The sequence below is a fragment of the Nostoc sp. FACHB-110 genome, assembly GCF_014697425.1.
GTDB lineage: Bacteria > Cyanobacteriota > Cyanobacteriia > Cyanobacteriales > Nostocaceae > Nostoc_B.
This window is the reverse complement of record NZ_JACJRU010000007.1, coordinates 173015-216633: the sequence shown is the minus strand read 5'-3', so window position 1 is coordinate 216633 and position 43619 is coordinate 173015. Positions and strand designations below refer to the sequence as shown.

Genomic DNA, 43619 nt, shown 5'->3' with positions numbered 1-43619 from the left:
ATTCTGGCATCTTCGATATTTTTAATGGTTCTGGTGGTGATGCCATCCGAAATTGTGCCGCCAGTGCTAGCACTGGTGTACAAGATGGTGACGTTGCTGGTGATGGAGGTGGTATCAATATCCAAAAAGTCAAATCCTGTACCACCGTCCACTTGATCTACGCTGTTAACAACATAGATACTGTCATCACCATCACCACCATTGATAGTGTCCACCCCTTGATCACCGTAGAGTCTATCATCCCCTGTGCCACCATTGAGGCTGTCATTACCTGCACCGCCAGAGAGATAGTCATTCCCTGCGCCACCGTTGATGGTATCGTTCCCGGCTTCACCATTGAGGTTGTCATCTCCTACACCTCCGGTAATTATGTCGTTACCAGCACCACTGTTAACTGAAGTGCCAGTAGTAAAAGCTGAGAGATTGATGGTGTCACTACCAATGCCTGTAGTAACAGAGATGTTTTCTATACCTCTAAATTGTGTTCCATTGGATACAGTGCCGGGATTAGCAGCGTTGGTGAACAAGATAGTTAAATTAGTTGTATATGCGGTGGTATTTAGATATAGAGTGTCCGAGCCTGCACCACCATCAATATCCTCTCTACCATTACCTGCATAGATAATGTCATTACCAGTACCGCCATTGATAGTATCATTACCAGGGTCATCATCACGAACTAGGAAAGAACCAAGGTAATCTTGACCATCAAAATTATAAACATAATATTCATAATGGCCGTTAATAATATCGTCTCCATCGCCACCATTAAGGGTATCATTGCCAAGACCACCCCAAAGGATATCATTACCAGCATCACCATTAACGCTATCATTACCTGTACCACCGGACAGGTAATCACTACCAATACCGCCCCGGATGATATCATTTCCGCCCCCATCATCACCAGGTAAGATAATGGGTATATCGTAGATTACACCATTGAGGACAAGCTGATCATAGCGGATAGTAACATTAACTAAATCGTCTCCAGCAAAGGTTTCAATAATGTCGTCTCCAGAAGTACCTTTGATGTTGTCATCTTGGTTGGAACCAGGAATATAAGCCATGAAATTTTGCTCCTGTGCAAAAAACAGTGTGTTTAGAGGTTTACCAGTAAGAAGCACATGGTTTTAAATAGTTTACAGTTACTACTTAAGTATTTTCAAATATTCAAATAAAAAGTCCGTAAAAAGATGTTTCATTTGTGAGCGATCGCATCTAATATAACTATTAAGTTGCTATTAACTATTTCTTTGTCAAAAGTTAATTTCTCGCTATTAAGGTATAGCAGGCAAAACCACATTCAACACTAAAACACAAACAATATTTGGTAACAAATAGCCGATTTCATCTGGCTATATTTTTAGAGCCTACTTATTAATACTGAAAGTTGAGTGTTCAATTTGTTGCCCTTTTAGTTTACTTTTTAGTGCAGGGTTAACGATGTCAAATAACTGGAATTTTGAGCAGTTGCTACAACACAGAATTAAGCGACGTAACGTCATTATAGGTGCTGGAGCCTTTACAGGGTTGGCGATGGCCAGTCAATTTCCCCACCAAAAAGCGATCGCCACTACTAGATTTAGTAGTCCATGTGGGTGATTACATCTACGAAGGAGGAATTAGTGCTACTGCTGTCAGACCACACAATAGTTCAGAGATTTTTACTTTAGACGATTATCGTAACCGCCATGCTCTCTACAAATTAGATGCAAATTTGCAAGAAGCTCATGCAAAGTTTCCTTGGATTTTAACTTGGGATGACCACGAAGTAGAAAACAACTACGCAAATGACATCTCCGAAATTGATACAGAACCAGACCAAGACCCAGTTATCTTTTTACAAAGACGCGCGATCGCTTATCAGGTATATGTTTAACGCACCCTGACATATAAGTAACTAGTTGAGAATAAACCTAACCCCTCTGTTCCTTTTTCCCCCAACCCATCAGCAAACAATTCTCGGTCTGAAAACTTTATTTTTGCCTCTTTTGCTACTGCCTGTATGAGTTTCGAGTTAATCGTTGTCTCTGTAAAAATTGTTGGTACACCCTGTTTCTGAATATCCTTGGATTATGTCTTTACGTAAGCGCGCTGTCTCACCTCCAGCATAGCAGCCTTTTCCCAGCTACAAATATTTACGCCGCGCTACTTAGATGCGAAATTTTGATTTTGTCCCCTGCGTTGGTTTTGAAATCCCTTACTATTGCCGTAATACACAGTTTTGAAGTCTACTTGATTGGTGCTAGGGTTGTAGAGAGTATAAGTTGCTTGTCCTGGTGTACGTCCCACATTACCCACTCCAATTACTTGACGCGGTGTAACAGTGACAGTTTGAACAGATGCTTGGTGAGAGAGGGTAGTTAATGCACTCGTGATGGAACCAGTTTGCAACTGATACTGAAAAGTTAAACCAGAACGACCGCAGAACAAGTTATTTGCTTGCATCCTTGAGAGTCTATCAAGCATTTGAATTGGTGAAGTTTCTGGAGTCAGTTCGTCGTCTACACCTACCGTTGAGCCGTGGATTAATAAACAATCCAATTCAAAAAAACCAAAATCGAGCGATCGCAACCATTGTACAGTCTTTCGAGAAACACTATCCCATAGTAGTTTTACTGTATCACCACCATATTTTGCCATGAGTTCAGGAGCATCCCCAGTCGGCCCCAGACCATGCAAAATCAAACACTGTTCTTCCCACCATCCTTTACAAATTAAAGGTTCTAATTCACCCCGATGTGGATTTAGCACCCGTTCTATTAACTTTTCGGTTTCTGGTCTTGGCCCTACCAAATCACCTAAAATATACAAAGCTTCTACGTTATTACCTTGACGTTTAATATCCGCCATGACAGCTTCATAAGCTGGTAGGTTACTTTCAATTCCACTTAAAATTGCCCATTTATTCATATTTTTTTAACGCAGAGAAACCCAAAAGAAAAATAAAATAGAGAAATTACCTAGTGCAAACATGAGTTGGATCATCTGCTCGTTCTGCATATTCCATCCCACGCGCTAAACGCCAAGCAAAAATAGCAGGTAAACCCTTATCGATAATTGCGGCACAGGTTTTTTGATAATCGTAGGGTACTTCGCGCAGTTTGATGTCTTGAGTATCTGTGTCGTAAATTACATAAGTAGCATTTGGTCGTCCATGTCGGGGTTCTCCCACTGAACCGACATTCACAATTCGTTTGAGAGGAGATATAAAGTTAATTTCCTCTACTTTTTCTCCCCTAACAACGTGAACTTGTAGCTGACTAGCATCAAGAGTCCGAGCATAAGGTACATGAGTATGACCACAAAAAAGCACATCCGCATCTGTGGAAAGTACGCGCTCTAGTGCGACAAAAGCATCTAGTTCAGGTAACAGATATTCATGGTTACTATGAGGACTACCGTGAACAAAAGCTAAATTTCCCTCTTTAAGACTGTAGGGTAATTGGGCTAGAAATTCCCGGTTTTCTGGGTATATTTCCTTATTAGTCCACTCGTGAGCCTGTAGTCCTCTTTTTTCTGCCAATAACGAGGGATAACTACAATCGCAGGCATTCAAACCTTCCACAACATCTTCATCCCAACAGCCGATGCAGGTGGGAATATCTAAAGAACGAATTTGGCTAATGACTGCATTGGGATGCGGCCCATATCCTACTAAATCGCCAACACAAAAGATTTTTTCGCATGATTGCTGGTCAATATCTAGCAATACAGTGTCTAAAGCTTCGTAATTACCATGAATACATGAAAGGACGGCTATTTTCACACTTTTTCCCCCTCTAATAAAATCTCTTTTACTTGTTGTTGGTATTGCAAAATCGCAGTATCAGATAAACAGCAATCTGATAATGTTTGCCTTAAAGCTGCTTCATCTAAGTTTTGTCCCACCACTTCTAGCCCACTGAAACGCTGAGGTCTACCTTCTAAATAGCGTGGTAAGTCTAATTCCAGAAAATCTGTTTGGGGAACACCAGCGACAAAATCACAGTAAAGTGACCTACCATCGTTCACATCAAAAATGCCTTTGGCGCGGGTGACAATACCGTAAGCACCGTGGGTGATTTCGTACCAAAATTCCTCTAAACTGTTTTCATCAATTACTTGACCGTTACTTGCCGCCCGCCATAAACTTTCAACAGTGCTGGTTTGGGTTGGTGCGCCGCGTACAATCTCGTTTGCCCAAGCGTAATATTCCGAGTCTTTGAGGTCGGATGGTATCACTGCTAAGGTACGGTAAGTCAGATTATCTAATAATTGTGCTACAGATCCCAACTCCAGATAAAATCCCCACTCAATGTAAACTGCATCTGCTTTAGGTATTTGGTTGAGAAATTCGACTTGTTGAATATCGCTAAAGACCTGTACATCAGGAAATTCAGAAGCTATGCGGGTTTGGTCAACGGGAACAGTCCCAGTACCAGGGCTGTAATAAATTATTTTGTCAACATTTGCAATATCTCGCATTTGTTGACAAACCCAGGTAGTTTTTCCAGCCCCAGACGAACCTGCAACGACAATAATGTTTGGTACAGACATAAATATAATGATAATCATTTTTATATAATTTGGAATATAGTAGCAGAAAAATTGCCGGAGCATCCACTTTTGGAAGATACAGCATTTTTCGGTTGAGGGCAGTAAAAGTCAATAGAGGCTAGATGAATTTCAGTAGATCATAAAGTTATCGGTTTAGGCAGGGTGTCGGGTGTGGGGTGTAGGGGAAGAACAGTTAATTAGCGTGGGTAAATTCAAGCTCTCATCATCAAAAAGTCATGATTGACCTAATTAGCCTCTAATCACACCACAACAGCGCGTATTTGTCACCTACACCCTACACCCTGTCTTCACGAAACAGTTTTCGTTCTACTGAATCTACCTCATTGGGATGAAAAACGCTGGATACAAATTTTAGAAGAAGAAAAACAAGTATGAATCAGGAAGCATCAACCAGGATACACAAGAACACCTGAAAGCTTGTTTACAAGAATTAGCAACACTTACTGTATGAAGAAGCAGACAAAAGTAAGCTGATAGACATTGAAGATATACGCAATAATCAAACTCTAAGATTCCAGCGCTTGACGTAGTTTTCTTTCGAGTTGTGCTATTAAGAATTTGTTGTCGATTCTTTCTAATTCGGCAATCGAAACATTATGATTTTCGCGGGCGGCTTGTAACCACTGTTCATATTTTTTATCATGTTCTTCCAATAGTTCTAATGCTTCAACAATTATTTCCTCAATAGTGTGATATCTGCCACTAGTGAGTTTTTCCTGAATAAAAGTTTCGTGTTTTCGGTTAAATTTCGTGTTCATTATTGATAGCTCAAATCTAATGATTGACCACTGAACAAAATAGGGTGTAGGGTGCAGGATGTGGGGTGTAGGGGGAAAGAGAAAGTTCTATTTTTGTACAAACTGCCCTCTTCAATACAAAAGCAATAAGGGTTCAATCCCTGACCAAATCTGTGATTTGGTGGTCTTAATCAGTGGGAGATTCTAGCCCTACTCCCAACCCCTACACCCGACTCCCTTCTTCGACTTACTAAACTTGCTGTAAATAATATTCAAATCGCTCTCGTAATTGTTCTACTGCCAAATTTTGAGTCCAATATTCTACAAGGGTGTGACCAAATGCCCAAGCATTGCGATCAGGTGTAGCAGAATTTTCTAACAATAATGGCCAAAGTGATATTAAATCAAAGTTAATTTTGTTAGAATCGTCTGTTTTTAATAATGAAAATAGCTCATAAGCGATTTGAAGCTTTCCAATGACAATTGGTAACTGTTCTACAGGAATTTGTTCTGCTAATAAATATGCCAAGGTGGGAGAACCTGTGGACATAGTAGAAATAAACTGAAGCACAGGACTTTTTAATAGTGAGGTTAGCCCTTGAGTTGTCGCCATCTGGAAGGTATAGCGGTCGATAATTTTGGCGGCGGCGACGGTGCGCGAGTCTAAGTCACGCAAAAACCGAGCTAGTCGCAGTTGCTTGGCTGGTGCGATCGCCTCAATCAATCCTAATGATAAGGTGTCTATATTCCAAGCGGTGCGATTTATTTTGCGATCGCTCATCACCACAGGTATAACTAAATTAGAAAATTCTCCTAACTTTTCGGCGCGGTACTGGGTAGCTTCGCGGATAGAAATTTCCTTGGGCTTATCCCCCCATTCCCAATTGTATGGCGGTTGCCATTCGCGGATTGGGCGTAATTTATCTACTTGGGTGACAACTGCGATCGCAGGTAAATCTGCAACTTCGGTTTTCATATCTGCTAAAAAGTCCACATCCATTTGCAAAGCTGGGTCAAGGGCGGGTGTTACCAGCAATAACAAATCTGCGTTAGTCGCATAATCTAGTACCAGTTGGCGGAGTTCCCCGCGCTTGACTTGTTCGTAACCCGGTGTATCCCAAAGGGTGAGGCTTTCGCCACTTTGAGTTTGCCAGTGGTAATTTTGAATTTCGTCAGTACTAGGTAACACATCTACTTCTGCTAGATCAGCTTGAAATAAAGTATTGATGAGACTGCTTTTGCCTGCGCCTGTTCGCCCTATGAGTAAAATATTGATTGGTTTTTGTTCAACTGCTTCGACTGGTTCAGCTTGGGCGAGGATATCTCGCAGCGTTTGGGTTTTCGTTTGCGGTATGCTTGGCTCAGAAATAACTGCTGTTGTATTTGATAGGGTGATACCTCCATAAAGTGCGATCGCTTGCTTACATAGGTTTCTCAAGGCAGCTTCGCGCAACAATTGACCTAAATTAACCAATAATTGCTGATTAGCCCGGTTACTATAACCCTTAGTTGCACGATTCGCCACCGCCGCCACAGGATTTAATAACCATTGCGCCCAACCCCATGCTCGCAAAAGTTTACGTGCCGATGGTTCTAGCTTGCGGTAGACTTCATAAGCTTGATAAGCTTGCCCGACTGTCGCTTGATTTAAAGCAGGTGATAATCTCTGCATCCACTGGTCTAAATCATCCACTGTTCCCCGAATCAGTCCGTAAGCTTGCGGGATATATATATTCAGGAGGGGATACTGCACTTGGGGATGGTAGATATTTGCCACAGCAACTACCAAATCTTGACAGCGTTGCCAAAAAGTTTGCCAATCTTCCCAAAATGGGCGATCGTTTATTGATGCTTCTAAGATTTTTTGGAGTGCGGCTTCTGCTTTTTGTGTCGCATCACTTCCCGCCGTTGAAGTAGTGATATCTACAACCGATTCGAGTTCTTCTTTAAATCCTGCTAATGCTGCTTCCACTTGGGCAATTTCTGGCTGTGTCCATTTCACCAGCAACCACCGCCAAATAACAAACACAACAGTAAACACCGCCCAAATCCAGTTAATTCCCCAGGCGTTGATTTGTAAGCCTGCGGCAACCAGTAAGAAAATTATAATAGCTGCGATCGGTGTTGCTAAGATAACCAACTGCCACGGTTTTAAGCGCACCATTTCCCCATACCTGCCTTGATTACAGTTCGTATAATGCTATTTTCGCTCTAACACTGTTTTTACAAGCTCTATATTATTGGGTATCTCAAAGTGTGAAATTCCACTAAGGATAATGCACTATGGTTACTGTTAACTATGAACAATTATCGCCGCAGTGGAGATTTATTCACCTTTAGGATAGGATTTACGTGAATAAGTCACAAAAAATTGCTTGAGACGCATTCAATTATGCTCGTAGACTTCACTGTTGAAAATTATCGTTCAATTAAAGAGCCTGTAACGCTAAGTGCAGTTGCTCAAAAACAAAGTACCCGTCAGAAAAGTCAAAACAGCAAACGCAAGCGAGTGAAGTTAGACCATGAAATCACACCTGGGTATCATATTGAAGGCTGGGATATTGATATATTACCTGTCTTAGCAATTTTTGGAGCCAACGCATCAGGCAAGAGCAATGTTATTCAAGCTCTGGATTATTTATTGCTCATGATGACAAGTGGTATACATGAAACAGCCATAATTCAAAAAAAATTTAAATACGCAAAATTAGACCCTTTTAAATTAGATAATGTTTCGGAAAATAACCCAACGAAATTTGAGCTAAGAACTGTATTTGATAATGCTATTTATACTTATTCTCTAGTACTTAACCAAAAACACGTAGTTATAGAAAAATTAGATTATTCTATATCAAAAACTAAGCGTACTCGTCGTTTGTTCTCTCGACAATGGGATGAAGTTAGTAAAAAATTTATCTGGAAAACTGGTGATGATTTTTCTGGTCCTCACAATCAACTTCAGAAGAGTATTCGAGAAAATGAGTTATTTATAAGTACATTAGTCAAATTAGAAGTAGATAAAATTGAAACTTTTCTACAATGGTTAAGAAGCCGTTGGCCTGGTATTCATTTAGGAAGCGAAAAGCTTGCTCTTGCTTTTATTGCGGCGAGCCAAGATACTGATGTTGAAACATCTAAAAAAATCTTCAAAAACACATTAGAAATTGTAAAAAACTTTGATACAGGATTGTCTGATATTAAATTTGAAAAGAAATCTGAGGAATATTTTGACTTTAACATATTTGCTATACATGAAAATTCTGATGGTAAAACAGTTAATTGGTCATTTGAGGAGGAATCTTTGGGAACCCAAAGATTACTTAGTTTAGCGTCTCGAATAGTAGTACATTTAGAATTAGGTGGATTAGTAATTGTAGACGAATTAGGTACTAATATTCATCCAAATATTATACAAAATATTATTAAAATATTCCAAAATCCAAAAACTAACCCTAAAAATGCACAACTGATTTTTACAAGCCATGATAATACTTTACAAAGAAATAATTTATTACGACGTGACCAAATTTGGTTTACACAAAAACGCCCAGATCACAGCACTGAATTATATCCTTTGACTGATTTTAATGTTAGAAATGATTTGGCAATTGATAAAGCTTATTTAGACGGGCGCTTTGGGGCAGTTCCCTTTCTGCCATCTAGTGAAGAAATGATTTTGCAGGGTGATGAGCAGTGCCAAGACAGTTAAATCGTCGTCCACCTACCAAAAAAGTTGCTCAGAAAATACTGATTGGTTGTGAAGGAAGTAAAACAGAACCAATATATTTCGAGAGCATTCGCAATGATTTAAAATTACCAACCTTAAAAATTATTGTATTGCATCATCAAAGCAAAACTGACCCACGTAGCATAATTGAAAGGCTGATTGAAGAACGTCGGCAGATGAAAGATAATCAAGAGTGGGCTAAAGATGATCATGCTTGGGCAGTTTTTGATGGCGATTAACATATTGAAAAAAGTCGAGATCAGTGGAATAGCGCAATTGCTAGAGCTAAAAGTCAAAAGATTAATTTAGCAATTACAAACCCCTGTTTTGAACTGTGGTATTTACTTCATTTTCAAGACAATTTAGCTCAAGTTACTCGTGATAAACTAATCAAGTTTCTCGGAAAGCACATAAAAAATTACGATAAATCAATGTGTCTTTATCCAGACCCCTTAAAACCGTTTACCGAAAAAGCAATTCAGCGTGCAAATAAAATTGCTAAACAGATAGAAGCGAATGAATTAGATGAACATTCAAATCCTTGCTGTAGCGGGTTGCCTAAACTAATTAGCAGTTTATTAAGTTTAGAGAATATTTAATAACCTTAAGCTTGGTATAAAAATTATCAATTTTAGTAAATCATAATTGCGACAGATAAATTGTGTAAAAGCTTCGTAATGCTGATTTATTAATGGGAATGTATCAATTTTTGCTGAATAGTATGAGCATTATTCTGGGAGTGTTTCTATCGCCGAGAAACTGATAAATATCAACAAACTATCATTTTTATCTGCGTTTTTCGGACTGTTTGGAACAAGGTAAATTTTTTCAAATACTTTCTAAGTCTTTTTTAGGGCTATTTCCGGCTAAAAATTATTAAATTATCTGGAATCTTTTTTTGTAAAAAAAGCAGCATTTTGCCCTTGAATTTCATAGTAATTATTAGCTAGGAGAGCAAATTTACTCTACAAAACCAGATAGCAAAGGTTTTGACAGTTAATGCTGCCAACAATAATGACTTATGAGTTGTATTGAGGAGAAATACTTATGCCCATTACTGATACTAGTAAACAGTTACTTTCTCATAACGGGCTAAATTATCAAACTATCTCCTCATCAGATATTTTTCAGACACAAAATGAATATGGCTTAAGCATTTCTTCAGTCAGCACTAAAAGCTATAGTTCAACGAATGGCTATGGTTTAGTTAATGCTGCGGCGGCTGTGGCTAAAGCAGCTGGTAAAAGTACCTTTGCTGATGTGGCGAATTTAGGCGGTAATAATTGGGGTGCTGATATGGTAAAAGCACCAGAAGCATGGTCTAAAGGATATACAGGTAAAGGTGTAGTTGTTGCTGTTGTTGATACTGGAGTTGATTACAACCACGAGGATCTCAAAAATAATATTTGGACTAATACTAAAGAAATTGCTGGTAATGGTATAGATGATGATGGTAATGGCTATATTGATGATGTCCAAGGTTGGAATTTTGCTAACAATAACAACAACACTCTAGATAAAAATGGGCATGGTACTCATGTTTCTGGAACCATTGCAGGACAAAACAATAACTATGGTGTAACTGGCATTGCTTACGATGCCAAAATTATGCCAGTGAAGGTTTTAAATGACTCTGGTTCTGGTTCTTACAGTGCTATAGCTAGTGGTATTTATTATGCTGTCAATAATGGAGCTAATATTATTAACCTAAGTCTGGGTGGTAGTTTTTCTAACAGCACTCTTCAAAATGCTATTGAATATGCCAACAGCAAAGGCGTAGTTGTGGTGATGGCTGCTGGTAATGATGGTGCTTCTCAACCAGACTACCCGGCTCGCTATGCTAAAAATACAGGAATTGCGGTTGGAGCAGTAGATAAAAACAAAAATTTAGCAGACTTCTCAAATCGTTCTGGCTCAAATCAACTGGCTTATGTGACGGCTCCAGGAGTTAGTGTTTACTCGACAGTGCCAAATAATCAATATGCTACTTATAGTGGTACATCGATGGCAACTCCTCATGTTGCTGGCGTAGTTGCTTTGATGTTAAGTGCTAACCGTAGTTTAACTCCTGCTCAAGTGCGTCAGATTATTACAGAAACGGCAGAAGGTGACACATCAACAGCCAAGACTAGCTCTGTTAATGTCACTTCATTTATACAGCAAGCGATGTCTGACACACCAATATTCTCTCTTAAAACATCACATACCACCCAAAGTAGCAATATTACATCTAGCGATACTCAAGTTAATACACCATCACAACTTCCTAGCCACAGCACTACTAAAAATACAGGAAGCTGGACACAATTGCGATATTACGATGACAGTCTAGGGGTTAGAAATTACAACACCACAAATGAAGAAAATCCACCGAATAATGGTAATAACGGTAATAATGGCAATAATAATAACGATTTTGGCAAATTTTTAGATCAATTACAAGGATTACAAAAGCAGCTAGAAGAATATCGCCGATTGTTGGGGTTGGGTAATGAGAAAAGTTAAGTACAATCAGAGTTAATAGCGATCGCACAATTTCAAATTACAGGTGCGATCGGCTATAGTTAAATTAATGATAGTGATAACTTGGCATTATTTAATTCTAAAATCCCAAGTATTTATAGCTAAATCAACATACCAGCCTAAATGATTGGGGGTTTGCTTCTCATATATTTTCCACCATTCATAAGTATCTTCATCAATAGGTGGCTTCATGCCTTTAAGTAAATACATGAACAAGTGAAATGTATTGATAGAACCTTGTGAGGCTTGACATAGATATAGATTAGCTTGAGTCCAGATTGACATACCATGTCGATTAAATGATAATCCGAATAATTATCCTCATGAAATATGGGCGCGATCGCTATTAATTTTACAGGTAAAGAGTAATCAATTTTATCCTTAAAAGGTTGCTCTATCAGAATAGCTTTTCGGTAACGAATTAATTGAGAAACTATACCTCTATCTTCTTCATTTTTTAACTCTATAATTACTGGTTGTTTAGAAATTTTATGACAACATAATAAATCGCATCGTTGCATTTTAATGCAAAATTGACGTTTAATTAAGTTTAGCTCAGGAAATATTTGCTCAAAGCTTTCTTCAATATAATCTTCTAAATCAAGCTCTGACTGAAAGCGTAATTTTTCGGCTGCATATATTAGCTTACGATTATTTTTATCAGATATTTCATTAAATGTGTTACTATTGTTTGTTAAATGTTTAGCTTTCAGGTATGGCATAGTAATTTGCTATTAATTTCAGCACTAAAAAAATTACTTATATATAAAACAACTATATCTAAAGAACCAGTTTAATCTACAATCTTCAAATATTTACTAGTACTATTACTTAATACTATATTCATGTCAATACGCTTGGGTTTCGTTTCTCAGTCCAACATCTGACCATACTTTGTTGGGTTACGCTATCGCTCCACCCAACCTACTTTTCTGCTTAACTATACAATATAAAAAATAAAATTAAAATTTTATGTTTTGAAAAACAGTGATCGCTTTCTCAAATTCCTCAAAATTTAGCTTACTTTCCTAAGAAAACTACATTTTCTGGCTGAGTAGTTAATTGAATCTTTTGACAATCAAGTTTCACAATAAAATCAAATCCAGTGACATGATCTGCTGGCAAAATAGCAGGTGACAGGTGCATCAATTTTGGATTTTAGATTGAAACCATACCTAAATGCAGTGGCTTCAATTAAATCAGTCTGCAGAAACAATAGCACCTGTCATCTGCTTTAGACAGCTACTTCTTTGATTGGTGAAGCATTTTGTTTGAGTAAGTCAGTAATTTTGGCTGCTGGCGCAGGAAACCCAAAATAATATCCTTGACCTTCTTGACAACCGCGCTTTTGTAGATACTCAAGCTGTTCTTGTGTTTCTACTCCTTCGGCGGTGATTTTTAACTGAAGGCTTTTAGCTAAAGCAATAATGGCATCAGTTACCGCCGCACTATCAGGATTAGAAGTGACATCTTGTACAAATGACCGATCAATTTTGAGCATATTTATAGGAAAACGCTTCAAGTAATTCAAAGAAGAGTAGCCAGTACCGAAGTCATCTAGTGCCAGGCATACACCTAATTCGCGTAACTCTTGTAGGGTGTGAATTGAGCGTTGAATATCACCCATCAAAAAGCTTTCCGTCACTTCTAATTCTAAATAAGAAACTGGCAATTCTGTTTCTTTGAGAGTCTGTCTGACCACATCTACTAAGTTTGCGGCTTCAAATTGTCGTGCTGAAAGGTTAACTGAGATGCGAATTGGTGGTAGTCCGGCAAGTTGCCAAGCACGATTTTGAGCGCAAGCAGTTCGTAGTACCCATTCTCCAATCGGTACAATTAAACCGTTGTCTTCTGCGATGGGAATAAATTTAGCGGGAGACACCAAACCGCGTGTAGGATGTTGCCAACGCACCAGTGCTTCCATTGCTGTAATTTGCCTGGTGTGTAAATCAATCAGTGGTTGGTAATATACAATCATCTCGCCGCGTTCAAGCACTCCACGAAGTTCGTTTTCTAGGGTTAATCGCTCTTGCAGTTGGGCGTTAATTTCTGGTGAATAAAACTGATATTGGCTACGTCCTTGCTGCTTGGCTTGATATAGTGCTATGTGAGCTTGTTGCAAGAGTTGGTCTACATTCTGACGATCGCTTAAATGATCAACAGTGATTCCAATACTGACAGTAATGTGAATCTGCTGACCATCTACAAAGTAAGGTTTAGATAAGTTACTAGATAATAACTGTGATAATTTAATGACGCTCTCAAATGAAAAGATATCAATATGAGCGATCGCAAATTCATTTTGGTTTAGACGTGCTAAAGTATCTGTTTGCGCTACACAGTTGGTTAAACGTTGAGCAACTGCCCTTAATAGTAAATTAGTTTTCTCATGTTCTAAACCATGACTTAGACCTGTAAAATCATCAATACCTAGTAAGAGTATGGCTACAAGTTGCTGTTGATTTTGAGATTGAGATACCATCTCATAAAGGCGATCGCAAAACAAATCTCGATTGGGTAATCCAGTCAAATTGTCATAGTTAGTAATTTGATGAATTAACTCATCTAATCTATACAGAGTTTGTGCAGTGTCAGCCATTAAAGTACCTGCTTCATCAGCAAATTCTGTAGGTAGTTGAGGTAATTGTTGTTTATATAAATAATCTTGCAATGCTGCCGATGTCAAAATTACCGGAGCTAGAAGATAACGCAGTGCATAAAGAGTTGCCGCCGTACCTGCTAGGGTAGCGAGTAAAGCAATGAGCAACACTCGCAACGCCATATCCCAAGAATAAGAGTTAGATGTCACGAAACAAAATAGCAATGTTAGCAACGGTACGTGAGTTCCTAAGAAAGCTACTGACATAATTTTTGCAGTATAACTTTTATTGAGAAGTTTAAATTTAGCAAGAGAAGAGTATAGATAAAGATTGTGATTTAGCTTCATAGATTTTGGGAGATTTGAGTACTTGGCTAATGAGTTACTAATTTGATATCAGTACGATTTGCTATGCAGATGCCAACCCCAATTATGATGGTTGTGTCCTACATATTTATGCTTCCCAAACTATCTATCGTCTTGATAATTCTTTATCTATAGATTCTATGAAGCTGAATTTAGCAAGTAGTTAATTATTTAAATTCTTTTAAAGAAAATTACTTAGTAAGATATAAAAATTAGATAAATTTATTTCTTATCCAGGATTTTATGCTTGAATTGAGATGAAATTACATCATTAAAAATATCAATATTACTGATAAGTAATGCCAACTTAACGGAGGCACGAGTTGAGAGGATGTTTTAAAAGTTTTGGGCGAATATAATTTGCTACTACACAAACAAAGTCCGCACTTCGACAAGCTCAGTGACCACCTGCACGGACTAATGAAAATCAATGGTTTTGAACCCACGCAGGTGGTGAGACCAGCGCTCTTGGTAGGGTTTCCCTCCGCAGGCGACTGGCGAACCCGTTAGCGTAGCTTTAGCGACGCAGGAGCGTCAGGGGTTTTGTCTGTGTAGCCAAGCCATTGCGTTGGGCGGGTTCCCCGACTCCCTCAATGGCGCGCGATTTCTAATCGCTAAGACAAGTAATAAATTAGACTTTTAAAACAACCTCTGAAAGGCAAAGATGCTGGAGTAGGCGCAGACCGCAGCAGGCATCGCTCAAATATCATTGCAAAATCTAGGTGTTATTTTGGCTTTTCTGTCAATTAGTCAGTCCGCGAAGCCATAAAAATTTTATAAAAAGTTAATATAAAGTTACTTCTTATTCAGTATTTTTACGGAATCATAAAGCAAATTGATCGCTTTAAAGTAATTAATTAAATTGATGTGACTGTTAATTAAGCAGATAAATAAGGCATCACTCAAAGGTCTAAAAAATCTAACTTTACTTGAGATAACAATCTCAATTTAGATGCTCTCAAATCTGCACTCTTAACTACAAATAAAATCAAAGCTGACTATGAAATCTTCTTCTTCTTTAAGTCTGTGGCAACCCCAAAAAATCAACCATGACTCGTTCAGCCGTGCCGCAGTTTTATCCAATTCGTTAACTTGGTATAAAACACTTCATACCGGGATTCTGTTTGGTTGTTTTGAGTCTGATCAGGATGTCCAAAGTCATCCAGTAACAATGCTGACAAAATTTGAGCCAGGTGGTTTTTTTGGTCTACATGGTCATCCTGGTGGAGAAGAAATTTTAGTACTTCAAGGTAATTTTCAAGACGAAACTGGTGTGCATCCGCCAGGAACTTATCTGCTCAACCCAGAGGGTTTTATTCACCGTCCCTATAGTGATGAAGGATGCCTCACTTTTGTTAAGTTACGCCAACATGGCGGAAAAACTCGTCGGCAAGTAAGAGTAAATATTTTTGAATTGCCTTGGCAAGCTGGAATTATCCCGGAGATTAAAGTCAAACTTCTCTATGAGCAAATGGATTATCCAGAAAAAGTTTGGATTGAACAGTGGCAGCCTGGTACTGCATTATCTAATGTGGTTGAGAATGAAGTCAAAGAAATCTTTGTAATTGAAGGGACGTGGAGTGATGAATTGGGGGATTACCCAGCTTATAGTTGGGTACGTTATTCACCTCATTGTCCTTACAGTCCTGCTTCCAAAAATGGTTGTCTGATTTATGTTAAAACTTATCCTAGTGATAATACTCAAAGATTTATTGTTGGGGAAGATTTTCAGTTTCCTGATGAACAAATTAGAGAAGATAAAATACTTTATCAGCTAAATAACTAGTACAACAAGACAAAAGTAAAAAGTGAGCCACTGCGTTGGGCGGGTTTCCCGACTCCCTCAGTGGCGAACTCGCAAGAGGCAAAAGTAAAAAGAAAAAATAGTCATACAACAAGCCTTTTAGCAAGTTCCGATGGTCTGTTTATTTACGCCAATCTATACAAGACAATCAGGGATTCAGTACTCAAAAGAAAAGCATTAAGGGAATTCCACAGTTATCAGAAACCCGACTTTGTGAAAAAGTCGGGTTTCTGGCGATTAGCCTAAATCAAACAGCAGAATTTCTGCACCAATTTCGGTGGTAATTTCTAGTTGTTCTTCGCCGCTGATTTCTACGCCATCGCCTGCTCTGAGTTCTTCTCCGTTCAAAGTTGCTATGCCTTGAGCTATTTGTAACCAAGCATAGCGATCGCGTTTAACGTGATAATTGACTACATCACCACTTTCTAAAACAGCAACGTATAAATCAACGTCTTGGTGAATTGTCACCGCACCATCACGTCCATCTTTAGCCGCTATTAAACGTAACTTACCTAGCTTGTCTTCTAGAGGAAACGCCTTTTGTTCATATCTGGGAGTCAAGCCTTGCTCATCAGGTAAAATCCAAATTTGCAGTAAGTGTAGTGGTTCAGTTGGCGAAGGATTAAACTCGCTGTGCATAATTCCTGTACCTGCACTCATAATTTGTGCATCGCCAGGACGAATCACTGAACCTGTACCCAAACTATCTTTATGCTCAACCGCACCAGATAACACATAGGTGAGAATTTCCATATCTCGATGTCCGTGGGTAGGAAAACCTGCACCAGGAGCGATGCGATCGTCATTAATTACCCTCAAAGAACGGAATCCCATCCGATTCGGATCGTAAAAGTGACCAAAGGAAAATGTGTGGTAGCTATCTAGCCAACCTGTTTGGCTACGACCTCTGTGATTTCTGTCGTGAACTAGATAGTTAATTGTATTTTGAGACATAAATTACCTCGCTAGATATAGATTGAGCAAATTCTCAAATTCATCTGTTTAGGGACAGCCATATGCTGACATTTAACCAGCAAATGAATTTAGATTCCTAATTCTCATCAATGAAAATCTCTGGAGTGAAGCTTAATTACTCCTACAAATCTGCTTACCTGTATAATCACTAAAGTTATACTCAACAAACACCTATCAAACTAGGTTTATTGCTTCATGTTGAAAAGATAATAAACTACAAATGACAAGAGATATTTTGATACTCTTCCCTTTATTTCTGCTTATTTAAATATTAGAATATTTACCTATAAAATGAAAAGTACGCACTAAAAAGTGGCGTACTTACCAAAAAGATACTATGAAGTTTTCAAGTATTTATTTCACAGTAGCAGGTGTTTTAGTTTGACTAGCTGCACTGCCATTTTCGGCTTTAATTTCATCTATTTGTAGATGAGCTTCTAAGAACCAGAGACGCTTGTCAATGGTGCGAGAAATTTCGGTATAAAGGTCAGCTGTATCTGCATCACCTAAGTCATCAGTTTTAGCGATCGCTTCTCTGATGTGTTTGGCGTAAGGTGCAAAGCGGTCTACCAATGCTCCGACATGGGCTTTACCATCTAAAATATCGAGAGGATATTCAGGTAGGATGGAATTACTTGCAGCAAGTCTGGCGGTTCCGAAAGCATAACCACCTAAAGCGGTGACACGTTCAGCAACCATATCTACATATTCTTCTAATTCGCCAGCAATCTCATCAAACAATTCATGCAATTGATAGAAGTCAGTCCCTTTAACGTTCCAGTGGGCCTGTTTGGTTTGGGTTTTGAGATCCAAAGTGGCTGCCAATGTTTGATTGAGAATAACAACGAGTTGAGAACGTGCTTCTGCGGGAATATCGATGCGAGTTGGATAGAGTCTAGATGTCTGCTTATTGTCGCTCATGATGTTTTCTCTTGTGATCGACACTATGAGTCTACAAAAAGTTGTTTAGGATGCGAAACTTCCTGAAGATAGATGGTTTTTAGATGTTAATGAATTAATATCTCAATCATTCGGCGATATTCTCCGTAATTCACAGATGATGATTGTCGATAGTGTTATATGTGCCACCAAATAAGCGATCGCGCACCACATCACCTTGTAAAAAGTCATGGGGAAAACCAAGTTCAATTTGGCTGACTTCATGCAGTTTTTGTAAATGTTCTGGTGACAAGGCGATATCTAAACAAGCTAAATTATCTTGAAATTGGCTGAGTTTGCGTGCGCCGACAATGGGAATAATTACACCGCTTTGGGCGCGTAACCAAGCTAATGCTACTTGCGAAGGAGAACGACCAATTTCAGCAGCGACTTGAATCACAACTTCTGCTATTGCTAAACTACGTTCTGAAACATTACCCGTTCCTGGTTTTGTCAATCTACCTTGTTCTTCTCCTGGTTGTAAAGGCTGGTTGTATTTACCCGTAAGTACGCCAGACGCTAACGGCGACCAGGGAGTGATGGCTAAGTCAAAAGCTTTTGCCATCGGAATTAAATCTCTTTCTGGTGTGCGTTGAATCAAGTTATATTCAATCTGTAAAGCTACAAACTGCGTCCAACCTTGATATTGGGCGATAGTATTAGCTTGAGAAACAATCCACGCAGCTGCATCAGAGATACCGATATATAAAACTTTACCTTGACGCACCACATCATCAAGCGATCGCATCACCTCCTCAATCGGAGTTGTGAAATCCCACGCGTGTAACCAAAATAAATCTACATAATCTGTATTTAGCCTTTTTAAGCTCCCTTCTAAAGACTGAATCAAATTTTTGCGATGGTTGCCACTAGCATTAGGATCGCCCTTTTTCTCTCCCATACGTAGGGGAAAAGAATATTTAGTGGCCACAACAAAGCGTTCCCTGTCTTTGGCGATGAAATCACCAACAATTTTTTCACTGCTACCATCGGTGTAACCATTGGCGGTGTCAATAAAATTTCCGCCTGCTTCTGCAAAAGTATCAAAAATTTTCCGGCTTTCATCCACAGAAGCACCCCAACCCCAGTCTTCACCAAAGGTCATAGTTCCCAAGCAGAGTTCCGAGACTCTTAACCCGCTTTTGCCCAAGAGTTTGTATCTCATAGATGACTTTTCCACTGGTTGACTTGAGTTTACCGAGAGCTGGCTATTTCTGTCTTTGCGATTTATTGCTGAATATATTTAAATCTTGCTATTCTCCTTTCCCCACTCCATCAGATTTTCACCTGTTCTCGATATAGCTTGGGTGTGATACCCATGAATTTGCGAAAGACATTGGTAAAATGACTTTGACTTTGAAAGCCAACTTGCTCAGATATTTGTTCAATAGTTTTTTCGCTGCCAATCAAGAGCTTTTTCGCCTTAGCAATACGGCAATTCATCACATATTGATGTGGTGCAAAACCAGTAGATTGTTTAAATAGGCGGGAGAAATGATACATACTCATACCTACGACGGTGGCAATCTCAGATAATGTCAAATCTTGTTCTAGATTGTCTTGGATATATGAAATTACTTGGCGCAACTTTCTGGGAGAAAGACCTTTTTGATTAGAGAATAGCAAAACTTTGTCGCTGGCTACCGAGTGATTTTTCAGTAGGTGAATACAGAGTGTAGTTTTTAACGACTCAATATACATTTGACTGCCTACACCATCAGATTCTAATTCAGATTTAAGTGCTAGAGCAATTTGCTGAATTAATGGTTCAGGTGAAGCAAAATGGGGTTTTAATTCCACACCTTGTAAATCAACAGATTCTAATATAATCCGATTTAAAAAAGCAGGTTCTAAAGTCAGAAGTAAAAATTGAGTTTCAGATGTCCAACGACAAATATGATGGCTATGAGCCGGAATAATTGCTACATCACCATTGACGATATCTTCTTTTTGAAAGTGACCGTCTAAAATTCGTTCTGCTCTGATCACATGATTATCTAAATTAACCGAGATGATGTGTTGTTGTGGTGAATGTTCGGGAGTTTCATGAGCAGGTTGTTGATGGATATCTAAACGAACGCTATCCCATTTAGCATGGTAACTAGATTTGATATGCGATCGCGGCAGAACTTCTGCACAAGCATCTTCTTGAGTAAAATCAAGATTTAAGATTTTCTCTTCCAGCATCATTCTCACCGCAGAGATAAATAATTGATGTGTAACGCTATACTTAAACCGTAATACAAAAAGAGGTGCTATTTCAATGAGTTACTATGTAATATACGACGGAAATTGTAATCTCTGCGTTACTTTAGTAAAATTTTTAGAAACATTAGACCAAGGTAGGATGTTTCTTTACGCTTCTATGCAAGATGAGCAGACACTAGCTCAGTGGAACATCACATCGCAAGATTGTCAACAAGGAATGATATTAATTGATGCGAATGCCCCTGAACGACGTTGGCAAGGGAGTGATGCAGCCGAAGAAATTGGCAAGTTATTACCACTGGGCAGTTTATTTGTGGATGCTTACCGCGCTATACCGGGGATGAAGTGGGCAGGCGATAGGTTTTACGAACAAATCCGCGACAATCGTTATACTCTGTTTGGCAAACGTGATACTACCTATCAATCAACATACTGCGTGGATGGTGGCTGCAAAGTTGGTCATGATTAGTATATACACAAGTTTTGACAGTCTACTTTAGGGGTTGGTATGACAATAAGTAAGCCAGATTTAGAAATCACATCCCAAACGACTGATATTGTAGATGATATTGCGGACTGGCAACCCCCCATGCCACCCACAGATTTAATATTTGATGATGGAGAACCTTTGGAGTCAAATCGTCACCGTATTGCCATGAATGTCTTAATTCGGTCATTACAGCAAGCTTGGGCTGACCGAAATGACTTTTACACAGGTGGCAATATGTTCATCTACTACAGCAGTACCCAAGCACGTAACAATGATTTTCGTGGCCCTGATTTTTTCGCTGTACTCAATGTTGATGGCACTATCCCCAGACAAGGTTGGGTCGTTTGGGAAGAAAACGGCCGTTACCCAGATGTCATTGTCGAATTAATGTCACCATCTACGGCGCGGGTTGATAAAGTGACCAAAAAAGAAATTTATCAACAAACCTTCCGCACCCCAGATTACTTTGTCTATGACCCCTTTGACCCAAATTCCTTACAAGGCTGGCATTTAGATGCCAATCAAAATTATCAGCCCCTAACAGCAAATGAACGCGGCTGGCTATGGTGTCAGCGTTTAGGCTTATGGCTGGGAACTTGGGAAGGCACAGTAGACAGAGAAACAGCCATTTGGCTGCGGTTTTATGATACTGATGGTAATCTTGTCCCTCTACCAGAAGAAGCCGCCCAAGCCCAGGCTGAGGCTGCACAGGCACAAGCTGAAACTGCACAGGCACAAGCTGAAGCTGCACAGGCACAAGCTGAAGCTGCACAGGCACAAGCTGAGGCTGCACAGGCACAAGCCCAAGCCGCCCAAGCACGCGCTGAACGGTTAGCCGCCCGCTTACGAGAATTAGGCGAAGATCCTGATGCTTAGTCATACAGCGTTTTTCATTTGTGTGTAGTACACCTTTTAAGGGAAGAGGCATTTAGGCTAGAAAAATGTACCTTATTTAGATGAAATATGCCATAAGTGCTGAAAGTTATGCGTCTGAAGGTTAAAGAATCAAATTTCACACTTCAATACTTCATACTTCACACTTCACACTTCACACTTCACACTTCATACTTCATACTTCTCATTAAACAGTTCATACTTCACACTTCACACTTCACACTTCACACTTCATACTTCTCATTAAACAGTTCTAAAATCTGCCGACAAAATTGTTTGAGTTGTTCGCCAATTTGTGCAGAGGGGAGAGACTCACCCACAAAATTCCAGTTTTCCACTGTCGAAAGTCGCCACGCCTCGCCGCGATGATCAAATCCCGCTACTTCTATACCAATTGCTCGACGTAAGTTTGTTATTGGATCTTGATGAAAGCGGATTTGAATCAAAACACTCCGACTCCGCCAGGATTTGCTGATTCCAGGAAAGTGAAAGCCAATGTCTATAGAATCTGGATCAACTAATTCTCTGGTTTCTGGGTCATTCTTCCAAGGTTTCAAATCCGATTTGGCATCGGGGAACTGGAGTTTGAATAAATTAACTACCGTAGCAATCTTGCTGGCGAGTTCAAGGTTAGTTGCCTGTTCAGCTGCGTTCACGAAAAAACACTCCTAAATAGTTGAGTCAGCTAAGGGGAATGCGACGACAGAAAACCGCCAGAAGGTTTATCTTGTTAGTGTTTCAGCTTATCAAGACGTTTTAAATTTCGCAACTATCAAATGACCTTTTCTTAACAATTGACTAAATGTGAAGTCTGAAGTGTGTAGACCTGAAGGGGCTTGCCGCAGGCTAGTATGAAGTATGAAACTTTAGATATTATGAGCAATTATACTTAAAAATTTAGGAAAGTGTTTGAGACTGTACCCTTGTTCAACAATGGTCTAGAAAAAATCTGAGAATTTTCCGCAAAATCATCTACTTGCGAGAACGAGAAATTACCTTGGCGATCTAAAATTACACTGTTAGCTGGCAAACGTTAAAAAAAGTTAAGTTCAGTTTATGGCGCGTCAACGCTCAATTTTCTCAATCATTCTGGTATTATTGGCTACATTTCTTATTAGTTGTGGTGGCCCTGGGGTCGCAGTTGCCCCTCCAACTTATACAACAGATCAAATTGCCCAAATTCAGGAATATCTGCCTGAAGTTCAGACTGTGCGCGCTCGCGCAGAAGAACTCCAAAACCTCATCGAAAAAAATGAGTGGATTAAGGTGGGTAACTTTATTCATGGCCCAATGGCAGAAGCTAGGCTGACCATGACTTACATCACTCCCCATCTTTTACCCAAAGACCAAACCGCAGCCCGTCAAATCACCAAAGATTTACTGAACCACTTGGTTAAAGTTGATCAAGCGGCTACTAATGGCAATAGTTTAGTTGCCTTAAGTAACTACAAAGCTGCCTTTACAGATGTTGACAAATTCCTCCAACTATTACCTGAAGGTAGCAAACAAGCAGACTCTTAGGGATTGCTGAATGATAAGTTATGAGTTAGAAGAAAAAGGCTGAAGTTTGAAGTCTGAAATTAAAAAACCTTTTGACTTTTGACTTCCGCTTGCGGTTCTAACTCATAACTCCTCAATATCCCAGCAATGAGTCATGTAATTATTATCGGTTGTGGTGTCATTGGAGCCGCGATCGCCTATGAACTGAGTCAAGTAACAGGGTTGCAAATTACCGTTATTGACCAAAACCAACCCGCACAAGCTTCTACAGGTGCAGCCCTTGGCGTTTTGATGGGTGCTATTAGTCAAAAAATCAAGGGTAAAGCTTGGCGGCTAAGACAAACCAGCATTGAACGCTACGAAACCTTAATCCCCGAACTAGAAGCATTAACCGGGCGGAAAATCCCCTTCAACCGTCAAGGTATTCTTCATTTGTCTTGGGAAGAGGAAAATTTTGAGAATTGGGAAAAACTAGTAGAAATTCGCGCCTCCCAAGGTTGGAATCTGGAAATTTGGGACAGGGCGAAACTCAAAAGTATGTGTCCCCAAGTCAATAATGAGAAAATTACTGGCGCAGTTTATTCACCTCAAGACCGTCAACTCGACCCCACAGCTTTAACCTTAGCCCTAGTAGCCGCCGCCCAAAAAAAAGGCGTAACTTGTCAATTTGGTGTGAATGTTGTCAATATCTCACCGACATCAGTTGAAACGACAGCAGGAAAAATCGATGCTGATTGGGTGATAGTGGCGGCTGGACTTGGTTCTACACTTCTAACCGACAAGTTAAACCAAAAAGTTGATATCCGCCCCGTTCTCGGACAAGCATTACAAGTACATTTAGCAAATCCCATTGGGAATCCTGAGTTTCAGCCGATGATTACCTGTAATGATGTGCATATCGTCCCTGTAGGTGGTGGCGATTATTGGATAGGCGCAACGGTGGAGTTTCCCAGTGATGGCGATGAAATCCCTCCTAATCATGAATTATTAGAGGATGTTCAACAACAAGCGATCGCCTTTTGTCCAGAACTCGCCGCAGCGACTATCACTCGCACTTGGTCAGGATTACGCCCCCGCCCGGAAGGTCGCCCCGCACCCATCATTGAAAAACTCCCAGGATTTAACAATATCCTCCTCGCCACCGGACATTATCGTAACGGTGTGTTACTAGCCCCTGCAACAGCTTATGCGATTCGTGAGATGATTACTTCTCAGGATTAGCAATAAAAATTTCCTTTGCGCCTTTGCGTCTTTGCGTGAGAAAATACAAAACCTGTAGGAAAGTAGCGTGGCTGTAACAGAAAATAAAGTAAAAATTGATTCTTTAGAGTGGTTTTATCGGGAAGCAGAACCGATTGGACAAAGTGATTTATTACCTGTAATCTTGCTGCATGGAATAGTCTCGCAAAGTTACAGTTGGCGTAATATTCTACCTGCTTTAGCTAGTCAAGGAACAAGAGCGATCGCACCAGATTGGATTGGCTATGGCTTTTCTTCTATGCCAGAAAAACGCGATTTTGCCTACACACCCGATGCATTTATTACAGCTTTAGAAAAATTTATTCAAACCATCAAACTCGAAAAATTTTCTTTAGTTGTCCAAGGATTTTTAGGTTCTGTTGGCTTACAATATGCCGTGCGTCATCCCGAACAAATTGCCAATATTGCTATTTTAAATGCACCGATTTCTACCGATGCTAAATTACCTTGGAAAATTCAACAAATGGGTTTACCATTAGCAGGCGAAATAATGACTCAAGACCCTTTATTAGTTGACCGTACCCTAGAAGGTGGTAGCCGTTATCGTATCGAAGATAAAGATTTAGATGTGTATCGCCGACCTTTTTTGAAAACATCTGCAGCTGGTAGAGGATTATTATCAACAATTCGCAATTTACAACTCCCTCAAGCAACGGCAGAAATTACATCTGGCTTTCAAAAATGGGAACAGCCAATTTTAATTCAATGGGGGATGATTGACCCTTGGTTATCTTTAGATATAGCACAAAAATTTAGTGATTCCGTACCCAATGCAGAATTAATAAAACTTAATAACGTTGGTCATTACGCCCAAGAACATTATCACCAGACAATTTTAGAAGATTTATTACCCTTCGTCAGACGTGTAAATCATTAGGCAGAAATAAATTTTGTCAAAATCGATATTATAAAAAGTGAAACCATAAATAAACACAGGTAAATTATCTGTGTTTAATAAATAGCTCATTAGATGATTCAGCACAGTTTCTAATGCTATCGTAAGCAAATGAAGAGATTTTTCTGATGACTTACGATCTCATTAAAGCCACCTTAATGGAGATGATAATTCATGGCTTATTCTTGGTTTAAAGCATTTCATATTATTGGCATTGTAGTTTGGTTTGCTGGCCTATTTTATCTGGTGCGTTTGTTTATTTACCATGTTGAAGCTGAACAAGAACCAGAACCAGCACGTACGATACTGAAAAAGCAGTATCAAATTATGGAACTACGTCTTTATCGTATCATCACTACTCCAGGAATGTTAGTCACAGTAGCGATGGCGATAGGTTTAGTGAGTACCGAACCAGAAGTTTTAAAACAGGGTTGGCTACACTTCAAACTACTATTTGTCGCAATTTTATTGGCTTATCATCATTACTGTGGTCGCTTGATGAAAAAGTTAGCTAATGATGAATGTCGTTGGACTGGTCAACAGTTACGTGCTTTAAACGAAGCACCTACAGTTATGTTGGTGGTGATTGTCTTATTAGCTATATTTAAAGACAATCTACCCACAGATATTACAGCTTGGGGAATTTTTGGTTTGATTATTTTTATGGCGGTGACTATTCAGCTATACGCCAAAAAACGCAAGCGTGACAAAGAAAAATTGATGGCACAAATTAGCCAAGTTCCTCAAGAACAAAGTTAATTGAAGAATTCAGGAGTCAGCATCAGTCAGGTGTTCACTTACGGCAACTAATTGAAGACCAACAAATCTACGATACACTTGGAAGTATTAAACCAAGTTATTCATCAGCCATTCGTACAAAATTCAGCATAAATTCTGACTGCTGACTCCTGAATTCTTTTCGATAAATGAGGTACATAATCGGAGAATTAAATATCGAAATCTTCTTTCTCCTGCCTCATAACCAATTAATTTGTACTTCAGACAAATCAAAACTGCTGTAATTCACGCTACTGTTAATATTGTAATTTTCATTAATTTTGATATACCTAACTCTACAATGCAAATTCAGCAATTATTTAGCCAACGAGTAGGTGTAATTGCGACAATGCACCAAAAAGAAAAGGTTATTGCGCCATTATTAGAACAAGAATTAGAAATTAAAACTATAGTACCGCCTGATTTTAACACTGATGTTTTTGGGACATTTACAAGAGAAATAAAACGTCCTGGAACACAAATTGCAGCAGCAAAGTTAAAAGCTGAAACCGCCTTAAAATTAACAGGAGAAACTTTAGCAATTGCCAGCGAAGGTAGTTTTGTACCACATCCACTTGTACCATATATTTACTCTAACCGAGAAATAGTAATTCTCGTAGATAAACAAAATGAAATAGAAATTATTGGTGAAGAATTTTCCCTGGAAACGAACTTTAATCATCAGATAGTTGATAATCTTCAAGAAGCCTATGATTTTGCTGCGAAAATTGGCTTTCCTGAACATGGTTTAGTAATTTATTGGGAAGATAAATCCACGCAAAACAGAAAAATAATTAAAGGGATTACGACAGAAGCAAAATTCCAAGCAACCATCAACATAGCCCTAAAAAATTCTGTCAATGGCAAAGTTAACCTAGAAACAGATATGCGAGCGCTTTATAATCCCACCCGGATGCAGAATATTGCCAAAGCCACTTTCAACTTATTAACTAAAATTAAAAGCCTCTGTCCAAATTGTTCTGCACCTGGTTTTGCTATCACGGAAAAAATTGCCGGACTACCATGTGGTATGTGTTCTATGCCCACTAGTTTAACACTTGCAGTAATTTATCAATGTCAAAAATGTGGTTTTAAGCAAGAAAAATTATTTACTGAGCATGGAGAATTTGCTGATCCTGCACAATGTAATTACTGTAACCCTTAATTATGAAAAAAGCCCCAGTGCATATAAAAGCAAAAGGGCTGAAAGTATGGTGTGAGGAGCAAACTACTTGTTTACTTCTAGATAAGCTAACAAGCTAATGTGACAGTAATATCACATTCCCATGAAAATTATGCGATCGCAAATAATTCTAGCTACGGCTAAAAAATATCGCCGCCAACACAATCAAGCCTAAAAGCACCACAGGAACCCAAAGATTAGGTACATCTGACAAACTCATCACACAATGTTTTTGACATTCCAATCAGGGATAATTCCATTTATACAGTAAGCAGGCTGCACGGAAAACCCACAATGACATTACAAGAAACAGTCATTTGGCTACAAGAGCGTACAACTTTAGGAATTCTCTCATCAGCGGCGTTGAATGCGATCGCTGAAGCTTTAGGAGAAAAAGTTGTTCCCCAAGGCAGTAATTTAGTGAGCGCGGGTACTTCCCCAGAGGCTCTTTATATCCTCAAAGATGGTCAAATAGAAAGCGGCACGAGCTATAAAAGTAAATTTACTCCCATTTTCGGCATTCTTCCAGGGGCAGTAATTAACCTTAAAGAACTGCTATTAGAGGAATTCACATTATCCACAATCTTCGCGCTGACCGAATGTCATGTCTGGGTGATTCCTGCTACTAAATTTCGCACCTTAGTTGGTCAATATCCAGAAATTACTCAGGTATTATCTCGTACCTTAGCCCAAGAATTAGCCCAAGTCACATCAGCTTTAACATACGAACAAGAACGCTCTGTCGCTTTACGTCCTTATTTAGTTACCAAAGCCCAACGGGGTATTGTCGGTACAAGTCGTTATGCAGTACGTTTACGCGAACAAATACGAGAAGCCGCAGCTGATAACAAATCAGTAGAGATATTTGGCGAACCGGGCTTAGAAAAAGATAATATTGCTGCTTTGATTCACTACAGTTCGCCTAAACGCCGGGAACCCATCATTAAAATTAATTGTGGTATCCTCCAAACTAGCGGCATAGACCTATTTGGTCGTGCTGGTGGTAAACCTGGTCTGTTGGAATGGCTGGGAGAAGGTACTTTAGTACTCAACAATATCCAAGAATTGCCACCAGAGTTACTACCAGCAATGGTACAGTTCATCAAAACCGGTAGCTATACCCCTGTAGCTCGTGCAGGAGAACCTACAGTTGAACCTCTCATTAGCCCAGCCCGAATTTTGCTGGTTTCGGAAAAAACTGAATCTAAAATTGAGCGTTGTGTGGGTCGTGTAATTAAAGTACCACCTTTGCGCGTGCGAAAAGCTGACATCAAAGTACAGGTAGAATATTACATCAGTCTTTACGTGCGATCGCGCGGTATCTCCAAACCCTATGTCACCCCAGAAGCTTTACGTCGCTTGCAGTCTTATGATTTCCCTGGCAACCTTAAAGAATTGAAAAATTTAGTTGAACGGGCAATTGTGCAAGCCGGAGAAAGACAAGAATTAACAGAAGAAATCTTTTGGTCAGCCCAAACCAAGAAAAAAGAATTTCGGCTTAATTTGCTCAATGCTTATCCTAAACTACGCAAGTTTTTACGCAGTGACTGGTGGCCAGACCGAATTAACTATGGTTTTACGGTAGTAGCTTTTGCCTTGATTGTGGGTGTGTTATTTATAGGGCCGCAAACCCGCGATCGCAATTTTGCTTTAAATTTATTTTGGGCTTGGTGGTGGCCTTTCTTTTTATTCATCTTTCCCTTTTTAGGTCGCGTATGGTGTGCCGTTTGTCCTTTCATGATTTACGGCGAAATTACCCAAAAATTATCTCTGTGGTTATTTCCTCGCCAACTCAAACGCTGGCCACGAGAAAAAGCTGAAAAATGGGGTGGATGGTTTGTATTTGGCTTATTTACTTTAATTTTCTTGTGGGAAGAACTCTGGCACTTAGAAAACACAGCTTACTTGTCAGCTTGTTTGCTGTTGTTAATTACCGCCGGGGCAATGATTTTTTCAGCTATATTTGAACGGCGGTTTTGGTGTCGCTATCTCTGTCCTATTGGTGGGATGAATGGTTTATTCGCTAAACTGTCGATGACCGAACTCCGTGCGCAGCAAGGCATTTGTTCTGCTACCTGTACTACTTATCAGTGTTACAAAGGTGGGCCGCAAAAAGGCGAAGGTCTGGAAACTAATGGCTGTCCTTTATATTCTCATCCTGCCCAGCTAGAAGACAATCGAGATTGTGTCTTGTGTATGACCTGTTTAAAAGCCTGTCCCCACCGTTCTGTTGAGTTTAACTTGCGTCCGCCAGGTGTGGAATTATGGACAACCCATGTGCCGCGCCAGTATGAAGTGGCATTATTATTTTTACTCTGGGGTGGTGTATATCTGCATCGTTTACCAGAACTACAAACATTGTTAGGTTTAAATCTGGATTTAACTCAATTTGGTCAGCATTTAGGATTATCATTGCTAGTTTTGCTGTTTCCCATTGCCATAGCTTGGTTAGCATACAACTTGCTCAAACTATTTAATTTTTCTAAAAAACCTAAATCATTCATAGAACTTGCTTATGGCTACTTACCCTTGGTTTTGGGGGCAAATTTAGCTCATTACCTGCGCTTAGGTTTAGGTGAAGGTGGGCGAATTTTACCCGTGACTTTAGCCACTTTTGGCTTAAATAGCGAAAATTTGCCAGTGTTAGTAGCTCATCCAGCCGTAATTGAATTTTTACAAGGTTCGACTTTAGTTATTTCCGTATTGCTAACAATAGTACTAACGCAGAAAATAGCACGCCAGCCACTGCGATCGCTATTTTGGCAACACCTAGCAACCATCGTCTTGGCAGCTAGTCTGTGGATGCTAATTGTTTTCTAGCTGAATTACCTGTCTTCATCGATTTAACACTCAAAATTTAAAATATTCAGTTTAATTCAAAGATTAGGTAAACTTTGAACTATGGCTTTAATACATCATATATTTTTTGTTTATATTAGCACTCAGTACAGGTGCAACTCTATCTACCCCTAATCCAAAAACTCCTTATGTTGTCACTACCTACTGTTACTTCTGAGGCAGGAGGTTATGTTGTGAATAACTTAGCTGTCACGGCTCATTGGAAATCAGTTAAATCTTTACAACAACCTTTGCACTGCTCGACCTCAAGTATCACGAAAAGATTAATTGACATCCTAGGAGCGATTGTTGGGCTAGTTATTACAGCCATACTGATCATTCCCATAGCCATAGCTACCAAAATTACCGATCCTGGCCCAGTATTCTACTCCCAAGTTCGCTGCGGTATGAATGGGCAAACTTTCCGCATTTGGAAGTTCCGTTCTATGGTAGTTAATGCTGAGAAACTGAAGCACTTAGTCAAAAATCAAGCCAGCGGCCACATTTTTAAATCAGATGATGATCCCCGGATTACACCTATTGGCAAATTCCTGCGTCGGACTAGCTTAGATGAATTCCCCCAATTTTGGAATGTGTTAATGGGGGATATGAGTTTAGTTGGGACTCGTCCACCCACCCCTGATGAAGTTATGCACTATGCGCCGCACCATTGGGAGAGATTAAGAGTTAAGCCAGGAATGACGGGAGAATGGCAAGTCAATGGTCGTTCTCAAATCAAAGATTTTGAAACTATCGTTAAGATGGATATTGATTATCAAAAGAAATGGTCTATCGGCTATGACCTGATGCTAATTTGGAAAACAATTTGGGTAGTACTGCACAAAAGTGGTGCTTATTAAGATTTTTTGCTTTCAACCCTTAACACCACTACCTGTATCCGTTGGGACAATATACCTTTGTAAAAATAAAAATAATATGAGCACTGGAGCAATCGAAATAATTGAGCCAGCAGCAACTAAACGCCAATCTAAAGAAAACGTCCCTGCTAATTTTGCCACTCCCAACGGTAAGGTATATAGTTTTTCGTCTTGAATGACAATCAATGGCCACAGAAAATCACTCCAAGAACCAATAAAGACAAAAATTGCCAGAGTGACTAACGCCGGACGAACAGCAGGCAACATAATATGCCACCATAAGCCTAATTCCGAACTGCCATCCATCCGGGCGGCTTCTTCGATTTCTTTGGGGACACCCATAAAAGCTTGCCGTAGCAAAAAAATGCCAAAAGCCGAGGCTAAACTCGGAAACATCATTCCCCAATAACTGTTTACTAAGCCTAACTGAACTGTGAGAATGTATAAGGGGATCATGACAATCTGAAACGGAATCATGATTGTAGATACGATCGCAATAAAAATCCAATCTCGCCCTGGAAATGAAAGCCTAGCTAAAGGGTAAGCCGCTAAAGCACAAAAAAGTAGATTTAAACCAACAGTCAGCACAGAAACCAAAGTGCTGTTATATAAATATTGAGCAAAAGGTAAAGATTGCCAAACACTCTTAAAATTACTTAGAGTAGGTTGGCTAGGTAATAATTGTGGCGGGGATTGTAAAATATTTTCGGTGGGTGATTTCAACGCTGTACTAATTAACCACAACAATGGAAACAGCGTTAATAATGCGATCGCACTTAGTAAACTGTATGTGCTCAAAATTTGCCAACGTGAGTTTTTTATATTCAGCTTCATAAAATTTATTTGCAGAACCTTTCAACCCTATTCCCAGTTCCTTGTTCCCTACTATAAATAATGAATTTAGTTTCTGTAGCGATCGCTTGTAAAGGTATATCCCACTTTTGGCTAGGTAGTTGCGGCAAGTAAGCAAAATCAAACACTATACCTACAGTTGGTTTATTAGCCCATTCAGAAGAACCCAGTAAGCGGTCATAATATCCACCACCATAACCCAAGCGATAACCTTGGCGATCGCCAGCTACACTAGGCACAAGAATTAAATCGACTTCACGAGGATCTATTCTTGGCGCATCGGGATGTGGTTCTTTAATGCCATAGCTGTTAATTTCTACTAAGTCTCCAACTTGCCAAAGATGCCAAGATAGGGAATTACCCACGCAGCGCGGAAATCCCCATTGATATCTAGTATTTGCAAATAAAGGACTGATATCAGGTTCTTGACGAAAGCTAAAATAAGCCAGTATTGTTTTTACTTGGTTAAAGATAGCAGAAGCTTGCAATTGTTGACAGATGCGATCGCTTTTATCTCTCCACTCTGTAACAGACATTAATTGCCGTTGTTTGATTAATGTGCGGCGTAGTTTAACCTTATCTAGTTGCATATCAACTGTACCCATAAAAATTGTAGAGACGTTGCATTGCAACATCTCTACATCAAGAGAACGTCTAACCTACAGTGTTTAAGCAGCGTTTTGACGATACCAATCAATGGTATTTTTTAGCCCTTCTTTAAAGCCCACTTGCGCCGTGAAGCCAAAAGCTTGCTTGGCGCGTTCCGTATCCAAACATCTACGGGGTTGACCATTGGGTTTGTCAGTTTCCCAAACGATTTCACCGTCAAATTCCATTAGTTCGCAAATTAGGGTAATCAAATCACGAATGGAAATTTCATAGCCAGTACCTAAGTTCACTGGTTCAGAGTCATTGTAAAATTGAGTACCCATAACAATTCCCCGTGCTGCATCTTCTGAATAGAGGAATTCACGGGTAGGACTGCCATCACCCCAAACTGGGAGTTGTTTTTCTCCCTTAATTTGGGCTTCGTGGACTTTGCGAATTAAGGCGGGAATTACATGAGAACTGCTGGGGTCAAAGTTATCTTCTGGCCCGTATAAATTTACAGGTAGTAAGTAAATACCATTGAAACCATATTGCTGGCGGTAAGATTGCAACTGAACTAACAGTGCTTTTTTCGCCACACCATAAGGTGCATTCGTTTCTTCTGGGTAGCCATTCCAAAGATCATCTTCTTTAAATGGCACAGGAGTAAATTTAGGATAGGCGCAGATTGTCCCAACACAGACAAATTTTTCTACTCCAGCTTGATAGGCCGCATGAATTAGCTGGGTTCCCATAATCAAGTTGTCGTAGAACAACTCTGCGGGCTTTTCACGGTTGAGACCAATCCCACCAACGTGAGCCGCTAAGTGAATAATAATGTCTTGTTGGTCAACTGCACGCTGGCAATTTTCCCAAATCCGAATGTCGCATTCACGCGATCGCGGTATTGTAATTTTGGCACTATCAGCCCCAGCTTTACACAGATGATCTATCACCTGACGACCTAGGAATCCCGCTCCACCTGTAACGAGAATCCTTTTATTTTTCAGTTCTAAGGCAGTCATATTTTTATTTATAGCGGTGTGAATCAGAAATGGAGCGCGCCCAGTTCTTGCCGAATAGTAGCAATATCTACAGGTGTTGATGAACCATTACCATTGGGGGAAGTATGTCCCAACGCTTGTAAATCGGCTTCTACCATCAAAGAAACTAACCCTTCAAAGGTGACTGAAGGTTGCCAACCTAATTTCTGTTTTGCCTTAGTCGGATCGCCAATTAATAAGTCTACTTCTGCAGGGCGCAAGTAGCGATCGTCAAACTCTATGTAATCTTGCCAGTTAAGATTGACATAACCAAAAGCTAATTCTAAAAATTCTCGTACTGAGTGGGTTTCACCAGTGGCAATTACGTAATCATCTGGCTGTTCTTGTTGTAACATCAACCACATCGCTCTGACGTAATCTTTGGCATAGCCCCAATCACGTTTAGCATCAAGATTGCCCATGTACAATTTTTTCTGCTTACCAGCCACAATTCTCGCTACTGCTCTGGTGATTTTGCGAGTTACAAATGTTTCACCACGTCGGGGTGATTCATGGTTGAACAAAATACCGTTACAAGCAAATAAATTATAGGACTCGCGGTAATTTACTGTTTGCCAGTGAGCGTAAACCTTAGCACAAGCATAAGGACTGCGAGGATAAAACGGCGTAGTTTCGCTTTGTGGTACTGCTTGTACTAAACCATACATTTCCGAAGAACCAGCTTGGTAGAAACGTACTTCAGTACCTGTGCGGCGTTGGTAGTCCCGAATAGCTTCCAACAGACGCAGTGTACCCATACCAACTGCATCAACTGTGTACTCTGGGGAATCAAAGCTAACTCTGACGTGAGATTGTGCGCCTAAATTGTAAATTTCTGTTGGCTGAACTTCTTCCAAAATTCGTCGCAGTGTTGTACCGTCTGTCAAATCACCGTAATGAAGAAATAAGCGCACTCCCTCTTTGTGAGGATCTTCATAAATGTGATCGATGCGATCGGTGTTGAAGGTGGAAGTCCGACGAATAATTCCATGAACCTCGTAACCTTGCTCTAGTAAAAACTCACTCAAGTATGAACCATCTTGACCGGTAATACCAGTAATCAAAGCTCGCTTGATTTGCACCATGCTCAACTATTCCTTAGTTATTTTTGAATCTATACAGTTTTATTCAGTCCAACTGATACAACCTAGCAGCTAATGGCTAAATTGCCTAATGGGAAAGTTACGGGTCTTAATTAATAAAACAGATTTGCCGTCAATAAATATACTTAATAATATGTTTTTTAAAAAGTCAATATTTAGTAGACTAACGCAATTAAGTGTAATAACTTGTTGCTACTCTTTTAATCTTTGCTAAAACTTCATATAATCTGGTTTTTGTTAAAGCTAAATCGATTTTTATTTTTGCTATTTATAAACTAAACGTTATGCACAGGATGGATTTTAGACACAATTGTAAGTTAAATGATGGTTAATAATTATTTGCTTGAGGATTTTTTTATTTTTGAGTAATTAATTTTAATTATTAAGAATAATGGAAATAATGTATGTAAGTTGATTCCTGAAAAATTTTAGTGACATAAAAATTACAATATTTTTTTGAAAAAAATAATAAAGTATAAAAATTAAAAATTTTTTAGGGGTATTTACTACCCCCATAGTCAAATAACGTTGATGTTTTTTCAGTAAGCTCCGTTATTTTTAGGCATAATGACCACATCAATCGTTTTCAGTATTATCCACAGGTCAAGCCAAAAATTTCTAAATTTGACATAGTGCAAGTCTATTTGGACTCTGCGGGGGTAAGGAATATCATTACGCCCTGACACTTGCCACAATCCAGTGATTCCGGGACGAATTGTTAATACTTGGTCGATATGATTACCGTATTTTGGTAGTTCTTCTGCGACCAATGGTCGAGGCCCTACAACACTCATATCTCCCATGAGAACATTCCAAAACTGGGGAAACTCGTCCAGACTAGTAATCCGTAAGAATCTGCCAATTTTGGTAATTCTGGGGTCATGTTTGAGCTTGAAACTGCTTTCAAATTCTTGTCGCATTTGCGGTGAGGTTTCCATCATCTGCACGAGGATCTCGTCGGCGTTGCTCACCATTGTGCGGAATTTTATACAATTGAAGCGTTTGTAGTTTTTACCTACCCGTTCTTGGACATAAAAAATCGGGCCTTGTGAACTCAAAGCAATCAGCAAAGCCAAAATTAAGTAAAGCGGAAAGAACAAGACTAATACTGATAGCGAAAATCCTATATCGAACAGTCGCTTGGCAAACTCTCCGTTTAAAGCCTGAAAAGACAAACCTCTAGATTTGACTTTAGGTGTCTTTGTTTTTTTACTACGTTTTAAAAAAGTACGCGTAGACGAACTAGCGTCTTGCCGTAGGCTTCGCTTGCCGGAGAGGAGTGAGCTCTGGGCAGTCATCATACTCCTTAATAATCCACACCACACATAGTCCCAATCTTAAAGCCAAAATGAGGTGCTTCTGGAGGGAAGTTCCAAAAGCATACACAATTTCAGCACACAAATTTCGGCCATTACTCTAAGTATGGCCTGGTTTTTTGACACTGGTTGAGAAAGTTGAGATAGCTTTGGGCAAAAACTGGCGATGAAAACTTGGCAGCGTGCGATCGCAAATATTCAGGATTAAAGACATTTAGATAAGTCTCAAATTTTTCTACTGCTGCTGTCAAGGCTGCTGCTGTTTGCTCTTGAAAGAAGATACCTGTTCCTTGATCGGGATGCAATCGCACATCCTGGACTGTCTCTAAGGCTCCCCCTGCACCATAAGCAATCACTGGAGTCCCACAAGCTTGTGCTTCTACTAAAGCAATGCCAAAGTCCTCACAAGCGGCGTAAACAAATGCCCTGGCTTTTGCCATATATTGTTTTACTACATCGTCAGGCTGCCAACCCAATATTTTAATGTTAGGATTGGCTATTTTGCGAATTTTTTCCATCTCTGAACCTGTGCCAATTATTACCAATGGTAGCTGCAATTTATTAAACGCTTGGACAATTAAAGATACCTGTTTGTAACTGACTAACCGGGAAACAGTTAAGTAAAAATCCTCTTTTTGGAGAAAAAGAGGAAAGGCTTCGATATTCACAGGAGGATAAATTACTGCCGCTTCCCGTCGATAGCAACGCCAAATTCTTTTAGCTGTGTGCTGTGAATTAGCAATAAAGTAATCAACGCGATTAGCACTTAAGACATCCCACTGACGCAGCCTATGTAACAGATATCTTGTAAACCAACCTGGTAAACCACGGCCTAATTTGCTGTGATTGAGATAATCAAAAGTCAAGTCCCAAGCATAACGCATAGGACTATGGCAGTAGCAAATATGCAACTGGTCTGGAGTGGTGAGGATGCCTTTAGCTACGGCATGAGACGATGACAAAATTACGTCATATTGGCGTAAATCTAGTTGTTCAATCGCCAAAGGTAACAAGGGTAAATATTTTTGCACTCCATTACGGGCTGCCGGAAAGTGTTGCAAAAAGGTCTTACCAATTTGACGCTTGTACAAGTAACTTTCCGGGTTGCTGGATTCAAAGTCAATCAGAGCATATAAATCAGCATCAAGATGATTCAGAATTTCTTGTACAACTAGTTCTGAACCGCCAGTGGCTTTAGGTGTCAGCCACTCATGAACCAGAGCATATTTCAAGGACACAGCTAAGTTGAATAGGTGGAAAATACATTAGGCAAATTGTGAGGAAGCGTCCCAGATTCAACCCCAGACGTAATTCTGTGGCAAGAGGTTCCAGTGGGATCAGCAACCTGATAACCTCTAGGTGGGGAGTGGGGACTCATAAAGTCAAAAATCAAAAGTCAAAAGCTAAAAGACTCTTTTTTTAACTTTCGCCTTTTTACTTTTAACTTCCTAACCTCTAACCTCTCCATTAGATATAACAGGGGAATTTATGCGAATTTTGATTATGGGTGGCACTAGGTTCATTGGTGTTTACCTAACTCAGATACTTTTAGAACAAGGGCATGAGGTGGTACTGTTCAATCGTGGTAATCGTGCTGTACCGCCAGGAGTAGGACAAATTATAGGCGATCGCACGGATGCAACACAGCTAAAGGAAAAATTATCACAAGAAAATTTTGACATTATTTTTGACAATAATGGTCGAGAATTAAGTGATACTCAGCCTTTAGCAGAAATTTTTGCCGGGCGGGTGCAACATTTTGTTTATATGAGTTCGGCAGGGGTATATCTTAAATCTGACCAATTACCCCATGTGGAAGGGGATGCAATCGACCCGAAAAGTCGGCATAAGGGTAAATATGAAACGGAAGCTTACTTAGCGGAAAAAGGCTTACCTTTTACCTCTATTCGCCCAACTTATATTTATGGGCCACAAAATTACAATGATTTAGAAAGTTGGTTTTTTGATAGAATTGTGCGCGATCGCCCAATTGCTATCCCCGGTAACGGTTTACACATTACCCAATTTGGTCATGTCAAAGATTTGGCAACAGCTATGTCTTTGGTTGTGGGTAATCAAACAGCAGTTGGACAGATTTATAATATCTCAGGCGATCGCTTTGTTACATTTGATGGTTTAGCTCGTGCTTGTGCGGCTTCGGCTGGCAAATCACCTGATGCACTCAAAATAGTTCACTACGACCCGAAAAAATTTGATTTTGGCAAGCGCAAAGCTTTTCCGATGCGCGTGCAACATTTCTTCGCGTCGGTAAATAAAGCTCAAATCGAATTAAATTGGCAGCCTGAGTATGATTTAGTTTCTGGACTTGCAGATTCCTTCCAAAATGATTATCTCGCTAGTGGTCGAGATCAGAAGGAAATTGATTTTTCTGTAGACGAAGAAATTTTACAATCTGTCTAGAAATTTATATTTGGTTGGGGTCAATTCCCAACTCTCTTAGCTTGGCAGCTAATCTCTCAACCTTCTGGTTTTCCTGCTCTACAGGAGTAGGAACCCAATTTCCCGAGGCATCATACCAGCGCAACCATAACCGTTCAATTCCTTGATAAGTTCCTTGCCAAAGTCCTAACCCCAACTGCAAACTAGGCATCCAAATTCTTGGTGTAGTTAAATCTATTTCACTGTAGCGGTCTGCAACCAGTTGAAATGCTTGTAATTTGTCAGTGTAGCGGTCGAAGACAATATAGTAAGGAACTCGTAAAATCCGTTCATAAACTTCCCATTTCGTGGGCGGTTGGTTAACCTCTCTTAGAGTTTGTCCTAAATCTTCTTTTTCTGTCCCAGGAGATAATAATTCAACTACAACAAAAGGTGCGACACCTTCTTGCCAAATTACGTAACTTAAACGTAAATCTTTTTGTTCATAGAGATGAGATATACCCAAAACCGCGAACCAGTCTGGGCGTTTATACCATAATGGATGGTGCAGGTCGTAGTAGAGATTTAAATCGCTAGCAACAAATACTTGTTCAGATGGGTAGTTGGGAAGCAAGAAAGTGTCTTCTAAAAGGCGGGGTTGCCAAAGATGAAATTGGTCGGGCAAGCCTGGCTCCTGTGGATCTTCACTCTTGAGATCATACATTGTAGGTAAAGTTTCTTTTGCAGGGCGAGGTGGGTCTGTTTGATACATAAAGTAGCATCCTAATGATGGTTTAAAAACAAGTATGGATTTAGGCTAGTGCTAATTAAGTTTATTCATAGATTGTTGAATTGATTTTAATTATAGATGAAATATTATGCAGACAGTATTGGTAACAGGTGGTGCAGGATTTATCGGTGCTAACTTTACGCTTGTAGCACGAAGAAATAATTGGATTAATATTATTAATTTAGATAAATTAACCTATGCAAGTAATTTAGATAATTTAGGAGAAATCAAAGATGATATAAATTATCATTTTGTCCAGGGAGATATTGGTAACATTGAACTAGTTAGTTATTTACTAGATAAGTATCAACCTCAGGCAATTATTAATTTTGCTGCCGAAACTCATGTTGATCGGTCTATATTTAGTCCCCAGTCTTTTATTCAAACTAATGTAGTTGGAACTTTTAATTTACTGGAAGCAACTCGATTTTATTGGCAGAAACTCTCGCTGCAAAACCAGCAAAACTTTCGCTTCATTCACGTATCTACAGATGAAGTATACGGCTCACTGAAGGTGCAAGACCCAGCTTTTCGAGAAGATACGCCCTATGCACCTAATAGTCCTTATGCAGCATCTAAAGCAGCCTCAGATCATTTTGTCAGAGCTTACTATCACACTTACGGGTTGCCGACTTTAACAACAAATTGCTCGAATAATTATGGGCCAAGACAATTCCCTGAAAAACTGATACCTTTGACTATCCTGAATGCTTTGGATGGCAAACCTCTACCAATATATGGTGATGGTCAAAACATTCGAGATTGGCTTTATGTGATTGACCATTGTGAAGCTATTTATCTGGTTCTGCAAAATGGCAAAATTGGGGAAACTTATAATATTGGCGGAATGAATGAACAAACTAATTTAAGAGTAGTTAAAAAAATATGCACCATTCTTGATGAATTAGCTCCTCAATCTACTTCTTATGCTGACTTGATAACTTTTGTAGCTGACCGTCCTGGTCATGATTGGAGGTATGCAATTGATTGTACAAAAATTAGTAGCGAATTAGGCTGGCAACCAAAAGAAAACTTTGATAGTGGTTTATTCAAAACAGTGCAATGGTATTTGAATAATTCAAATTGGGTGCAACAAGTACGTTCAGGTGCTTACCAGAACTGGCTGAAACAAAACTACGAAAATCGGACAACCAAATGAAAGGAATTATTTTAGCTGGTGGCTTTGGTACACGTCTTTATCCAATTACCAATGTTGTGAGTAAACAACTAATGCCGATTTATGACAAGCCAATGATTTATTATCCCTTGTCTGTGTTAATGTTGGCAGGAATTAGAGAAATTTTAATTATTTCTACACCCAAAGATTTACCTTTGTTGCAACAACTTTTAAAAGATGGTAGTCAGTGGGGTTTGCAGTTTAGTTATATTGAACAGCCTTATCCAGAAGGATTAGCTCAGGCTTTTATTTTGGGTAAAGAGTTTATTGCCAATGAACCAGTTTGCTTAATTTTAGGTGACAACATTTTTTATGGTAATGGTTTAATAGAAGTTTTAATGAGAGCCTCCCAATTAAAAGAAGGCGGACTGATATTCGGTTATCAAGTAAAAGACCCAAGGGCGTATGGAGTAATTGAATTTGATGCGGGAGGTTGGGTAATAGGTATAGAAGAAAAGCCTGTATTGCCTAAGTCTAAATATGTAATTCCGGGGATATATTTTTACGATGATCAAGTGGTAGATATTGCTGCTAAACTTAAGCCTTCTGCTCGTAATGAGTTAGAAATTACTGATGTGAATATGGCTTATTTAAAGCAAGGTAAATTAAGAGTTGAGCTTTTAGGCAGAGGATATGCTTGGTTAGATGCAGGAACTCATGAATCTTTACATCAAGCTGCTAGTTTTATTCAAACTTTAGAAGAAAGACAAGGGTTAAAGATAGCTTGTATTGAAGAGATAGCTTACACTCAAGGCTACATTGATGTCTCTCAATTACAGCAATTGATTGAACCACTGGCAAAAAGTAGCTATGGTCAATATTTAATGACAATTTTAGAAGATGATTATCTCATTGGCAGAAGTCCACAATGTTTCATTAATTCGTAGTAAACATTCTGCCTAACTTTGCGTACCTCTGCGTTGAAATATTATTCAACATTACTAACCTTTGGTGGTAAAAGATAAATTACACCCGATATTAAAGTTAAAGCAACAGAAATCCAAAAGGCAATTAATGATGAAGTTTGCCACTCTACTGATAAAGGTGCAATTAAAAGTGCGATCGCAATTATTTGACTCACGGTCTTCAGTTTACCCCAAATATTCGCCCCCGAAATTTTTGTTTGATTAACTCGCCAACCTGCGATCGCTAATTCCCGCGCTAAAATCAAAAACACTCCCCATGCTGGTACTTTCCCCAATTCAATCAACACCATCAACGGCGCAAGTACCAAAAATTTATCTACTAAAGGATCTAAAAATTTACCTAAATCACTAATTTGGTTGAGTTTCCGTGCTAAATATCCATCTAACCAGTCAGTAGATGCAGCAATCAGAAAAATTGTCAAGCATATCCATCTAGATTGCGGCGTGGGATTGTACAAACCATAAACTAAAAATGGCACACCAAGAAGCCGAGAAAAAGTAATCCAGTTGGGTAGCGTCATGATTTAGGTCGAGGAACTATTTATAATTTTAACCAACCAAATAATTGTCCCAATGTCAAATGTAAATCACTGACTAAATCGGGAACTGGCAATATATCTTCTTCGTTTTCTAAATATATAATTTGCTGGTGAGGCGGATAAACTAAAACACACAATTCCTCTGGGTCAATTAACCAACCTAAGCTAGTACCATGATTTAAACAATGTAAAATATTTTTGGTAACTTTGGTTGTACTTTGTTCAGGAGAGAGAATTTCAATTGTCCAATCTGGATACGTATTAAAAACGTTGGCAATATTACCTTTTTCATCTACAGGAATCCGATTCCAAGCAAATACCGCGACATCTGGAACCGTGGAATGTCCACCAAAAGTACAGCGTAATTCTGGAAAAGCAAATGCAGCCTTTTTAGGTTTGGCTACACCGTTAATTGTATTAACTAATTCACCTTGAAGTATGCTATGTTTACCTTGTGGCATAGGTTTTTGAATTATTTCACCATCAATATATTCACTGGCTGGTTTAGTTTCTGGTAATTGTAAAAATTCTTCTAAAGATATCTGGCGAGTTGGTGTTTTAATCATAATATTTACCTGCGCGTATTTAAACTCAAGGTTAGCTTAAATCAACTGATTGTGTACTGGAAGATTGTACATAGTAATAAGGGCGTGGGTGTCATTTACATGGCATGATCTGTATTTCGAGATCATCCAGACAATACTATGACTGACAATATAAATTTTCGCATTGAGCGCGACTCAATGGGCGATCGCCAAATTCCTAGTAATGTTTATTACGGCATTCAAACCCTACGGGCTACCGAAAATTTCCCAATTAGTGGGCTTAAACCCTTAAATACTTACGTAGATGCTTGCTTACTAATTAAAAAAGCTACTGCAATTGTTAACGGGGAATTAGATTGTATTTCCCCAGAGATTAGTCAAGCAATTATCAAAGCCACTGATGAAATCCTGGCTGGGGCGTTGCGTGACCAATTTGTGGTAGATGTTTATCAAGCTGGTGCGGGAACTTCGCACCACATGAATGTTAACGAAGTTTTAGCAAATCGGGCGTTAGAAATTCTCGGTGATGAAAAGGGTAATTACAAACGAGTTAATCCTAACGACCATGTGAACTACGGACAGTCTACCAATGATGTCATCCCAACAGCGATTCGCCTTGGCGGTTTATTAGCACTTTCTCATACATTACACCCAGCTTTAGATAAAGCGATCGCCGCCTTAGAAAACAAAGCGGTAGAATTTCAAAACATCGTCAAATCTGGTAGAACTCACATGCAGGATGCTGTACCTGTGCGTTTGGGTGATACTTTTGGTGCTTGGGCGCAAATTTTGACAGACCATCAAAACCGGATTTATACTGCCTCTGGAGACTTGATGGTGCTGGGTTTAGGCGGTAGCGCGTCTGGTACAGGTTTAAATACTCATCCTTTATATCGCGCCCGTGTGGTGGAAGTTCTCTCGGAATTACTCAATATGCCCTTAGAACCTGCGTCGCATTTAATGGCCGCAATGCAGAGTATGGCTCCGTTTGTCAATGTTTCTGGTGCTTTACGCAACTTAGCACAGGATTTAGTCAAAATATCTCATGATTTGCGGTTGATGGACTCTGGCCCAAAAACTGGCTTGAAAGAAATTCAACTTCCGCCTGTGCAACCAGGTTCTTCGATTATGCCCGGGAAATATAACCCAGTCATGGCAGAGATGACATCAATGGTGTGTTTTCAGGTGATGGGTTACGACAATGC

Annotated in this window: 40 protein-coding genes and 2 pseudogenes (1 of these 42 cut by a window edge); 18 read left to right on the top strand and 24 right to left on the bottom strand. The window is 39.4% G+C overall.

Annotated elements, in window-relative coordinates; genetic code table 11:
* Window positions 1-1070, bottom strand: a 1070-nt coding sequence (locus H6G69_RS34355; RefSeq protein ID WP_190685333.1) for a calcium-binding protein, incomplete at its 3' end; no start/stop codon positions are given.
* Between the two features lie 509 nt (window positions 1071-1579).
* Between H6G69_RS34355 and H6G69_RS10005 the strand changes: the two are divergent.
* Window positions 1580-1876 (top strand): annotated as a pseudogene (locus H6G69_RS10005) (alkaline phosphatase D family protein); the annotation flags it as partial.
* 2 nt (window positions 1877-1878) lie between these two features.
* Here the strand turns inward: H6G69_RS10005 and H6G69_RS34770 are convergent.
* The 6 genes from H6G69_RS34770 to H6G69_RS09980 all read right to left on the bottom strand — a co-directional run bounded on the left by H6G69_RS34770 (window position 1879) and on the right by H6G69_RS09980 (window position 7464).
* The gene (locus tag H6G69_RS34770; protein ID WP_397326910.1) at window positions 1879-2067 is read right to left on the bottom strand and encodes a metal ABC transporter solute-binding protein, Zn/Mn family; all 189 of its coding nucleotides are present in this window, start codon (window positions 2065-2067) and stop codon (window positions 1879-1881) included.
* An 84-nt stretch (window positions 2068-2151) separates the two neighbouring features.
* The gene (locus H6G69_RS10000; RefSeq protein WP_190685330.1) at window positions 2152-2916 is read right to left on the bottom strand and encodes a metallophosphatase; all 765 of its coding nucleotides are present in this window, start codon (window positions 2914-2916) and stop codon (window positions 2152-2154) included.
* A gap of 46 nt (window positions 2917-2962) precedes the next feature.
* Entirely contained in the window at window positions 2963-3772 is an 810-nt protein-coding gene (locus H6G69_RS09995; protein WP_190685327.1) for a metallophosphoesterase, read from the bottom strand.
* A complete protein-coding gene (locus tag H6G69_RS09990) occupies window positions 3769-4542 on the bottom strand; it encodes a GTP-binding protein (RefSeq protein ID WP_190685372.1) in 774 nt (257 codons plus the stop codon). Before H6G69_RS09990 ends, H6G69_RS09995 begins: the two co-directional genes overlap by 4 nt.
* A 527-nt stretch (window positions 4543-5069) precedes the next feature.
* The gene (locus H6G69_RS09985; RefSeq protein ID WP_190685324.1) at window positions 5070-5321 is read right to left on the bottom strand and encodes a type II toxin-antitoxin system ParD family antitoxin; all 252 of its coding nucleotides are present in this window, start codon (window positions 5319-5321) and stop codon (window positions 5070-5072) included.
* Between the two features lie 229 nt (window positions 5322-5550).
* A complete protein-coding gene (locus H6G69_RS09980; protein ID WP_190685320.1) occupies window positions 5551-7464 on the bottom strand; it encodes a GTPase family protein in 1914 nt (637 codons plus the stop codon).
* Window positions 7465-7692: 228 nt separating this feature from the next.
* Between H6G69_RS09980 and H6G69_RS09975 the strand changes: the two genes are divergently transcribed.
* The 3 genes and pseudogenes from H6G69_RS09975 (at window position 7693) to H6G69_RS09965 (ending at window position 11532) form a co-directional block, all read left to right on the top strand.
* A complete protein-coding gene (locus H6G69_RS09975; RefSeq protein ID WP_190685317.1) occupies window positions 7693-9009 on the top strand; it encodes an ATP/GTP-binding protein in 1317 nt (438 codons plus the stop codon).
* A pseudogene (locus tag H6G69_RS09970) lies at window positions 8994-9626 on the top strand (RloB family protein). The gene H6G69_RS09975 and the pseudogene H6G69_RS09970 overlap by 16 nt, the downstream one beginning before the upstream one ends.
* A 448-nt stretch (window positions 9627-10074) precedes the next feature.
* Window positions 10075-11532: a S8 family peptidase gene (locus H6G69_RS09965; protein WP_190685314.1), complete on the top strand. Its 1458-nt coding sequence runs from the start codon at window positions 10075-10077 to the stop codon at window positions 11530-11532.
* Window positions 11533-11619: 87 nt separating this feature from the next.
* Here H6G69_RS09965 and H6G69_RS34350 read toward each other — a convergent pair whose 3' ends face one another.
* The 3 genes from H6G69_RS34350 to H6G69_RS09955 all read right to left on the bottom strand — a co-directional run bounded on the left by H6G69_RS34350 (window position 11620) and on the right by H6G69_RS09955 (window position 14497).
* On the bottom strand, window positions 11620-11742 hold the full coding sequence (locus H6G69_RS34350; RefSeq protein WP_277883369.1) for a hypothetical protein: 123 nt from the start codon (window positions 11740-11742) through the stop codon (window positions 11620-11622).
* Window positions 11739-12272 carry a hypothetical protein gene (locus tag H6G69_RS09960; RefSeq protein WP_199335871.1) on the bottom strand — a complete coding sequence of 178 codons (534 nt, stop codon included), beginning with the start codon at window positions 12270-12272 and terminating at the stop codon, window positions 11739-11741. Before H6G69_RS09960 ends, H6G69_RS34350 begins: the two co-directional genes overlap by 4 nt.
* A gap of 512 nt (window positions 12273-12784) precedes the next feature.
* Window positions 12785-14497: a bifunctional diguanylate cyclase/phosphodiesterase gene (locus H6G69_RS09955; RefSeq protein WP_190685311.1), complete on the bottom strand. Its 1713-nt coding sequence runs from the start codon at window positions 14495-14497 to the stop codon at window positions 12785-12787.
* A gap of 1018 nt (window positions 14498-15515) precedes the next feature.
* Between H6G69_RS09955 and H6G69_RS09950 the strand changes: the two genes are divergently transcribed.
* Window positions 15516-16301: a cupin domain-containing protein gene (locus H6G69_RS09950; RefSeq protein ID WP_190685308.1), complete on the top strand. Its 786-nt coding sequence runs from the start codon at window positions 15516-15518 to the stop codon at window positions 16299-16301.
* A 255-nt stretch (window positions 16302-16556) separates the two neighbouring features.
* Here H6G69_RS09950 and H6G69_RS09945 read toward each other — a convergent pair whose 3' ends face one another.
* The 4 genes from H6G69_RS09945 to H6G69_RS09930 all read right to left on the bottom strand — a co-directional run bounded on the left by H6G69_RS09945 (window position 16557) and on the right by H6G69_RS09930 (window position 20423).
* Window positions 16557-17273 (bottom strand): pirin family protein, encoded by a 717-nt coding sequence (locus H6G69_RS09945; protein ID WP_190685306.1) that lies wholly within the window; start codon window positions 17271-17273, stop codon window positions 16557-16559.
* Between the two features lie 375 nt (window positions 17274-17648).
* Window positions 17649-18215, bottom strand: coding sequence for a DNA starvation/stationary phase protection protein Dps (gene dps, locus H6G69_RS09940; RefSeq protein ID WP_190685303.1), 567 nt, complete (start codon window positions 18213-18215; stop codon window positions 17649-17651).
* Between the two features lie 130 nt (window positions 18216-18345).
* Window positions 18346-19398: an aldo/keto reductase gene (locus H6G69_RS09935; RefSeq protein WP_190685300.1), complete on the bottom strand. Its 1053-nt coding sequence runs from the start codon at window positions 19396-19398 to the stop codon at window positions 18346-18348.
* A gap of 110 nt (window positions 19399-19508) precedes the next feature.
* On the bottom strand, window positions 19509-20423 hold the full coding sequence (locus tag H6G69_RS09930) for a helix-turn-helix domain-containing protein (RefSeq protein WP_397326907.1): 915 nt from the start codon (window positions 20421-20423) through the stop codon (window positions 19509-19511).
* A 73-nt stretch (window positions 20424-20496) separates the two neighbouring features.
* On the opposite strand from H6G69_RS09930, the gene H6G69_RS09925 reads away from it, so the two are divergent.
* Window positions 20497-20910 carry a thiol-disulfide oxidoreductase DCC family protein gene (locus tag H6G69_RS09925; RefSeq protein WP_190685297.1) on the top strand — a complete coding sequence of 138 codons (414 nt, stop codon included), beginning with the start codon at window positions 20497-20499 and terminating at the stop codon, window positions 20908-20910.
* Window positions 20911-20949: 39 nt separating this feature from the next.
* On the top strand, window positions 20950-21807 hold the full coding sequence (locus H6G69_RS09920; protein WP_190685295.1) for a Uma2 family endonuclease: 858 nt from the start codon (window positions 20950-20952) through the stop codon (window positions 21805-21807).
* A 242-nt stretch (window positions 21808-22049) separates the two neighbouring features.
* On the opposite strand, the gene H6G69_RS09915 is transcribed toward H6G69_RS09920, so the two are convergent.
* On the bottom strand, window positions 22050-22481 hold the full coding sequence (locus H6G69_RS09915) for a hypothetical protein (RefSeq protein WP_190685292.1): 432 nt from the start codon (window positions 22479-22481) through the stop codon (window positions 22050-22052).
* A gap of 400 nt (window positions 22482-22881) precedes the next feature.
* On the opposite strand from H6G69_RS09915, the gene psbQ reads away from it, so the two are divergent.
* The 7 genes from psbQ (at window position 22882) to H6G69_RS09880 (ending at window position 31138) form a co-directional block, all read left to right on the top strand.
* Window positions 22882-23346 (top strand): photosystem II protein PsbQ, encoded by a 465-nt coding sequence (psbQ, locus tag H6G69_RS09910; RefSeq protein WP_190685289.1) that lies wholly within the window; start codon window positions 22882-22884, stop codon window positions 23344-23346.
* Between the two features lie 126 nt (window positions 23347-23472).
* A complete protein-coding gene (locus H6G69_RS09905) occupies window positions 23473-24546 on the top strand; it encodes an FAD-binding oxidoreductase (protein WP_190685286.1) in 1074 nt (357 codons plus the stop codon).
* 67 nt (window positions 24547-24613) lie between these two features.
* Window positions 24614-25462 carry an alpha/beta fold hydrolase gene (locus tag H6G69_RS09900; RefSeq protein WP_190685283.1) on the top strand — a complete coding sequence of 283 codons (849 nt, stop codon included), beginning with the start codon at window positions 24614-24616 and terminating at the stop codon, window positions 25460-25462.
* 192 nt (window positions 25463-25654) lie between these two features.
* A complete protein-coding gene (gene hemJ / locus H6G69_RS09895; RefSeq protein WP_190685281.1) occupies window positions 25655-26239 on the top strand; it encodes a protoporphyrinogen oxidase HemJ in 585 nt (194 codons plus the stop codon).
* 319 nt (window positions 26240-26558) lie between these two features.
* On the top strand, window positions 26559-27422 hold the full coding sequence (locus H6G69_RS09890) for a DUF6671 family protein (RefSeq protein ID WP_190685278.1): 864 nt from the start codon (window positions 26559-26561) through the stop codon (window positions 27420-27422).
* Between the two features lie 312 nt (window positions 27423-27734).
* On the top strand, window positions 27735-30260 hold the full coding sequence (locus H6G69_RS09885; RefSeq protein WP_190685275.1) for a sigma 54-interacting transcriptional regulator: 2526 nt from the start codon (window positions 27735-27737) through the stop codon (window positions 30258-30260).
* Between the two features lie 167 nt (window positions 30261-30427).
* Window positions 30428-31138, top strand: coding sequence for a sugar transferase (locus tag H6G69_RS09880; protein WP_190685273.1), 711 nt, complete (start codon window positions 30428-30430; stop codon window positions 31136-31138).
* A gap of 12 nt (window positions 31139-31150) precedes the next feature.
* On the opposite strand, the gene H6G69_RS09875 is transcribed toward H6G69_RS09880, so the two are convergent.
* The 6 genes from H6G69_RS09875 to H6G69_RS09850 all read right to left on the bottom strand — a co-directional run bounded on the left by H6G69_RS09875 (window position 31151) and on the right by H6G69_RS09850 (window position 37296).
* Window positions 31151-31990, bottom strand: a complete 840-nt coding sequence (locus tag H6G69_RS09875) for a carbohydrate ABC transporter permease (RefSeq protein ID WP_190685270.1) — start codon at window positions 31988-31990, stop codon at window positions 31151-31153.
* 5 nt (window positions 31991-31995) lie between these two features.
* Complete coding sequence (locus H6G69_RS09870; RefSeq protein ID WP_190685266.1) at window positions 31996-32613, bottom strand: 5-formyltetrahydrofolate cyclo-ligase; 618 nt, start codon at window positions 32611-32613, stop codon at window positions 31996-31998.
* A gap of 63 nt (window positions 32614-32676) precedes the next feature.
* Window positions 32677-33621, bottom strand: coding sequence for a GDP-L-fucose synthase (locus tag H6G69_RS09865; RefSeq protein ID WP_190685264.1), 945 nt, complete (start codon window positions 33619-33621; stop codon window positions 32677-32679).
* A 23-nt stretch (window positions 33622-33644) separates the two neighbouring features.
* Window positions 33645-34724 carry a GDP-mannose 4,6-dehydratase gene (gmd, locus tag H6G69_RS09860; RefSeq protein WP_190685261.1) on the bottom strand — a complete coding sequence of 360 codons (1080 nt, stop codon included), beginning with the start codon at window positions 34722-34724 and terminating at the stop codon, window positions 33645-33647.
* A 557-nt stretch (window positions 34725-35281) separates the two neighbouring features.
* Entirely contained in the window at window positions 35282-36040 is a 759-nt protein-coding gene (locus tag H6G69_RS09855) for a sugar transferase (RefSeq protein ID WP_190685365.1), read from the bottom strand.
* Window positions 36041-36153: 113 nt separating this feature from the next.
* Complete coding sequence (locus H6G69_RS09850; RefSeq protein WP_190685258.1) at window positions 36154-37296, bottom strand: glycosyltransferase; 1143 nt, start codon at window positions 37294-37296, stop codon at window positions 36154-36156.
* 250 nt (window positions 37297-37546) lie between these two features.
* Between H6G69_RS09850 and H6G69_RS09845 the strand changes: the two genes are divergently transcribed.
* Window positions 37547-38479 (top strand): NAD-dependent epimerase/dehydratase family protein, encoded by a 933-nt coding sequence (locus H6G69_RS09845; protein ID WP_190685256.1) that lies wholly within the window; start codon window positions 37547-37549, stop codon window positions 38477-38479.
* Between the two features lie 4 nt (window positions 38480-38483).
* Here the strand turns inward: H6G69_RS09845 and H6G69_RS09840 are convergent, their stop codons facing one another.
* Window positions 38484-39209 (bottom strand): Uma2 family endonuclease, encoded by a 726-nt coding sequence (locus tag H6G69_RS09840; RefSeq protein WP_190685253.1) that lies wholly within the window; start codon window positions 39207-39209, stop codon window positions 38484-38486.
* A 106-nt stretch (window positions 39210-39315) separates the two neighbouring features.
* On the opposite strand from H6G69_RS09840, the gene rfbB reads away from it, so the two are divergent.
* Together rfbB and rfbA are read left to right on the top strand one after the other, a co-directional pair.
* Window positions 39316-40386, top strand: a complete 1071-nt coding sequence (gene rfbB, locus H6G69_RS09835) for a dTDP-glucose 4,6-dehydratase (protein ID WP_190685250.1) — start codon at window positions 39316-39318, stop codon at window positions 40384-40386.
* Window positions 40383-41291, top strand: a complete 909-nt coding sequence (gene rfbA / locus H6G69_RS09830) for a glucose-1-phosphate thymidylyltransferase RfbA (RefSeq protein ID WP_190685247.1) — start codon at window positions 40383-40385, stop codon at window positions 41289-41291. Before rfbB ends, rfbA begins: the two co-directional genes overlap by 4 nt.
* Window positions 41292-41332: 41 nt before the next feature.
* Here the strand turns inward: rfbA and pgsA are convergent, their stop codons facing one another.
* Window positions 41333-41851 (bottom strand): CDP-diacylglycerol--glycerol-3-phosphate 3-phosphatidyltransferase, encoded by a 519-nt coding sequence (gene pgsA, locus H6G69_RS09825; RefSeq protein ID WP_190685244.1) that lies wholly within the window; start codon window positions 41849-41851, stop codon window positions 41333-41335.
* A 20-nt stretch (window positions 41852-41871) separates the two neighbouring features.
* Window positions 41872-42435 carry a Uma2 family endonuclease gene (locus H6G69_RS09820; RefSeq protein ID WP_190685241.1) on the bottom strand — a complete coding sequence of 188 codons (564 nt, stop codon included), beginning with the start codon at window positions 42433-42435 and terminating at the stop codon, window positions 41872-41874.
* Window positions 42436-42573: 138 nt separating this feature from the next.
* On the opposite strand from H6G69_RS09820, the gene H6G69_RS09815 reads away from it, so the two are divergent.
* A protein-coding gene (locus tag H6G69_RS09815) for an aspartate ammonia-lyase (protein WP_190685238.1) crosses the window boundary here: on the top strand, window positions 42574-43619 show its 5' portion. Its footprint extends 373 nt past the window's final position; 1046 of the gene's 1419 nt are visible here — the first part of the coding sequence; the start codon lies at window positions 42574-42576; its stop codon lies beyond the right edge, outside the window.

What these genes read in the sequence shown, in the direction of transcription:
- H6G69_RS10000 (WP_190685330.1), bottom strand. Translation starts at nt 2,916, where the DNA reads ATGAATAAATGGGCAATTTTAAGTGGAATTGAAAGTAACCTACCAGCT.
- H6G69_RS09990 (WP_190685372.1), bottom strand. Translation starts at nt 4,542, where the DNA reads ATGTCTGTACCAAACATTATTGTCGTTGCAGGTTCGTCTGGGGCTGGA.
- H6G69_RS09985 (WP_190685324.1), bottom strand. Translation starts at nt 5,321, where the DNA reads ATGAACACGAAATTTAACCGAAAACACGAAACTTTTATTCAGGAAAAA.
- H6G69_RS09980 (WP_190685320.1), bottom strand. Translation starts at nt 7,464, where the DNA reads ATGGTGCGCTTAAAACCGTGGCAGTTGGTTATCTTAGCAACACCGATC.
- H6G69_RS09975 (WP_190685317.1), top strand. Translation starts at nt 7,693, where the DNA reads ATGCTCGTAGACTTCACTGTTGAAAATTATCGTTCAATTAAAGAGCCT.
- H6G69_RS09965 (WP_190685314.1), top strand. Translation starts at nt 10,075, where the DNA reads ATGCCCATTACTGATACTAGTAAACAGTTACTTTCTCATAACGGGCTA.
- H6G69_RS34350 (WP_277883369.1), bottom strand. Translation starts at nt 11,742, where the DNA reads ATGAAGCCACCTATTGATGAAGATACTTATGAATGGTGGAAAATATAT.
- H6G69_RS09960 (WP_199335871.1), bottom strand. Translation starts at nt 12,272, where the DNA reads ATGCCATACCTGAAAGCTAAACATTTAACAAACAATAGTAACACATTT.
- H6G69_RS09955 (WP_190685311.1), bottom strand. Translation starts at nt 14,497, where the DNA reads ATGAAGCTAAATCACAATCTTTATCTATACTCTTCTCTTGCTAAATTT.
- H6G69_RS09950 (WP_190685308.1), top strand. Translation starts at nt 15,516, where the DNA reads ATGAAATCTTCTTCTTCTTTAAGTCTGTGGCAACCCCAAAAAATCAAC.
- H6G69_RS09945 (WP_190685306.1), bottom strand. Translation starts at nt 17,273, where the DNA reads ATGTCTCAAAATACAATTAACTATCTAGTTCACGACAGAAATCACAGA.
- dps (WP_190685303.1), bottom strand. Translation starts at nt 18,215, where the DNA reads ATGAGCGACAATAAGCAGACATCTAGACTCTATCCAACTCGCATCGAT.
- H6G69_RS09935 (WP_190685300.1), bottom strand. Translation starts at nt 19,398, where the DNA reads ATGAGATACAAACTCTTGGGCAAAAGCGGGTTAAGAGTCTCGGAACTC.
- H6G69_RS09930 (WP_397326907.1), bottom strand. Translation starts at nt 20,423, where the DNA reads ATGATGCTGGAAGAGAAAATCTTAAATCTTGATTTTACTCAAGAAGAT.
- H6G69_RS09925 (WP_190685297.1), top strand. Translation starts at nt 20,497, where the DNA reads ATGAGTTACTATGTAATATACGACGGAAATTGTAATCTCTGCGTTACT.
- H6G69_RS09920 (WP_190685295.1), top strand. Translation starts at nt 20,950, where the DNA reads ATGACAATAAGTAAGCCAGATTTAGAAATCACATCCCAAACGACTGAT.
- psbQ (WP_190685289.1), top strand. Translation starts at nt 22,882, where the DNA reads ATGGCGCGTCAACGCTCAATTTTCTCAATCATTCTGGTATTATTGGCT.
- H6G69_RS09905 (WP_190685286.1), top strand. Translation starts at nt 23,473, where the DNA reads ATGAGTCATGTAATTATTATCGGTTGTGGTGTCATTGGAGCCGCGATC.
- hemJ (WP_190685281.1), top strand. Translation starts at nt 25,655, where the DNA reads ATGGCTTATTCTTGGTTTAAAGCATTTCATATTATTGGCATTGTAGTT.
- H6G69_RS09890 (WP_190685278.1), top strand. Translation starts at nt 26,559, where the DNA reads ATGCAAATTCAGCAATTATTTAGCCAACGAGTAGGTGTAATTGCGACA.
- H6G69_RS09885 (WP_190685275.1), top strand. Translation starts at nt 27,735, where the DNA reads ATGACATTACAAGAAACAGTCATTTGGCTACAAGAGCGTACAACTTTA.
- H6G69_RS09880 (WP_190685273.1), top strand. Translation starts at nt 30,428, where the DNA reads ATGTTGTCACTACCTACTGTTACTTCTGAGGCAGGAGGTTATGTTGTG.
- H6G69_RS09875 (WP_190685270.1), bottom strand. Translation starts at nt 31,990, where the DNA reads ATGAAGCTGAATATAAAAAACTCACGTTGGCAAATTTTGAGCACATAC.
- H6G69_RS09870 (WP_190685266.1), bottom strand. Translation starts at nt 32,613, where the DNA reads ATGGGTACAGTTGATATGCAACTAGATAAGGTTAAACTACGCCGCACA.
- H6G69_RS09865 (WP_190685264.1), bottom strand. Translation starts at nt 33,621, where the DNA reads ATGACTGCCTTAGAACTGAAAAATAAAAGGATTCTCGTTACAGGTGGA.
- gmd (WP_190685261.1), bottom strand. Translation starts at nt 34,724, where the DNA reads ATGGTGCAAATCAAGCGAGCTTTGATTACTGGTATTACCGGTCAAGAT.
- H6G69_RS09855 (WP_190685365.1), bottom strand. Translation starts at nt 36,040, where the DNA reads ATGACTGCCCAGAGCTCACTCCTCTCCGGCAAGCGAAGCCTACGGCAA.
- H6G69_RS09845 (WP_190685256.1), top strand. Translation starts at nt 37,547, where the DNA reads ATGCGAATTTTGATTATGGGTGGCACTAGGTTCATTGGTGTTTACCTA.
- H6G69_RS09840 (WP_190685253.1), bottom strand. Translation starts at nt 39,209, where the DNA reads ATGTATCAAACAGACCCACCTCGCCCTGCAAAAGAAACTTTACCTACA.
- rfbB (WP_190685250.1), top strand. Translation starts at nt 39,316, where the DNA reads ATGCAGACAGTATTGGTAACAGGTGGTGCAGGATTTATCGGTGCTAAC.
- rfbA (WP_190685247.1), top strand. Translation starts at nt 40,383, where the DNA reads ATGAAAGGAATTATTTTAGCTGGTGGCTTTGGTACACGTCTTTATCCA.
- pgsA (WP_190685244.1), bottom strand. Translation starts at nt 41,851, where the DNA reads ATGACGCTACCCAACTGGATTACTTTTTCTCGGCTTCTTGGTGTGCCA.
- H6G69_RS09820 (WP_190685241.1), bottom strand. Translation starts at nt 42,435, where the DNA reads ATGATTAAAACACCAACTCGCCAGATATCTTTAGAAGAATTTTTACAA.